The sequence below is a fragment of the Geothrix fuzhouensis genome (assembly GCF_024609325.1).
GTDB classification, from domain to species: Bacteria; Acidobacteriota; Holophagae; order Holophagales; family Holophagaceae; genus Geothrix; species Geothrix fuzhouensis.
In genome coordinates, this window is sequence record NZ_JANHMQ010000002.1 from 386,237 (window position 1) to 443,907 (window position 57,671).

A 57,671-nucleotide genomic window follows, 5' to 3' on the forward strand; every position below is an offset into this window, starting at 1 on the left:
TCCACACCGCTTCGCAGGAGCTGAAGCTGAACCAGCAACTCTCCACATTTCCCGATCTGAGCTGTTGTGAGTTTGGGTGAATGATCCATGACGGCCTAACGAATGAAGCTAAGCGGCCGCGCCTGCACCGAGGCGATGAGCGGAGCCGGGATAGCGAGATGCTGAGAGAGAGCGGAAGGCAATGCAGGCGGGGTCCGACTTGAGCGAGGGGTTAGGTGCCGAGAGCGATGCTATGAGTTAGCGTGCACCATATATACCGACCACCTTAATTGTCGAGCGGCCATTATTCGTATAGACGGTCATATTACCCTTGACCCACGAAACTTCGATACTTTCTTGGTCGGGATAATTCTTCAACTCTTCCGGAACAAATGAGCGGCAATAGATTTCTACCTTTGCGCCTTCGCTGACCCATTCCAGTCGACGTTGCCCCTGAAATTCACCCGTTCTGACGCCTTTATCAGACACCAATTTTAGTGTGAGCAATTTTCCGTTGATGCGAAGGTAGCCAATTTTAGTGTCGTAATTGTAAGAAAAAATTATCGGACTTCTGCCCTTGGGATCCTGTCGTTCAAAATCGAAGCAGGTTCCATTCGTGATTTCAGAATTATTGAGAGGCTGGACCTCAAGCTTGGTGGCTTCTACCTGCGAATGCAGTGCCGCTGCAGTTGCCATGCTCAGGATGGGAAGCTGCGGAATCATGGGCACCTAACGGATGGAGCTAACCGGACCCGCCTGCACCGAGGCACTGAACGGAGCCGAGGAAGCGAGTAGCTGAGAGAGAGCGAAAGACAATGCAGGCGGGGTCCGAGTTGAGCTGAGGGTTAGGCGTGTGACGAAAAGATGAAATGTTTGAGTAAATAGATTATTGCCGGAAGCCAAAGGAAGAGAGAGATGAGGCATAAGCCCAAACCCGCATAAATAGCTCCACTTCCACGATGGGTTACTAGTGGTGCGCCTCTGTTAGGCCTTAGACGGATCTCTCGTTTGATAATTGCCTTCATACCGACTACGAACAAAGTAATTCCAACCGCGCAACCGAGAAGCGCAAATCCAGGTGTAGGTGGGCTGGTGCTTGGAGTGTAGAGCATGACGCCTAACTTTGAATTGGACGACTGGGGTGGGGGTGGGGGGAGGACGCCTAGGTCGGGGGTGGGGTGGGGGGTGGGGAGGTTGTGCTTAGGGGAATGGGCGTACTGGGAGAGGGGCTTGACGGGCGAAAAAAAGGCGATAGATTGAGCCCAGTTCAGCGTGTTCGAGTCGAGGTTCTGAAGTCAGGTTAGCGCAATAGGCGGCTTGGGGCGATCGGAGCGGATGCCATGCTCGAGGTGAATAGGCAGACCGGTGAAGGGCGGAACGCGGGGACTGCGACACCGCCGCCCCGGTTCCTGGATCAGCTGCGGGACAGCCTGAGGGTCCGGCATTACAGCCTGCGGACGGAGGACGCTTATGTGGATTGGGTGCGGCGCTTCATCCTCTTTCACGGCAAGCGTCATCCGAAGGACATGGGGGCGTCCGAAGTCCAGGCGTTTCTGAATCACCTGGCGGTGGACCGGGGCGTGTCACCGTCGACGCAGAACCAGGCGAAGGCGGCCCTGCTCTTCCTCTACCGGAACCTGCTGGAGGTGGACCTCCCATGGCTGTCCGAGGTCATCCAGGCCAAGCGCCAGTCGCGGCTGCCCGTGGTGCTCACACCGGGGGAAGTGCGGGCTTTGTTCGACCAGATGGAGGGCGGGATGGCCCTGCTGGCGCAGGTGCTGTACGGGACCGGACTGCGGTTGATGGAAGGGCTGCGACTGCGGGTGAAGGACCTGGAGTTCGAGCGGCGGGAGATCGTGGTGCGCGACGGGAAGGGGGGCAAGGACCGGGTCACCATGCTCCCGGATCGTCTGGCTGGCCCGCTCCGGGCCCATCTGGACCGGGTGCGCGCCTTGCATGAACGGGATCTGGCGGAGGGGTTCGGGGAGGTCGCCTTGCCGGATGCGCTGGGGCTCAAGGCCCCCTTCGCGGCGCGGGCTTGGGGTTGGCAGTGGGTCTTTCCGTCGGCCCAGCGTTCGGCGGATCCCCGCTCGGACGCCTTCTTCCGGCATCACCTCCATCCAGAGAGCGTGCAGAAGGCCGTCCGGCTGGCCGGCCGGGCCGCGGAGCTGGTGAAGCCCGTCACGCCGCACGTGCTGCGCCACAGCTTCGCGACCCACCTGCTTGCATCTGGCCACGACATCCGCACCGTGCAGGAGCTGCTGGGGCACAAGGACGTGGCCACCACCATGATCTACACCCATGTGCTGAACCGTGGCGGCCGCGGCGTGCCCAGCCCGCTGGATGGGCTGTGAAGAAGCCTTCCGTGGTGAGCTGAAATGGCTTTTCTGATTATCGGCGGATCTCAGCCAGAAAAGCAGGAACACAGAAGGCACAGAAGCGCCCGTTGGGCGCACACAGAGGGCGCAGAAGGGGCCGGGCTCACCGCGGACATCCCTCCTCGGGCGGCGGCTCCGGGCGGCTTCCAGGGGCCGCCGTGGCCGCCGCCCGCGAAGCAGGCCGCGCGAAGCGCGACCTGGGTCCGGAGGCCCGGATGTCCTGGCTGGAGCGCCAGGTGCATGGTCCTTTCCTCCGCTTTCCTCGGCTCCTCCGCAAACCTCCGCTTATGGACGTCTTTTCTGCGCTCATCTGCGGTTTCAGACTTTCAGGCGGAGGCTCGCCGATAAGCAAAAAAGCTTTTTTGCCACCGATTTCAGTGATTTCATGCTCAGCGCAGAATGGGCTCGTGGAGGGTCCCAGGGCCGCGCCGCTTCGGGAGCGTGGCCCTCGCACCCTCCGTGACTTCCGGCAATTCTGGAAGCCGCCTCCGGCGGGCCCCTGCCGAATCAGCCGAGGCCCAATCACCGTCATCACCGTGCATCAGTGGCTGAAAAGCCTGTCTCTGAAAACCAGCCAAGCCGAAATCAGTGGCTGAATGGATCGTTTAGGAGCTCTGCGGCGGTACGATCGGGCCATGCACATCTCCCATCTAAGATTCCGGCAGCTGGTGGACGAGGCGCTGGGGCTCGTGCCGGAGGAGTTCCGGCCGTACCTCGAAGGTGTGGCGATCGTCCTCGAGGACTGGGCACCCGATGCGCTGCTGGACGACTTGGGCGTGCCCGAGGACGAGACGCTCTATGGCCTCTACTCGGGGCGGGCCCTGACGGAGGGGCGGGCGGAATCCGGCGACCTGCCACCCCGCATCACCCTCTACCGCGGGCCCTTGCTGGAGGACTGCCGGGACGAGGACGACCTGCGGGAGGAGATCGCCACCACCGTCATCCACGAGATCGCCCACCACTTCGGCATCAGCGAACAACGCCTAAGGGAGCTGGGCTGGGCCTAGGCTGGTTCTGCCTGAAGGTGGCTGGATCAGCAGAGCCTCTTGGAGATAGCTGAAAGGGCTGGGGGCGGGCTGTTTTTTCCCTCCCGCAGCCATTCCCATCCTCCGATAAACTGATTCATTGGGCTGAAACGTGCCTGGAAGCCCGGAGTGCTGATGCTGAAACGCCTGTGGTCGACCTTCAAGGGCAGCGTCGCCGGCTCCGTGCTGGCGGCCAATGCCGTGGCCATCTTCTCGGGCATGATCCCCCTGGCCCTGCTGAAGCTGGCCTTGCCGGTCGGCGCCGTCCGCCGGGGCGCGGACCGGGCGCTGAATGCCCTGGCGGAGGGCTGGATCGCCGTGAACGGCTGGTGGATGGCCGTGGTGCACCGCATCCGTTGGGATGTGCGGGGCCTGGAAGGCCTGCGGCGCAAGGGCTGGTACCTGGTGAGCAGCAACCACCAGAGCTGGGTGGACATCCTGGTGCTGCAGAAGGTCTTCCACCGCAAGGTGCCTTTCCTGAAGTTCTTCCTCAAGCGCCAGCTGCTCTACGTGCCCGTGATGGGTTTGGCCTGGTGGGCCCTGGACTTCCCTTTCATGCGCCGCCGCAGCGGCAGCCGGTCGAAGGACCTCGCCACGGCGCGCCGGGCCTGCGAGAAGTTCCGGCAGATCCCCACGTCGGTGATGAACTTCCTGGAGGGCACGCGCTTCAGCCCCGCGAAGAAGGAGGCCCAGCAGTCGCCCTACCGGCATCTGCTGAAGCCCAAGGTGGGCGGCCTGGCTACGGCGCTGAGCGCCATGGGCGAGCGCTTCGACGCCCTGCTCGACGTCACCATCGTCTACCCCGAGGGCGTGCCCAGCTTCTGGGACTTCCTTTCCGGCAAGGTGAAGCAGGTGGTGGTGCGGGTGCGAGAATTGGAGATCCCCAAGGAGCTGCTGGGGGGCGATTACGAGGGCGACCCTGCCTTCCGGGCCCGCATGCAGGCCTGGCTGCACGAGATCTGGACGGAGAAGGACCACAGGATCGAGGAGATCGTCCTGGGCCTCGGTTGATGCAGAAAGGGCGCCATCCGGCGCCCTTTCTGCATCGCGGGATTTCGTCCCGGACCTACCCGTTCACCTTCACGAACTGCTCCATGAAGTCCACCAGGGTCTTCACGTTGTCCACGGTGACGGCGTTGTAGGTGCTGACGCGGATGCCGCCGATGTCGCGGTAGCCCTTCAGGCCCACCATGCCGGCCTTCTTGGCCTCCTTCACGAACTGGTCGTCCAGCTCGGGGGTGGGCAGGAAGAAGTCCACGTTCATGACGCTGCGGTGGGCCTTCTCGGTGACGAAGCCGCGGTAGAAGCCGCTGTGCTTGTCGATGCAGCCGTAGAGCAGTTCGGCCTTCTTCAGGTTGTTGGCTTCGATGGCCTTCAGGCCGCCGATGCTCTTGTTGTAGGCGAGCACGTTGCGCAGGATGTAGATGCCGAAGGTGGGCGGGGTGTTGTAGAGGCTGTTCTTCTCGGCGTGGATCTTGTAGCGCAGGTAGCTGGGCAGGTCCTGGGCTTCGCACATCTCGAGGAAGTCCTCGCGGATGATGGTGAGCGTGACGCCGCTGGGGCCGAGGTTCTTCTGGGCGCCGCCGTAGATGAGGCCGAAGGGGCTCACATCAAACGGGCGCCACATGATGTCGCTGCTCATGTCGCAGACATAGGGCACGTCGCCCACCTTGGGGAACTCGTGCCACTGGGTGCCTTCCACAGTGTTGTTCGACGTGAAGTGCACGAAGGCGCTGTCGGGGCCGACCTTGATCTCATCGGCGTGGGGCAGGCGGCTGTACTTCAGCTCCTTGGTGCTGGCGGCGATGCGGACGTTGTCGCCGCCCACGAGCTTGGCTTCCTTGGTGGCCTTCTCCGCCCAGTTGCCGGTGTTGATGTAGTCGGCCTTCCGGCCGCCGCGCAGCAGGTTCAGGGGGATCATGCCGAAGCTGAGGTGGGCGCCGCCCTGGAGCAGCAGGACCGTGTAGTTGGAGGGCAGCCCCATCAGCTCCTTGGTGAGGGCGATGGCCTCCTCGTGCACCGCGTCGTACTCCTTCGACCGGTGGCTGACTTCCATGACGGACATGCCGGTGCCTGCGAAGTCCAGCAGCTCGTCCTGCGCGCGCTCCAGCGCGGGCAGGGGCAGCCCCGCGGGGCCAGCGTAAAAGTTGATCACACGATGGGTCATGGGGGATCTCCTCACGCTTTGAAGTCTGACAGGATGGCCACCACCTCGTCGCCGATGCGGCCGAGGTTCTCTTTGGAGCTGGCGCCGAGGTGGGGGGCCATGAACACGTTGGGGGCGTGGAGCAGGGGGCAGTCGGCCGGGGGCGGGTCGCTGGGCCACACGTCCGTGCCATAGGCCCGCACCTTGCCGCTGTGGAGCGCGGCGGCGAGGTCGGCATCCACCACGCACTTGCCGCGGCCGGTGTTGATGAGGACGACGCCGTCCTTCACCTTGGCGAGGAAGGCAGCGTTGATCATGCCCCGGGTCTCGTCCGTGAGGGGCGTGTGGATGCTGATGAAGTCAGCCTTGGCGGCCAGCTCATCGAGGCTCACCATCGTCGCGATGGGGTGCGCCTTGAGGAAGGGATCGAAGGCGATCACCTCCATGCCGAAGGCCTGGGCGCGCTTGGCCACCTCGGTGGCGATGTTCCCGGCGCCGATGAGGCCCAGGGTCTTCTTGAAGAGCTCCGTCCGCTTCAGCTCGCTCTTGAGGAACTTCCCTTCCTTCATGGAGGTGTGGGCCTCGATCAGGCGGGCGGGGATGGCGACCATGAAGGCCATGGCCATTTCCGCCACGGCCACACTGCTGGCCCTGGGCGTGTTCATGGCCTTGACGCCCCGTTCGGCGCAGAGCTTCTTGTCCACGTTGTCCATGCCCACGCCGCCGCGGATGACGAGCTTGAGGGCGGGGGCCTGGGCCAGGAGGTCAGCGTTCACCTTGGTCTTGGACCGGACCAGGAGGACGTTGGCCCGGTCGAGGGTGGCCATGTCGGAGCTGGTGGTTCCGAAGGGCGTGAGGCGCTCCGGCAGCTTGGCGTCGAAGGCTTCGGCAATGAGGATGTGCATGGACACTCCAGCGGGGCGTTGCGGGTCTAAACAAACAAGCAAGGAATTGAAACCGCAGATGTCGCAGATAAAAGATCTCTTCTGTTTTTCATCTGCGAAATCTGCGTCATCTGCGGTTAATCCTTTAATGTTTTTCGTGTTGCCAGAATCAGCCTTCGTACATCCGGACCAGCAGGCCGGAGCGCAGCTTGGGTTCGAACCAGGTGGACTTGGGGGGCATCACTTCGCCGGCATCGGCCACGCTCATGAGCTGCGTGAGCGAGGTGGGATACACCGAGAAGGCCACGGCGTAGCCTTCCTTCACGCGGCGCTCCAGCTCGTCCATGCCGCGGATGCCGCCCACGAAGTCGATGCGGGTGTTGGTGCGGGGATCGTCGATGCCGAGGATCGGGTCGAGCAGGTTCTCCTGGAGGATGCTGACATCCAGGCCGCGCACCGGATCACTGGCGGGGTAGGTGCCGGGCTTGGCCTTCAGCTCGTACCATGTGCCGCCGAGATACATGCCGAAGGTGGTGGGGGCCTGGGCCGCGCGGTGCGGCGAGACGGCCACGTCGAACGTCTCCTTTACCTTGGCGAGGAAGGCCTCGGGGCTGTGGCCGTTGAGGTCCTTCACCACCCGGTTGTAGTCCATGATCTTCAGCTGGTTGTGGGGGAAGACCACGGCCATGAAGCTTTCGAAGGATTCGTCGCCCGTGGCGGCCGCCCCGGCGGCGGCGCGGCGGGCCTGGCCGTAGCGGATGGCGGCGGCGGTGCGGTGGTGGCCATCGGCGATGTAGAGGGCCGGCACGCCATTGAAGAGGTTCACCAGCTCGTAGATCACCGTCTCGCCGGTGACGACCCACACGGTGTGGCCGATGCCGTCCGGCGTGACCACGTCATAGACCGGCGGCAGCTTCCGGATGTCATCGACGATGTGATCGATGTAGGGCACGGCCCGGTAGGTGAGGAAGACCGGCTCGGCGTTGGCGTTCTGCTCGGTGATGTGCCGGGTGCGGTCATCTTCCTTGTCCTTGCGGGTGAACTCGTGGCGCTTGATGAGGCCCGTCTCGTACTCCTGCACGGAGCAGAGGCCCACCAGGCCCGCCTGGACATGGTCGCCCATGCGCTGCTGGTAGACGTAGAGGGAGGGGAGGCCTTCGTGCATGAGCGTGCCCGTCTCGATCATGCGCATGAGGTTCGCCACGCCCTTGGCGTACACCTCGTCGGCGTGGACGTCCGTGCCCGCGGGGAGGTCGATTTCGGGCCGGCCCACGTGGAGGAAGGAGTGGGGGTTTCCCTTGGCCAGTTCGGCGGCCTCCTGGGTGTTCACCACGTCGTAGGGCACGGCGGCCACCTGGGCCGCAAGCTCGGGCCGGGGGCGGTAGGCGCGGAAGGGCTTCAGCTGGGACATGGACACCTGCCTGGAAAGGGCCCCCGTGGGGCCGCACACACGCGCCATTATTCCCCGGCGGGTGCCCTTTGGTGGGCCCGTCTATCCGGTTTTGACGAAAGTCCCAGACTTGGGGCCTGGATGGCGCGATCTGTCAAATTCCGGACTGGACCGCAGACGGGTCGGTGCCGGGACTGGCTTCCGGGGTGGCTGCAGGATTGGGCCCCAGCGAGTCGGTGATCAGGGCCACGTTCAGCAGGAGCTCGGTAAGCGGGAGGTCCATGGTCCGCTCGACTCGGCAGGTCTCGACGAACTCGATGTCCGGATGGTCCCAGGTGAGGATCTCGTAGGCCGCGGGGAACCCCTCCTGGTTGCGGTAGGCGGCGTGGATCACCTCGCCCCGGTGCAGGTAGAGGTGGCCCAGGCCGGCTTCGGATTTCACCGTGAGGGTGCAGGACTTCTGCTCCCAGGCCAGAAGCTGGAGGATGCTGCCGAGGCTCAGGCCGCGGATCAGCCCCACGGGTTCGGCCTGGACCGCCGTGCGGATCACCTCCATCAGGAAACCCAGGCGGAGCGGCTTGCTGAGGATGCGGACCGCCCCCAGGTCCAGGGGGGTGTTCAGATGCTGGGTCTCGTCGAGGCCGGTCATGACGATCACGGGGATCTGCGGGTAGAGCCGCCCCACTTTGGTGATGAGGTTGAAGCCATCCATGACGGGCATGTCGAGGTCCGTGACCAGCACGTGGACGGCTTCATGTTTGAGCACGTCCAGCGCCTCGTGGCCATTCTGGGCCGAGAGGATCCGGAAGCCCTGCAGGCCCTTCAGCCCAGCCCGGTAGAGGCTGAGGGTGGCCCGGTCGTCCTCCACCACGAGCAGAGTCCGGGAGGGGGCCTCGAAGTTGGGCAGGGGGCGGGAGCGGGGGGAGGCGTTCATGGGATGCCTCCGAGAATACCGTCAGTGGGCTTCCCCTTTTGGGATTTTACGCGCCGGGGTGGGTTCTTTCGCCAAAATCGCCAGGGCTTCGGCGGCGTCCCGGGGGTGCCGGGCCTCCCAGTCCAGCACCCAGGGGGGCAGCTCTGCGTCCTCGTAGTCCCGCACCTTGCGATGCCAGCTCACGAGGGACTGCACCATGGCCTCGTGGAGGTTCTCCGCCTTGGGGGGGATGTGGCCCTCCCAGATGGGCTCGTGGAAGTAGGTGCGCAGGGTGGCCTCGGCAGGCTTGCCCCACACGGCGTAGGTGCGGTCGAGCGGGCCGCCGATGGGCTTCTGGTTGAGGTTCTCCCCATAAAGGTAATAGAACACGGCGTCGCCATCGCTCCAGTGGCGCAGCACGCCGAAGGCGCCCTTCAGCAGCAGGTCCTGGAGGGCGAGGTCCACGGGCTTGTCCGTGCGGAAGTCCCAGGGGCCCACATGGGCGTGGGCCACGCTGGGATAGCCAACCTCGGTGATCATCACGGGCTTGGGCCCCTTGGCGTCGGCGAAGCGGGCCGAGAGCGTGCGGGCCTTGTAGACGATCCACCACCAGGCGTCGCGGATCTGGATGGGCGTGGGGTATTCGTCGTACTTGGCGATGGGATCGTAGGTGTTGATGCCGATGACATCCAGGCAGTCGCCGAAGGTGAAGCTGTCGTGGCTATCGAAGTTCACGCTGTAGACCAGCTTGCCCTTGAAGACCTTGCGCACCTCGGCGGCGAGCGTCCGCCAGTGGTCGGGAAAGGCATGGGTGGAGGCCATCTCGGTGCCGAGGCTGTACCACTCCACGCCGCCCTCCTGGGCCAGGGTCGCCAGGCGCACGTTGAAGTCCGTGTAATTGCGCCACCAGAGGTCCCAGTCTGAGGGCTCGATGTTGCCGCGCCACCAGTCGGCGTTGTCCGCCTCGTCCCGCAGGTTGATGGTGGGGAAGAACATCATGCGCAGGCCGCGCACCTTGGCCTGGTGGAAGGTGCGCCGCAGGCTCTCTTCCGTGGGGCTGGACGTGGGATGGCGGCGGATCTCGGTGCTGTGGCCCGTGTCCATGCGGTAGATGGCCTGGAGGCTCACGCAGGTGGCGCCGGTCGCCGCGATGCGATCCAGTTCCTCCCCGTAGTCGTAGTCCGGCACCCCGGCGTAGAGTCCCAGCACCATGCCGCGCGGCTGGGGCACCAGGGCCTTCCGCTGCGAGCGGCGGATGACCCAGAGGGCGAGGGGCAGGGCCAGGACGGCCATCAGGGCGAGGATGCGACGGGGCATGAAGACTCCGGCTTCCAGGTTAGCGGGGGGCATGGCGTCTGGAGCTATGTCCGCTCGACCCGTACCTGCACGATCCTCGTGCCTTCCATCTTCAGCACCGTGAGGCGGGCGCCTTCCACGTTCACGGATTCCTGGGGACGGGGCACGCGGCCGAGGCGGGCGAGGACCAGGCCGGCCAGGGTGTCGAAACCATCCCGCTCCCAGGTGAGACCCAGGCGCTGGGCCACGTCCTCCACATGGGCCTGACCGGAGACCAGGTAGACACCGGGGGACTGCACCACCAGGCCGGCGGGAGCCTCGTGCTCATCCTGGATCTCGCCAAAGACCTCCTCCAGCAGGTCCTCCATGGTGGCCAGGCCGGAGAGGCCGCCGAACTCGTCCACCACGATGGCGAGCTGGGTGCGGGTACGCTGCATTTCGCGGAGCAGGTCCATGACCGGCTTGCTCTCGGGCACGAAGCGGGGGGGCTTCATGAGCGCAGACAGCGGGGGATGCTCGCCGTCAGGAAGCTGGATGAGGTCCTTGAGCAGCAGCACGCCGCGGATGTGGTCGATGCCACCCTCGTAGACAGGCAGCCGCGAATGGCGGGTCTGGGTGAAGGCCTGCCAGGCTTCCGGAATGGTGGCATCCAGGGGGAGTGCCGCGATGCGGGGGCGGGGGGTCATCACCTCGCGCACCAGGGTGTCACCGAAGGTCACGACGTTCCGGATGAGCTCCCGGTCTCCGGCCTCCAGGATGCCCTCGGCCTCGCCTTCCTCCAGCAGGGCGGTGACGGCCTCCTCGGTGGCGTCCTCAGGCTCGGCGTCCTTCGCGCGTTCCTGGGAACGCCGGTCGATGAGCCGGGCCACGGGTTCCACCAGAGGTCCAAGAAGGGGCTGGATGGGCGAATAGAGAGGGAAGAGGCGGATCAGCCAACGACCTGGATCGCCGGACGTGAGGAGGGCGGGCAGGGCCAGGTCCAGCCCCCAGAGTCCCACCAGCACCAGGAAGCCGAGGCTCCAACCGCCGCCGGGGAGGGCGAGGCGGAAGGGCCAGAGCAGGCCCAGGAGGACCAGCAGGAGGGCCTTGTTCCAGAATTCGAGGCCCATGCCCAGGGCGCGGGGCCGCTCCAGCAGCGTCGCCAGGCGCGCATCCCGGATGGCGCCCTCTTCGAGGAGCCGCCGGCGCTGCAGCGAGGGCAGGGCGTGGAACGCCGAGAGCAGAGCCGTGATCCCGATCCGGTAGAGGAGCAAGGCCAGGGCGGCGAGGAGAAGCCAGGATGGGGGGGCGTTGCCGCCAGGATCAGCCATTGTTCCATTCATCTTAGATTCATTAGGTTATCCCGGGATGAAAAAGCGGAACACAGAGGACGCAGACGCCCACAGAGGACGCAGAGAAAAGCGCTGAAAAGGGGAGCACCCCCAGGACACTCGTGGCCGATAGGGCTTCGGAATCATGAAGGTTCTCGACCACCGTCATGCAGCAATTCTCTGCGTCCTCTGTTGCTCTCTGTGCCCTCTGTGTTCCTGCCGTTTAAGAGGTCCAGAAGCAGGTCACCTCAAGGATGTTCCTGCCTCGCCAGGATCTGTCGGGCCACCGCGGCCTTCGCCCGCGGGCTGAGGTGCAGCTTCCGTCGTTCGGCTTCGCGAAAGTATTCCTCCGGGTCGCGGCACAGACCGTCAGGCGTGGGAGGCAGTCCCTTGCGGGCCCGGGCGGCGTTCAGGAAACCGTAGGGTTCCTTCGCCAATTCGGGGCTTTGGAGGAAGTGGCGGAAGGTCCACCAGCCGCCCAGCACGAACCAGACGCCCAGCACGGCCACGGCCCGGTGCTGGAGTCGGCGCATGAGGTCCGGCGACTTCCGCACCTTCTGCCACCAGACGCCGGCGGTGAGGGTCAGGGCGATGAGGGTCGCCGTCATCAGCAGGGTGCCCGTCCAGCCCAGGCTGCCCCAGCCCCAGCCGGTGAGGGCGATGACCGCGGGGGCCAGCAGCACGCTGAAGATCAGGTTGAGGTGGAGCATGTAGAGCAGCAGCGATTCCCGGCTGGCGGCATCGATGGGGTTGGGGCCCTTCCAGCGGGGGCGGAGCAGGTCTACCGCGCCCATGACCGTGCCGCCGAGGAGGATCCAGCCCAGGCGGGCGGCCACACTGGGCAGGGTGGTGTTGGAGATGGCTCCGAGCTCGCTGTAGGTGAAGGCGCCGGAGCGGCTGTGCAGCAGCCATACGCCGTTCTCCTGGAGCCAGGTGCCGCCCCAGAGCCAGGCGTGCTGGGCCGAGGCGCCCCAGGTCAGCAGGAAGGCGCCGACGACCGCAAGCCCGGCGAGGAAGCGGGCTTCGCTCCAGCGGGCCTTCCCATCGGCGACCTCGACGCGGAAGTGCCGGTACAGCCCTCCCAGGAAGGCGCCAAAAGCCGGGAAGGCGATCCAGGGGAACAGCGGGAACAGGGCCTGCACGCCGCGGTCGGCATTGCCGTTGAAGAGCCCGCGGATGGGCAGCCACATGCCGTCCGCCACGCCCGTGGCCCAGAGGTGGGGCGCGATCACCGGCACGAATACGGCGATCGCCAGGGCGAGGGCAGTGAAGATCCGCGGGTTCCGCACCAGGCGAGCGAGCAACTGGAGGATGAGCAAGGAGAAGACGATGCACTGGAGCACGTCGATCTTGAACAGCTCCCGGGCCTTCTGCGTGGTGTTGAGCACCGTCCAGTCCGCGGCCGTGAGGCCCGGTGCGTGCAAGGCATAGGCGCAGAGCAGGATGAAGCCCAGGCGCCGGGCCGTATCGGGCCAGAAGGGCCGCAGCGTGCCATCCGTCCGGAAGGTGGAGATCGCCAGACTGTAGCCCGCGGCCATGGTGAAGCTGGGCGCCACCAGGCCGTTGAGGTAGTTCAGCCAGTCGGGACGCAACCCAGCGTGCAGCCACACATTCACCGCATGCACTTCGATCATCACGATCACCGCCCAGCCCCGCAGCTGGTCGATCCAGTCGCAGCGCTTGGAGGGCGTCAGGTCATTCCAGAGAGACATCGCATCTTCCTCATTTGGCATTCAAGGAACGCTTCGGTTGTTCGACCAGATCTCGAAAGAAAAACACTCGCCGAGATCGTAGGAGGAAACGGAGGTCCACTGAAAAAGCATGCCATGACTGATCTTGAAAAGTGTTTAACCGCAGATGTCGCAGATTTGCGCAGATGAAAAGCCCTGGGCTCACCCATCTGCGTCATCTGCGACATCTGTGGTTTCTACTTTTCCATTGATCGTGTTTAGGTGGCCTGCTTCCGCATCACGCTGTGCTTCTTGCCGTAGAGGAAGTAGATGATGAAGCCGATGGCCAGCCAGGTGATGAGCCGCCACCAGTTCGCCACGGGCAGGGAGAACATGAGCATGAGGCAGCTGAGGACGCCCATGACCGGCACGACGGGCACCCAGGGGCAGCGGAAGGGCCGCTCGGCATCGGGGTACTTCTTCCGCATGATGAGCACCGCGGCGCAGACGATGACGAAGGCCAGCAGGGTGCCGATGTTGGCCAGGTGCAGCAGGGCATCGATCGGCAGGAAGCCCGCCAGAATGCCCACGAAACAGCCGACGAGGATGGTGGACTTCCAGGGCGTGCGGAACTTCGGATGCACGTCGCCGAAGGTGGCCTTGGGCAGCAGGCCGTCCCGGGCCATGGCGAGGAACACGCGGGGGCCGCTCAGCATCATGACCAGCAGCACGGAGGTGATGCCCGCCACACCGGCGGTGGCGATGAGGCCCTCGGCCCAGCCCAGGCCCTTCTGGCTGAAGGCGATGGAGACCGGCGCGTTGATGTCGAGCTGGTCGTACTTGACCATGCCCGTGAGCACGGCCACCACGGCGATGTAGAGCACCGTGCAGACCACCAGGGAGACGATGATGCCGATAGGTACGTCGCGCTGGGGATTCTTGGCCTCCTCGGTGTGGGTGGAGACCGAATCGAAGCCGATGTAGGCGAAGAAGATGATGGCCGCGCCGGCCATGGTGCCGATGGGCGCGCCGCCGCCGTCCACCTGGCCCGCCACGTGGTGGCCGAAGAAGCTGATGCCCGTCCAGCCGAAGGGGGCGAAGGGATGCCAGTTGGTGGTGTTGATGAAGAAGGCGCCGACGCCGATGACGAACAGCACGGCCGCAACCTTGATGGCCACCATGGCCGCGTTGAAGTTGGCGCTTTCGTGGATGCCCTTCACCAGCACGGCGGTGACCAGGGCCACGATGAGGAGGGCGGGCAGGTTCATGAAGGCGCCCGTGGACGCGAAGTGGCCCGTGAGGGGGTCGTACTTCCAGGGGGATTCGCTCACCAGCTTGGGCACATGGATGCCGATCTTGCTGATGGCGCTCTGGAAGTAGGCCGACCAGCCCGTGGCCACGGCCGCACTGGAGACGCCGTATTCGAGGATGAGATCCCAGCCGATGATCCAGGCGAACAGCTCGCCCAGGGTGGCGTAGGCGTAGGTGTAGGCCGACCCGGCCACAGGCACCATGGCGGCGAATTCCGCATAGCACAAGGCCGCGAAGATGCAGGTGATGCCGGCGATGACGTAGGAGAGCATCAGGGAGGGACCAGCGATGTTGTGGGCGGCGGCGCCCGTGGCGACGAAGATGCCGGCGCCGATGATGGCCCCCACGCCCAGAGCGGTGAGCTGCACGGGGCCGAGGATGCGGCGGAGGCGGTTCTCGCCCCTGGCCTCCTCGAGGAGGAGGGCCAGGGGCTTCCGCGCAAAAATCTGGGAGGCGGGACGTGGATCGTTCGACATGAACAAGACTCCATACGATCCGGGTTCGTGAACCCGGAAGGGGATTCCAGGGGATGGTGCGCCAGGGGCTTCCGGCGATGCTACCACCAGGGGCCGGGGCTATGATGGCCGATGCTTCCGGCTGGTTCCCTTCCCCGCCTCGCGGCGGCCCGTGGTTATCTGCTCCTCTGCCGGGGCTGCCTGGGCCGCGTGGGAGAAGGCGCGGAGGCGGGGCTTTGCGCCCGCTGCTGGGAGGGCCTGCTGCCATTGCCCGAGGGGCGCTGTGCCTGCTGTGCCCTGCTGCATGCGGAAACGGACTGTCCCGAGGCCGTGGCCTGGGAGCACGGGGATGCCCTCTGGGACTACCACGGCGGCCGGCCACCCCTGGGCGCGCTCCTGTTGCCCGGCATCAAGCAGGGCGAAACGGGGTGGCGGGCGGCCCTCCTCCGGCGCTTGGCCCAGGCCCCGCTGCCGGACTGGGCCTCGGAGGTGGACCTGGTGACCTCGGCGCCGAGTGCCTGGCCGCGCCGCCTGCTGCGAGGGTTCGACCTGGGGGCCGAAGCCGGCCGGGCCGTGGCCGACCGGGTTGGCCGGCCGTTCGAGTCCCTGTTGACCAAGGCCTGGTTCAGCGGCCGTCAGGCCGCACGCACCGAAAGCGCCCGCCGCCGCCTCCCCCGGAAGGCCATCACCTTGCGGCCAGGCCTCGGGTTGGAAGGAACCGTGCTGCTCGTGGACGATGTGTGGACGACCGGCACCACCCTGCTTCGCTGTGCCCAGGCCCTGAAGGAGGGCGGTGCGGCTGAGGTGCGGGTGCTGACGCTGTTCCGGGCACTGTAGGGAAGCAGACTCCGGAGCGCTTTAGCTGAGCGCCTGCCTCATGGGCACGGCGCTTCCGGCGGCGCGCAGGTAGGACGCGGGCCAGGGAACGTCCACGCCCAGGGCCTGGGCGGCATGCAGGGGCCAGCGGGGGTCGCGGAGGAGTTCCCGACCCAGCAGAATCATGTCGGCGGATTCCTCAGTCAGGATCTGCTCGGCCTGCTCGGCACCGGTGATGAGGCCCACGGCGCCCGTGAGGAGGCCCGCTTCGGCGCGGATCCGGGCGGCGAAGGGCACCTGATAGCCGGGGCCCAGGGGGATGTTGGCGCGGGGTACCAGGCCACCGGAGGAGCAGTCCACCAGGTCCACGCCCAGGTCCTTCAGCTCCTTCGCCAAGGTCACGGACTCGTCCAGAGTCCAGCCGCCCTCCACCCAATCCGTGGCGGAGATCCGCGCGAAGAGGGGCAGCTCCTCGGGCAGGATGTTGCGCAAGGCGCCCACCACCTCGCGGACCAGGCGGGTCCGGTTCTCGAAGGAGCCGCCATATGCGTCGGTGCGGTGGTTCGACAGGGGCGACAGGAACTGGTGCAGCAGGTACCCGTGGGCGGCGTGGACCTCGATGACCCGGAAGCCCGCGGCCACGGCACGGCGCGCCGCGTCCATGAAGGCTTCGATGATGGCCAGGATCCCGGGCTCATCCAGGGCCGTGGGCACAGTCCAGCCGGCATCGAAGGGCAGGGCGCTGGGCGCCTCGGGCGTCCAGCCGCCCGAGGCCGGGGGGAGGCTCCCGCTGCCCTTCCAGGGGGCCGGGTTCGAGGCCTTGCGGCCCGCGTGGGCCAGTTGGATGCCCGGCACGGCGCCCTGGGAGGCGATGAAATGGACGATGCGGGCCAGCACTTCGGCCTGGTCATCGTCCCAGAGGCCCAGATCATCCGGGCTGATGCGCCCTTCCGGGACCACGGCGGTAGCCTCGGTGAACACCAGGCCCGCGCCCCCCTGGGCCAGGCCGCCCAGGTGGACCAGGTGCCAGTCGTTGGCCAATCCATCCTGGGCTTGGTACTGGCACATGGGCGAGACGGCAATGCGGTTGGGAAGTGTGAGGCCGCGGAGGGGAAGGGGCTGGAAAAGACGGGACATGGGCACTCCTGGAACCACGAGCGTAGCTGAATCGGGAGGGGCCCGAAGACCCCTCCCGGGGTGCGTTGCCTACACGTGAAGTGCCTTGCGCACCTCTGCTTCCAGCACCCCCTCCCGGATCTCCGCCAGGTCGTAGCGGACGCGGGTCATGGGTTTGGTGACCTTGAGGATGCGGGTGAGGTCGATGGGGGTGCCGCTGAGCACCACGTCACAGGGGGTGGCCTCGATGGTGGCCTGCAGGTCCTTCACCTGCTGCTCGCCGTAGCCCATGGCGGGCAGGATGCCCTGAGCGTTGGGGTACTTGCGGTAGGTGGCGGCGATGGAGGCCACGGCGTAGGGCGTGGGATCCACGATCTCGTGCGCGCCCATGGCCTTGGCGGCGACCACGCCGGCGCCGTAGGTCATGGAGCCGTGGGTGAGCGTGGGGCCGTCCTCGATGACCAGGGCCCGCTTGCCCTTCACCATCTCCGGCTTGTCGCAGCTCACGGGGCTGTTCGCGCGGATGACGCGGGCCTTGGGGTTCACCAGGGCCGCGTTGGCCTCGATGGCCTTGATGTCGGCTTCCTTGGCGCTGTCGCACTTGTTGATGAGGATGATGTCGGCCATGCGGAAGTTGGCTTCGCCGGGGTGATAGGCCATCTCGTGGCCGGAGCGCAGGGGATCGGCGATGCAGAGGTGCAGGTCGCTCTTGTAGAAGGGCAAATCGTTGTTGCCGCCGTCCCAGAGGATGACGTCGGCCTCCTGTTCGGCGCTGCGGATGATCTGTTCATAGTCCACGCCGGCGTAGACCACGAAGCCGTTGTCAATGTGCGGTTCGTACTCCTCGCGCTCCTCGATGGTGCATGCGTGCTTGTCCAGGTCGCTGTAGTCCGCGAAGCGCTGGCAGGCCTGCTTGGCCAGGTCGCCGTAGGGCATGGGGTGGCGGATGGCCACGACCTTCTTGCCGAGCTTCTTGAGGATGTTGCTGATGTAGCGGGTGGTCTGGCTCTTGCCGGCGCCCGTGCGCACGGCCGTGATCCCGATGACGGGTTTGGTGGACTGGATCATGGTCTTGTCCGCGCCCAGCAGCTCGAAGTCGCAGCCATGGGCGATGCAAAGGCTGGCCAGATGCATGACGGTGGCGTGGGGCACATCGGAATACGAGAACACCGCGGCGTCGATCCGTTCTCGCCGGATGAGGTTTACCAACTCCGATTCGTCGAAGATGGGGATGCCTTCCGGATAGAGCTTTCCGGCGAGCACGGCCGGGTAGCGGCGACCGGCGATGTCCGGGATCTGGGTGGCCGTGAAGGCCACCACCTGGTACGCGGGGTTGTCCCGGTACACGGTGTTGAAGTTGTGGAAGTCGCGGCCGGCGGCTCCCAGGATCACCACGCGTCGGATCGGCATGGTCCTATGCCTTTCGGTCCAGCGGTGCGCCGACACGCTCGGGGGTGGCAGTCCTGGCGGCACCGCGACCCAGGGAGGATAGCCCTCCCGGCTGTGTCTTGAGAACAGGCTTGTGGCTTGAATCACATGCCCGGGATAGGTCTATGCTTCTTCCATGCCCATTCCAGCCCCCCTTTCGGCCTTCCTCCATCGGTGGCGCCGCCTGATCCTCGGACTGGCAGGGCTCTACGCGCTGTGGGTCCTGGCGGGCTTCTTCCTGATTCCGGCCCTGGCCAAACCCCGCCTCGAGCGGGCGGCCGCACAGGCCCTGAAGCGCCCCACCACCGTGGCCAAGCTGCGGTTCAACCCCTTCACCTTTGGCGTCACCCTCGAAGGGCTGCGGGTGGCCGAGCGGGGCGGTGGCGACTGGATCACCCTGCGGCGCGCCTATGTGAACCCCTACGTCTGGCGGCTCCTGCGCCACACGGTGGGCTTCGCCATCATCGAGGTCGACGGCCTGACGGTCCGGACCGTCCTGGATCATGAAGGCCGTCTCAACTTCCAGGATCTGCTCGAAGCGGAGGACACGGCCAAGGCCCCTGCCCAGGAGGCCCCACCCTCCGCGTGGATCCTGGACGTCCGCCGGTTCGAGCTTCGTGACGGGCGGGTGGAGTTCATGGACCGGTCCGCCTCGGCCCCCTTCCACTCGGAGCTGGGCCCCATCGCCTTCCGCCTGGATGGCCTGCGCACGGTGGTCGGCCACCGCAGCGGGGTCACCCTGGAGGCCTGGACGGAAGCCAAGGAGCACGTGGCCTGGAAGGGGGACCTGGGCTTCCAGCCCTTCGCCTCCAGGGGCACCCTGCTGCTGGAGAATCTGGCGCTGCCCAAGTACCGCCCCTACGAACAGGAGCAGGTCTCCAGCGAGATCCGCAGCGGCACGGGCACCGTGCGGGCGCAATACCGCTTCGAGTGGTCCAAGGGCCACCACGTCGCGGAGCTGTCCGGGCTGGAGGTGGCGGTAAGGGATCTGAAGGTTGCCGAGCGCGGCGTCGCGGACCCCGTCATCGAACTGCCCTCCCTCGACATCAAGGATGGCCGGGCCGATCTGCTGGCGCCTTCCGTGGAGCTGGGCTCCGTCACCGCGGACCAGGGCGTGCTCCGGGTCCAGGCCGCCAAGGACGGCGCCCTGAACCTGGCGCGTCTCTTCGCGCCGCCAAAGCCCAAGGAGAAGAAAAAGGACGAGAAGCCGCTCCAGCTCCTGATCCGCGACCTGGCCTTGAAGGGCTTCCGGGTGGGCTGGGGGGACCTGGGCCCCGCGCGGCCCGTGAAGATGGAGGCCACGGATGTGGCCCTGGGCTGGAAGGACCTGACCCTGGAACCGGAGACCGCCAGCCCGATGGTCCTGGACCTGAAGCTCGGGACGGGGGCCCTCCACCTGGACGGCCGCGTGGCGCCGCTCAAGGCGTCCGGCGAGGTGCAGGTGAAGGCCGAGGGCCTGGAGCTGGCCCCCTGGGATCCCTATCTGGACACGGCCCTGGACCTGCGCATCGCCAGCGGGAAGCTGGGCGCCGATGGGCGCGTGCGCTTCGCCTTTGAGGGGCGCAAGAGCGATGGGATCACCTACCGGGGCGCCGCCTCCGTGCAGGGCTTCGAGGCCCGGGACGCGGCCCTGAACGAGCCCTTCGTGCGCTGGAAGGCGCTGCGCCTGTCGGGGGCGGAGATCCGCTCGGAGCCCCTGTCCGTGGTCATCCAGACTGTGGGCTGGACCGACCCCGAAGGTCGCGTCGTGGTGCAGCCCGACGGCAGCACCAACGTGGCCCGGGCCCTGCGGCTGGCCCCGGAAGGCAAGCCCACCGCCCCGACCGCCGCCGTCCTGCCCGCCACGCCCGCCGGCTCGCCGGATCTCACCATCGTGACCTTCGGCATCACCGGTGGCCGCCTCAGCTACATCGACCGTTCCCTGCAGCCGAACGCGGCGCTGGTGCTGAGCGACCTGGAGGGCAGCTACCTGGGCCTGTCCAGCCGCCCCGATGCCTCGTCGAAGGTGGACTTCAGGGGCCGGGCCGGCGGGCTGGCCCCCATCACCATCACGGGCCACGCCATGCCCCTGCGCAGCGACCTGGACACGGACGTGCTCCTGAAGATCCAGGGAGCGGACCTCACGGACTTCACGCCCTATACCGGCAAGTACCTGGGCTACACCGTGCAGAAGGGCAAACTCGTCCTGGATTCCCGCCTGCGCATCGACCACCGCAACCTGAAGTCCGAGAATGCCGTGAAGCTCGACCAGTTCTACCTGGGCGAGAAGGTGCCGAGCCCGGAGGCCACGGGCCTGCCCGTGAAGCTCGGCCTGGCGATCCTCCGCGACCGCAAGGGCGTCATCGGCTTCGACCTGCCCATCGAGGGCAGCCTCGACGATCCCAATGTGAAGTACGGCAAGCTGGTGTGGAAGGCCATCTTCAACCTGCTGGGGAAGATCGCCACCTCGCCGTTCACCCTCATCGGGAAGCTCTTCGGTGGCGAGGCGGGCGATCTCAGCAGCGTCGCCTTTGCTCCTGGCGAGGCGGCCCTGGATGCTGCCGCCACGGTCAAGCTCCAGGCCCTGGCCAAGGCCCTCCAGGAACGGCCTGAGCTGAGGCTGGAGGCCGAGGGCGCCATGGATGAAGGCCAGGATGGCGGAGCCCTGCGCAAAGCCGCCCTGGAGGCCTTGTTGCGACGCACCCGGGCCCGAGGGTTGAAGCTCACCGAAGAAGCCCCGGTGCCCCCCTCTGAGCGGGAACGCTGGGTCAAGGCCGCCTTCGAGGCTGCCTTCCCCGCGCCAAAGGAGCTCAAGGGCGCCCAGCCGACCCCGCCTCCGCCGCCCGCGGAGATGGAGCAGCGCCTGCTGGGCGCGCAGAAGGTGGACCCCGCCGACCTCGCCCAATTGGCCGACACTCGCGCCAAGGCTGTCCTGTCCTGGCTGCTGGACACCGCCAAGGCCGATCCCACCCGGGTCTTCCAGGTCAGGACCGGGCAGGCCAAGGGCGCCGTCGTGGCGTTCAGCCTCAAATAGCAGCGGCCTTCCGGCTGGCGCAAAGGACTGCAGGCCAACCATCGCGGCATCGATGCCTGCTGCGAAAACTGGCAGAGCGCGGCCTGGTTCCATGTGCGGAAGTTGAAGGCGTTTGGTGCCATCGGCGTGCGAAGCCCAACTGGGTGTCGGTTGGAGCCCAAACGGCTTTACAGGGGGGTGAAACTCCCCGGCGCGCTCCGAGGTAGGCGCGCTTTGCCCGGGGGAGGGTAAAAGAACACCTCGAGGGCATTTTTTGTGGTTGAAATGGGCATTTGTTAATAATATTTTTCCATAGTCCAGTTCGCATATCCTCGGAGTTTTCCATGTATAGACGTTTAATGCTTGCCCTTATGGCGGCGGTAGTCTCTGCGTCGCAGCCGGCAGACCGCGGAAAAACCGGGTCTCCAGCCTCAATCTCCAAATCGGAAGCGACCCCGGTCCTGGTCCCGGGCGAAGTGAAGACGGCCGTGATCACGCCACAGGGCAGGGTCGAGGAGGGCTCGGTTCAGGTGAGCGGGCCAATCTCCGTGATCATCCAACTGCGGGATGAACCGATCCTGACCCGGAAGAAATCCATGGCGGCCTTGGGTGCACAGGAGCGGGCGCATCAGCTGAGGCAGCACCACGACCGCCTGGTGAACGCCCAGGCCCAGCTGAAAGCGTGGATCAAGACCCTTGAACCTGGCAAGCGGGACGAGGCCTTCAGGCACTACCGCTTCGCCTTCAACGGGCTGGCCACCACGGTGTCGTCCGAGACCCTGAAGAAACTGAGACAACAGCCCGATGTGGCGCGGGTGTTCCGTGATGGCGTTGTCAAGGCGACTCTCGCCGATAGCGTCCCCCTCATCGGGGCACCCCAAATGTGGGCAGATTACGGCGCCGATGGTCAGGGCATTCGTGTAGCCGTGATCGATACCGGCATCGATTACACCCATCCGGACCTGGGGGGCGGTTTTGGCCCAGGGTTCAAAGTGATCGGGGGATACGACTTCATTAATGGGGATGGGGATCCCATGGACGACAATGGGCATGGCACCCACGTGGCAGGGATCGTCGCGGCCAGTGGAATCATCAAAGGGGTGGCGCCTGGAGCCAAGCTTCTGGCCTACAAGGTTCTCGGCGCAAGCGGAAGCGGATCGCAAAGCACCATTATCGAAGGCATCGACCGAGCAGTGGATCCAGACCAGGATCCAGGCACGGACGACGGTGCCCAGGTCATCAACCTGAGTTTGGGAGGCACTGGCGATCCTGATGACGCGGTCTCGCAGGTCGTGGACATAGCCGTGAATGCCGGTGTTGTCTGTGTCGTAGCGGCGGGGAATTCTGGAAGTAACTATTCGACCATCGGATCTCCCGCATGTGCACGCGAAGCTCTGACGGTGGGGGCCTCGGACAACCAGGACCTGATGGCTTATTTCAGTTCCCGCGGGCCAAGCCAGCCGGATCTGGCCATCAAGCCCGATCTCACCGCCCCAGGTGTCTCGATCCGTTCGACTTGGCCGGGCGGTGGCTACCAGGTCGAGAGTGGCACTTCTATGGCGGCGCCCCATGTGGCAGGCGCCGTGGCCTTACTCCTGCAACTCCATCCCACATGGACGCCCGACATTGTGAAGGCCGTGCTCTCTGAGAGGGCCAAAGACCTAGGGCAGGATGCCTTCACCCAGGGCAACGGCCGCGTCCAGGTGGTGAACTCTCATCTCGCCAAGGCGGCGATGATTCCAAACAACCTCAACTTCGGCAACGTGGCCGTGAGCCAGGGAATGTGGAGCAAGACCCAAACCCTGAATCTTAAAAACCTGGACTCCTCTTCGCGTACCTACACCCTGACCATGCAGGGGCAGACGGCGCCAGGGAGCACTTGGACCATTACCCCCTCTACGGTGGCTCTCAACCCAGGGCAATCCCAAGTTGTATCCGTGGTTCTCACCGTGGACAGCAGCGTTCTCCCCTTTGGTCCATCACCCAACATGGCCTTCGAAGCCAAACTGGTGGCCAACTCGGGGGATGATGAGATCAGGATGCCAGTGGTGTTCTACAAGGGATGCCTGTTGACAATCAACTTTGATCAAGTCCCCGAATCTGCCATTGTTTTTGATCAAAATAATGATCCTTTTGACGGCTTTGATTATAAGGTCATTGGCGGATTTGCTACATCGCTTAAACAGACTGTCACTATGATATTGCCACCACGTAAATATGACATCATGTGTCGTTATTTTAATAATGGACAACGTTATATAGTGAAAGAAAATATTGATTTAATTTTAAACAATAATTTAACAATAAATATTAACTATAATCAAGAAATATTTCATCATGTTTCATTAAAATCATTGGATTCCAAAGGAAATGAAATCTGGCCTGCTGATCTTAAAGAGTCTGGCTCCGATTGTACCCTCACCCACCGTTCTGGAATGAAATACGTCTTGCGTGGAGGGCTTTATGATTTTTATTTTTCAGACATGTCAGATGCCTACACTTTCGACCTCCTTCAATATGGTTGGTCCAATTCATTAAGTGGAAGTAAATATTATGAATTTAGACATTCTTTCAATGGGATTTTAAATGACCTAATCCTTATCAGCGCCCCTTCAAAATCAGTAAAGCTCGCATTCAATGTGGATCCGGCCATCGATTCGATCTGGGTCGGATTTATGAGATACATGATGTTTTTCGGGGGGGGCCGCTATTGGGGGAATTTTAGCTATGGAAGCATCCAACCTGGTGACCAGCCGCCTTGGGTGCTGAAGCGACCCTTCAACCTGGAGGTGGACCTCTCTTCCCATCCGCGCCCAGGCTTTCTATCCAGTCAAAGCAGCCCTTATGTCATGGCTTACCGGGGCGGCAGCATGCCGGAAGAACTTCTTTATGAAGGGGGCCTTCTAAGCGCAGTTGATGGGAACACCATGGGAATCTACGACCATGGGGAGCCCTCGATCCCCTTCCGCACTACCCAGGGATCGCAGGTGGTGATGGGCGAATCTCCTTCCTTCTGGACGGGGCAGCTTACGGTGTCGCCTGGCTTGGCGACCTTGTCCAGTTCCAGGGGATATGCCCCTTTGTTCTACGGGCAATCCGCAGACACCGTCCCGGGCGGCCTTTCCTATGAATGGTTCCAAGGCACCTCGCTTCTCTCGAGTGGGAGTGTGGAATCCTTCATGAAACCGGACTGTCCTCCCCCCATGTTCGGGATTCCCTCGGGGCCTTGCAGCCTGAAAATTCCCTTCGATGGCTACTTCATCAATGGGCAGCGGGGACATGCCGTGGCGACCCTGGCTTTCGACAGCAGTAAGACGGACCAGTCGCCCCCGTTTCTGAAACAGTTCGGCATTCTGAAGAATGGCGAGACTTCCTCCACGACGGCTGCGGGAGGAGTGAATCAGTTGAAGATCCAAGTGGAGGATGGGGTTTCCCTGGCCCAGTTCCAGGCCTTCTACCAGACGAGCGGTGATTGGCAGCCCATCGCGTTACCTCTGCCGACCGGACCCAGCGCGGATGTTCTGGTGGATCTGCCATCGAACCTGCCCCAGGGCTTCGTGAACCTGAAGTTCGTTGCCGCGGACGGAGATGGGAACAGCCTCACTCAAGAGATGACGCCCGCTTTCTACCATTCCGCCCTGCCTGCGCCGGGTATGCCCTCTGGCCCCGTGGAGTCCCCAGTGGGGATTTCCAACACCTATACCAGTGCTCTCCCAGGAGCTTGGGGAACGGTGTACTACACCTTCGATTGGGGTGATGGCACAAGCGCCACCTCCGGTGCAACTCCTTCGGAAGTTCCTGTGAGTGCTTCCCATGTCTGGTCGACTGCGGGAATGTTCTCGGTTCGCGTCAGGGTGGCGGACGACCTCGGTCAAACCTCCGAGTGGTCTGAAGGCCTGACAGTGTTGGTTCCAGGCCCCCCCGTCATCACCACCCAACCGAGGAGTGGCACCACCAACACCGGTGGCTATGGATGGATTCCTACGTTCACGGTGGAGGCCAGGGGAACTGCCCCCCTGTCATACCAATGGTGGAGGAATGGTGCGCCCATCGAAGGCGCCACGAGCAGTAGTTACACCCTCACCACCTTCACGGTGGCCGATGATGGGGCGCGGTTCTTTGCGGTGGTGAGCAACCCCTATGGAACGGTTGTTTCCAGCGAAGCCATCCTGACTGTGCTGGGACCTCCAGTCATTACCGCACAGCCCCAAAACATCAGTGTGCTATTGGGCCAACCTGCCACCTTCTCCGTGGAGGCTTCAGGGCCTGGACCACTGGGCTATTTCTGGTTCAAGAACGGGATTGCCGTTGGAGGCAATTCAAGCACCTACACCACCGCGCCGACTGCCGCCTCGGACGATGGAGGTTCATTCACTGTCGTAGTAAACAACGCCGTTGGTAGCACTGTATCTAACATTGCGACCCTGACGGTCCTGACCGCGCCGAGCATCGGCGCCCAACCGCAAAGCACCAGCGTGGTCGCGGGCCAGACGGCGACCTTCAGCGTGACGGCCACCGGCACCGGCCCGCTGACCTACCAGTGGCGGAAGAACAGCGCCGCCATCAGCGGGGCCACCTCCAGCAGCTACACGACGCCTCCGGTGACGGCGGCGGACAACGGCGCCACCTTCTCGGTGGTGGTGACCAATGCGCAGGGAAGCGTGCCTTCGGGTGAAGCGACCCTGACGGTCCTGACCGCGCCGAGCATCGGCACCCAGCCCCAAAGCACCAGCGTGGTCGCGGGCCAGACGGCGACCTTCAGCGTGACGGCCACCGGCACCGGCCCGCTGACCTACCAGTGGCGGAAGAACGGCGCCGGCATCAGCGGGGCCACCTCCAGCAGCTACACGACGCCTGCGGTGACGGCGGCGGACAACGGCGCCACCTTCTCGGTGGTGGTGACCAATGCGCAGGGAAGCGTGCCTTCGAGTGACGCGACCCTGACGGTGCTCGTCGCGCCGAGTATCGGCACCCAGCCGCAAAGCAGCAGCGTGGTCGCGGGCCAGACGGCGACCTTCAGCGTGACGGCCACCGGCACCGGCCCTCTGACCTACCAGTGGCGGAAGAACAGCGCCGGCATCAGCGGGGCCACCTCCAGCAGCTACACGACGCCTGCGGTGACGGCGGCGGACAACGGCGCCACCTTCTCGGTGGTGGTGACCAATGCGCAGGGAAGCGTGCCTTCGGGTGACGCGACCCTGACGGTGCTCGTCGCGCCGAGTATCGGCACCCAGCCCCAAAGCACCAGTGTGGTCGCGGGCCAGACGGCGACCTTCAGCGTGACGGCCACCGGAACCGGCCCTCTGACCTACCAGTGGCGGAAGAACGGCGCCGGCATCAGCGGGGCCACCTCCAGCAGCTACACGACGCCTGCGGTGACGGCGGCGGACAACGGCGCCACCTTCTCGGTGGTGGTGACCAATGCGCAGGGAAGCGTGCCTTCGGGTGACGCGACCCTGACGGTGCTCGTCGCGCCGAGTATCGGCACCCAGCCCCAAAGCACCAGTGTGGTCGCGGGCCAGACGGCGACCTTCAGCGTGACGGCCACCGGAACCGGCCCTCTGACCTACCAGTGGCGGAAGAACGGCGCCGCCATCAGTGGGGCCACCTCCAGCAGCTACACGACGCCTGCGGTGACGGCGGCGGACAACGGCGCCACCTTCTCGGTGGTGGTGACCAATGCGCAGGGAAGCGTGCCTTCGAGTGACGCGACCCTGACGGTGCTGACCGCGCTGGTGCCTACCGTGGAGGTCCAGCCGGCGGCCCTAGGCTGCTTCCCCGGGGAGGCGATCGCGTTCACGGCAAGGGTCACCAATGCCACCGACACCCGTGTGACCTGGACGGTCAGCGCCGGCACCATCGACACTTCAGGTCGCTTCAATGCGCCCGGAGCGCCTGGCGTGGTGACGGTCACGGCCACCAGCTTGGCGGACCCCTCTCGAACGGGCATGGCGACGATCACCGTGCGCGGGACTGATTTTGATGGCAACACGGCGCTGAATCCGAAGCTCCTGGGCCTGGCCCATGCCATGGGCAGCAACGCCCCTGCGGATCTGGCCAAGTACGATTTCAACGGCGATGGCTGGATCGATGATGCGGATCTGACCAAGCTTTACCTGAAGATGGGGTGGTGAGACATGGGCATGACCCGATGGGTTTTCATGGCAGGCGCATTGGTGGTCCTGACGGCTTGTGGTGGTGGGGGAGGGGGCGGCACCAGCTCCCAGCCCTCACAGCCTGCAAAGGCCGTGGGGTTGGCGTACACGGATCCTGCAAGCGGAAGCTTCCGCCTGGTCAGGGATGCCAGCAGCACCAGCACCAAGCTCATCCTGCGACTGGTTGGGCCGGCGGCTTCCACGGGACGGGGTGTGGCCTTCACCTTCACGGTGGACCCGGCCCTGGCCGATTTGGTGAAGGTGGCGGATGCGGATGCCGAATACGTCCAGAACGGAGATGCCTTCGTCCTCGGTGATGCACCCCGTTTCCTCAAGGGGATCAAGCAGAACGGGACGGTCAGCGTGACGGTCTCGCAGAAGGGGCAGGGCTCAGCCAGGGCCCTCGATGCCACGCTCCTGAAGGTGGCGGTCCAGTTCAAAGCCACTGCGGGCCTCAATGCCGGCACCGTGATACCCATCAGTGTGACGGAGGGGCAGTACCTTCCGGCAATCGGCGGACCTGCGGCCATGAACGTAAGCACCGGTTCCCTCAAGGCGCAGTAGAGGCCTTTCCACGAGTCTGGCAGCTGACCCCTTGGGCGTCCGCTGCCACCATTTTCGGTTCAGGCCCGTTCCCGCAAACCATGCACGTCGCGGAACAGGGCCTGGATGTGGGGCAGGTCCGCCTCCAGATCACCGGTGGGCCGGAACACGGGCATCAGCTGAACCACATGCTGGCGGAAGTCGAAGCCCACAGGCCAGATGGGCACGTCGGCCGCGATCGCGATCCGGTAGAACCCTGACTTCCACTGGCTCACGCCCTTGCGGGTGCCTTCCGGGGCCAAGGCCAGCAGGCGGGCGGGCACGCCTTCAAAGGCCTTCACGCAGGCGTCCACCACCCCATGCGCGGCCCGGCGATCCACGGGGATGCCGCCCAGCCAGAAGAAGAAGCGCTTGAGCGGGCTCTGGAAGAGGGAGTGCTTGCCGAGCCAGGACACGCGCATTTCCAGGGCAAAGACCACGGCCACGCCCAGCGCGAAATCCCAGTTCGACGTGTGGGGGGCCACGATGGTGACGAACTTGGGTTCCGTGGGGAAGGCGCCTTCGATGCGCCAGCCGGCCAGCCGCAGGTAGGTCCGTCCAATCGCTCGCCACACCCATCCCCGAGGTTGGCGCAGCACGGGGGGAGTGCTTGGGTATTCCGTGGGCTGGTGCAAGGGCTGCCTCGCCAAAGTGGTCTCGTCCTAAAGGATGGGTCCCACAGCTTACCCGGGCCTCCCCTCAAAACACTGCGGGCGCCTGTCGGCGCCCGCTCCGTGCATCATCTGCCGGTCTACTTGCCGGAGGCGTAGGCATTGAGACCTTCGAAGGTGGGCCTGGCTCGGACCTCCGGTCCTCGGGGCTGCGCCCCCGCCATCGGCTGTGCCGATGCGGCCCTATCCTCCAGGTGTCGCACGCTGCGCGTGCTCCCGCTCGCAGGCTCGCGGACCTGGAGCCTCCACTGCGCTGCGCTTCGGTCGGATGGTGACTCGGGGCTCCGCCCCTCGCCCTCCGGGCGGCAATCGCCTTCGGCGATTCCGTCCTATCCTCCAGGTATCGCACGCTGCGCGTGCTCCCGCTCGCAGGCTCGCGGACCTGGAGCCTCCCCTCCGCTGCGCTTCGGTCGGATGGTCATGGCCTGCGGCCATTCCGCCTCTGCGTACGCGCCGGGGGCGCCTGATGGCGCCCCCTTCGTGCGTTCTCTGCCGTCCTACTTGGCCGAAGCGTAGGCCTTGAGGCCGTCGAAGGTCGGCTTCATGGCCTTCTCGCCCTTGTGCCAGTTGGCGGGGCAGACTTCGCCGTGCTCTTCGGTGAAGTCCACGGCGTCGAGGAGGCGCAGGACTTCCTCCACGCTGCGGCCCAGGTCGTTGTGGTTCACCGTGATGTGCTTGAGGATGCCGTCCTTGTTGATGATGAACAGGCCGCGCAGGGCGATGCCGGCGGGCAGCAGCACGTTGTAGTCCTGGGCGATGGTCTTGTTCAGATCGGAGACCAGGGGGAAGGTCACACCCTGGATGCCACCTTCCTTGCGCGGGGTGTTGACCCACGCGTGGTGGCTGAACTTGGAATCGACGCTCACCCCAATGACCTGGGTGTGGCGAGCCTCGAATTCCTTGATGGAATCGGCGAAGGCCAGGATCTCGGTGGGGCAGACGAAGGTGAAGTCGAGGGGATAGAAGAAGAGCACCACCTTCTTGCCCTTGTAGTCGCTGAGCGAGACCTGCTTGAACTCGCCATTAACCAGAGCGTCGGCCTTGAAATCGGGAGCGGGCTGGGTGACAAATGCGGCCATGGTGCCTCCAAATGGGGTCTTGCCCCGGGTTTCATTGGGAATAATCAGGCTAGGGCGACCCTCCAGCGCGTTCAAGGAAAATATCCGACCAAATCGGTAAAGTATACCGAACCCACGGGTCAACTGAAGCACGCAGATGCAGATGGGACAGGGCTTCCGTGGTAATCTGCGGGGTTTCTGGACCCCCGAGGCCCCCCGCATGCACTCCATCCAGCCGATCCAGCTTTCCGTGTTCTCCGAGACCGCCCGGCTCCGGCAGGTGGTGGTCCACAACCCCGGCCCCGAAGTGGACCTGATGGTGCCCGGGATGATGGAGAAGCTGCTTTTCGACGACATCCTCTACGGCGATCTCGCCCGCCAGGAACACGCCCAGTTCCGCCAGGTGCTGGCCCGGGTGGCCGACGAGGTGCTGGACATCCAGGATCTCTTCGTCGAGGCCCTGCAGGACGAGGGAGTGAAGCTGGCCTTCGTCGAGGACCTGCGGCGGCTGGTGGGCCTGCCGGACGACACCTGCAATCTGCTGCGCGACATGGCCCCCGCGGACACAGCCCGCAGCGTCATCGGGGGCCTGCCCTGGGACGACATGCCCGGCCACACGCACTGGGAGGAGGAGTTCGACTACCGGGTGCGCCCCATCCCGAACCTGCTGTTCATGCGGGATCCGGCCTCGGTCATCGGCGACGGCTACAGCGTGAACTCCATGGCCACCTGGGCCCGGGAGCGCGAGCCGCTGATCCTGAGCTACGTGTTCCGGCACCACCCCCGGCTGCGGCACCACACCGAGCACGACAAGTGGTTCGATCAGGTGACGCCCCTCATCCGTGGCGAGATCAAGGCCCCGGTGAGCATGGAGGGCGGCGACATCCTGGTGCTGAGCCACAAGGTGCTGGTGGTGGGCTGCTCCGAGCGCACCCAGACCGATGCCATCCAGCTGCTGGCGGAGAACCTCCGTGCCCACCGGGCCGAAGACGACAGCAGCTTCGACCACCTGCTCATGGTGCTCATGCCCAAGAAGCGCAGCGCCATGCACCTGGACACCATCTTCACGCGCACCAGCGAGAATGAGTGCCTGGTCTATCCCCCCTATTTCCTAGAAGGCAGCCGGGAGCTGCTCAACGTGACCAGCATCGACTTGCGCCACCCGGAGTTGCGCATGAGCACCCACCCGAGCCTGCTGAAGGCCCTGAAGGTCGTGGGCATCGATCTGCAGCCCATCTTCTGTGGCGGGAACGATTCCATCCTCCAGCAGCGGGAACAATGGACGGATGGTGCCAACGCCTTCTGCCTGGCCCCCGGGGTCATCACCAGCTATGGTCGCAACCTCGCCACCGCCGAGGCGCTGGACCGGGCGGGCTACCGCGCCCTGACGGCCCGGGAAGTGCTGGCCGATCCAGCCCTGGACCTGCTGGATGGGAAGAAGTACCTCGTCCAGATCGAGGCCAGCGAGCTGAGCCGCGCCCGGGGCGGCCCGCGCTGCATGACGATGCCCCTGGCCCGGGAGGCCGGGTGAGCGCCGACGCTCGGCATCCGGCCCTGGCCCAGTTCGACCAGGCCCTGATCGGAGGGGCCGCCCCCGAGGTCTGGATCCGCTTCCCGCGTCAGCTGGGCGACGTGGTGATGACGCTCCCCTTCCTGCGGACCCTCCAGCACCATTGGAACGCCGTGGCGGCGGAGCGGGGCGTGCAACTCCGCTGGATCGCCGTGGGCCACCACATCGGCGCCGCCCTGCTGTCCGAGGCCGATCCCGCGTTCATCGCCGCGGCCCACATCGAAGGCGGCGGCGCAGCCAAGCCCAACCCCTGGGCCCTGGTGCGGGGCTGGCGGAAGCGTCCCCCGGCGGCTTTCCTGAACCTGTCGCAGAGCGCCCGCCTGCCCTTCGCCGCCTGGCTGAGCCGGGTGCCGCTCCGGGCCGGCATCGCCGACAACCACTTGCGCCTGCTGTACCACCACGCCATCCGCTACCGCGACCTGCCCCTGCACATCGCCGCCCGCATCCAGCCTCTGCTGGTGGCCCTCACGGGCGACGACCGGGCCCTGTGGCTGCCCCTCACGCCGGCGCTGTTGGGCGGCCACAAGGGGCCGGACAAGCTGCGGGCGGAAGGGTGGGGTGGCGAGCCTTACGCGACCCTGGCTTTCGGCACCCGCGGCTTCGGCAAGCGCTGGTTCCCGGAGGACCGCACCTGGCCGGAGTTGATGCGCCTGCTCCAGGGCCTGGGCATCCGCCCGGTGCTGCTGGGTGGGCCGGACGAGGTCACCTTGGGAGCGGCCCTGGCCGCGGCCGTTCCAGGGGCCCTGAACCTGGCCGGGAAGACCACGTTGCCCGAAGCCTGCGCCCTGCAGGCGGCAGCTTGGGGCAACGTGGCCATTGATACGGGCCTGGCCCATACGGCCGCCGCCACGGGTCGGCCCACGGTGACCCTCTTCGGGCCCAGCCCCGAGGTTTGGGTGAACCCCATCGGCCCCCGGGCCCTGCCGCTGCGGGGGCCGGACGTGGACTGCGATGCCTCGGCCCCGGCCGGGTTCCCCACCTACGGCTCAAGCGCGCATCGCATTGCACCGATCAGGGTAGTGGAAATGTTGGAAATGCTGGTGAAAGAATCCTGAACCCGGTTGCTGGTAGACTGACTTTCCGCGCCTCGCCAATCGAGGCGCCCCTTTTTTTAGGGCCGACTTGATCTCTACCCTCGCCCCGAACTCCCGGCCCAGCCTCAGACATCGTCTGGAGTACGGCCTGTTCCGTCTGCTGGATGGGGTCCTCGGCCACCTGCCCTGGACCACGGTGCAGACCCTGGGGGAAGGGGCCGGTTCGTTGTTCTACCTAGTGGACCCCCGGCACCGCCGCGTTGTTCGCGACAACATGCGCTCCGCGGACCTCGGCCTGTCCGAGGCCGAGACCCGGGCGCTATCCCGGGCCTGCTTCCGGCATTTCGGCGCCTTGTTCGTGAGCCTGCTGCGCCTGCGCCATGCCACGCCCGAGGAGCTTGATCGGTGGATCAAAGTCGAGGGTCTGGAACACTTCGATGCCGTCCAGGCCGCGGGCAAGGGCTTCATCCAGCTTACGGGTCACTACGGCAATTGGGAGGCCGTCGCCCTGGCCCAGAGCCGCCATGGCCGTACCATTGACGCCATCGGGCGGGAGCTGGACAACCCCCTGCTGGAACCCATCTCCCTGGCCTTCCGCACCCGGTTCGGCAACCGGGTGATCCTCAAGGACGGCGCCATGCGCGACACGCTGAAGGCCCTGAAGGCGGGGCGGGGCGTGGGTTTCCTGTTGGACCAGGACGCCCTCACCAGCGGTGTGTTCGTCCGATTCCTGGGCCAGTGGGCCTCCACCTTCGGCACGGCCGGCAGCCTGGCCGCCCGGTACGGCCTGCCGGTCCTGCCGGTCTTCAGCTGGCCCAATCCCGACGGCACCACCACGGTGCGCTTCGAACCCGCCTTCCAAGTACCGGTCACCGGGGACGCGGCCAAGGATGCCTGGGTGGCCACCCAACTCATGACCGCCCACATCGAGGCCCAGATCCGCAGGGATCCTCGCTGGTGGTTCTGGATGCACCGCCGCTTCAAAACCCGACCGGGTACGGGCCACCCCCTCCCGGCTCCGCTTCCCCCCCCAGAGTGGGTAGAATCGATTCAACCACCCCTTGCCTGACCGGGCCCTTCGGCCCGCCTTTTTTTGACCCCCTTTTCAGGACAGTCTCATGCCCAAGCACGTGCTTGTGAAGCTCGAACAGGAACTCAAGGACATCAAGCAGGCCCTCCTGGTGGACATCCCCCAGGAGATCGCCCGCGCGGCCGGCCAGGGCGACCTGTCCGAGAACGCCGAATACGAACAGGCCCTCGCCAAGCGGGACATGTTCCAGAACAAGCTGGTGACCTTGGAGAAGCGCATCTCGGAAGTGGCCAGCCTGGACATCAGCCGCCTGCCCAAGACTCGCGCCGCCTACGGCTCCAAAGTCACGATCCTGGACCTGGATTCCGAGGAGGAGTTCACCTTCAAGCTGGTGCTCCCCGAGGAACTCGATGGCCATCCGCAGCATCTCAGCATCAGTTCCCCCATCGGCATGGCGCTGGTGGGCCAGGAAGAGGGCAGCGAGGTGCGGGTCCAGATCCCCGCGGGGATCAGGCGCTTCGAGATTCTGGAACTGAAGACCATTCACGATGTAGCCTAAGTCCGCACCGGTCGCGGGAGCGAAAATGAACAAGTACAAGCGCGAGCAGAAATGCTCCTTCTGCGGCAAGGAGCCCCACGAGGTGGAGCAGCTCCTGGCAGGGCCGGAGGCCTTCATCTGCAACGAGTGCCTGGAGGCGGGGCAGCTGCAGCTGCGCATGAGTCGCCAGGGCAAACCCCTGGGCAAGCCGGACGCCCGGCTCAGCCGCCCCAAGGAGATCAAGGGCTTCCTGGATGACTACGTCATTGGCCAGGAATCCGCCAAGAAGCGCCTGAGCGTGGCGGTCTATAACCACTACAAGCGCATCGTCACCCCCCGGAAGGCCTTGGGCGGCCCCGAAGTCGAGCTGTCCAAGAGCAACATCCTGCTGCTGGGCCCCACGGGCACGGGCAAGACCCTGCTGGCCCAGACGCTGGCCCGCTTCCTGGACGTGCCCCTGGCCATGGCCGATGCCACCACGCTGACGGAAGCCGGCTACGTGGGCGAGGACGTGGAGAACATCCTCACCAAGCTGCTCCAGGCCGCCAACTACGACGTGGAGCGGGCCCAGCGCGGCATCGTCTTCATCGACGAGATCGACAAGGTGGGCCGCAAGAGCGAGAACCCCAGTATCACCCGCGACGTCAGCGGCGAGGGCGTGCAGCAGGCCCTGCTGAAGCTGGTGGAGGGCACCGTGGCCAACGTGCCGCCCCAGGGTGGCCGCAAGCACCCGCACCAGGAGTTCATCCAGCTGGACACCAGCAACATCCTGTTCATCTGCGGCGGCGCCTTCGTGGGCATCGAGGACATCATCAAGCAGCGCATCCGCGCCAAGGCCGTGGGCTTCGGCTCCACGCCTTCCTCGAAAGAGGACAAGGAGAACCTGCTGCGGCTGGTGGAGCCCGAGGACATCATCAAGTTCGGCCTCATCCCCGAGCTGGTGGGCCGCCTGCCCGTGGTGGCGGGTCTCACACCCCTGGACCGCGAGGCCCTGGTGGCCATCCTCACCCAGCCCAAGAACGCCATCACCAAGCAGTTCGTGAAGCTGTTCGACATGGACGACGTGGACCTGAGCTTCGAAGAGGGCGCCATCGACGCCATCGCCGAGCAGGCGCTCACCCGCAAGCTCGGTGCCCGCGGCCTCCGCAGCCTCGTGGAGCAGATCCTGCTGGAACCCATGTACGAGCTGCCCTCGGACAAGCGCACCTCGCGCGAGTCCCTGCGCATCACCCGCCAGAAGGTGGAAGAAGTGCTGGGCCTGCCCTCGAGAGCCATCTCCGCCGCGGGCTGAAGAAGGGAAGACCTTGGCCGTACCGAAGACCCTCACCCTGCCGGCCATTCCCATCCGGGACATGGTGCTGTTCCCCGGTGCGCGGGTGCCCTTCGTGGTGGGGCGGTCGGCCTCGGTGCGCACCCTGGAGCTGGCCATCAAGGCTGGTGACCACCTCCTGATGCTCACGCAGAAGGACGCCAAGGTGGAGTCGCCGGGCCAGGAGGACCTCTTCGCCATCGGCACGCTGGCCCTCGTGGAATCCGTCATCGCCCTGCCCAAGGACTACTACAAGGTGGGCGTCAAGGGGATCGCGCGGGTGAACCTGCGCCGCTACGACGACAGCGGCGAGGTCATCCAGGCCGAGGCCTACCTGCTGGCCGAGCCCAGCCAACCGGCCGGGGAATCCATCCAGCCCTTCCACCAGGCGGTGGAGGCTTTCCTGGGCCGGAATCCCGATGCCTCGCGCCTGCTCAGCATGGACCAGATTCGCGAGCTGCCCCTGGGCAAGGCCATCGACACCGTGGCCGGCCTGGTGCCCGCCGAAGTGAGCCAGAAGCAGGAGATCCTGGAGCTGCTGGAGATCGGGCCCCGGCTCGAAGCCCTGCTGCACTTGCTGGAGCTGGACGCGGCCCGCTCCGAGGTGGATCGCACCCTCGACGAGAAGACCCGGCAGCGCCTGGACCAGGACCACAAGCAGTACGTCCTGAACGAGAAGATGCGCGTCATCCAGCAGGAGCTGGGCAAGAAGGACGAGAAGGACGAGTCCACTCGCCTCAAGGACCAGATCGAGGCCGCGGGCATGAGCGCCGAGGCCAAGGCCAAGTCCCTGGAGGAGCTGGAGCGTCTGGAGGCCATGCCGCCGCAGAGCGCCGAGGCCACCGTCAGCCGCACCTACCTGGATTGGCTGCTGGCCCTGCCTTGGAAGGCCATGGCCGACGAGCGCCTCGACCTCATGGAGGCCGAGCGCGTGCTGGACGAGGACCACTCCGGCCTCGACAAGATCAAGGCCCGCATCCTGGAGCATCTCGCCGTCATGGCGCGGCTACAGAAGGGCGGGAACGGGGAGGATGGCGCCCGCCTCCCCCTCCGGGGACCCATCCTCTGCCTGGTGGGCCCGCCCGGCGTCGGCAAGACCTCGCTGGCACGCAGCATCGCCCGAGCCCTGAACCGGCCCTTCGTGCGGCTGTCCCTGGGCGGCGTGCGCGACGAAGCCGAGATCCGCGGCCACCGGCGCACCTACATCGGCTCCATGCCGGGTCGGATCATCTCCCTGATGAAGAAGGCCAAGGTCCGCAACCCGCTCATGCTGCTGGACGAGATCGACAAGATGGCCTCGGATTTCCGCGGCGATCCCAGCAGCGCCCTGCTGGAGGTGCTGGATCCCGAGCAGAACGCCAACTTCCAGGACCACTACCTGGACGTTGGCTTCGACCTCAGCCAGGTGCTCTTCCTGGCCACGGCCAACATCCGCCACCAGATTCCCGAGCCCTTGGAGGACCGCCTCGAGGTGCTGGAGCTGTCCGGCTACACCACCAAGGAGAAGTTGGCCATCGCGCAGCAGCACTTGCTGCCCCGCGCCCTCGAAGGCCATGGCATGAAGGACATGGGCGTGCATTTCGAGCCGGCGGCCCTGGAGAAGCTCGTGCAGTCCTATACCCGCGAGGCGGGCGTGCGCCAGCTGGAGCGGGAGATCGCCAACATCCTCCGCAAGCTGGCCCGCCACACGCTCCAGCCCCACCTGTCCGATGCGGCGGACGAGGCCTTCGATCCGCTCATCACCGCCGAGCGTGTGCCGAAGCTGCTGGGGCCCGAGAAGATCCTCGAAACCCGCGCCGAGGACACGGCCCCGCCGGGCCTCGTGAATGGCCTGGCCTGGACGCCCACGGGCGGCGACCTGCTCACCATCGAGGCGGCCGTGCTGCCGGGCAAAGGCATCCTCAAGCTCACGGGCAAGCTGGGCGAGGTCATGCAGGAGAGCGCCAACCTGGCCCTCAGCTATGTGCGCTCCCGGGCCGAGCGCCTGGGCCTGAAGCGCGACTTCCTGGACACGGTGGATCTCCACGTCCACGTACCCGAAGGTGCCATCCCCAAGGACGGCCCCAGCGCCGGCATCACGCTGGCGACGGCCCTGATCTCCGTGCTGACGGGCATCCCCGCGCGGGCCGATATGGCCATGACGGGCGAGCTGACCCTGCGGGGCCGGGTGCTGCCCATCGGCGGCCTCAAGGAAAAGCTTCTGGCCGCCCATCGCCAGGGCCGCAAGGCGGTCCTCATCCCCAGCGAGAACGCGCGGCACCTGGAAGAGATTCCCGTCGAGGTGCGCGAGCAGCTCAGCATCCACCTCGTTAGCCACATGGACGAGGTCATCCAGCTGGCCCTCACCCGAATGCCCCAGCCCCTGGGCCCGGAGGGGGCGGGCACGCAGGCGGCAAATCCCACACGGGAGAATCCGGCCACGCAGTAAGACAGTCCGGAGTCTGGACTCTGACCCGACCTCCCCCGCCTGCTACCCTGGTGCCATGCGCTTTCTTTCCAGCCACGTCATCCACTTCGTCGTTATGGGACTCGGCATTGCCCTGGTGCTGGGGCTCTTGCATCCCACGACGCGGCCAGAGCGGACGCGGGCCTCGATCCTCAAACATGCGGCTGGGCTACTCGGCATCGGGCTGGCGCTGGCCTGGTTGATGTACCTGCTGCCCCGGCACCCTCCTGCTGGCTTCTAGTCTCTGAGGGGGATTCCGTGGTCGAGAAGGTCCTGGGCCACTGGGCGAACCTGCTCGCCACTTTGGAGCGGCTCTGGCGGGTCCTGGCGATCTTGTGGCACAGGATCGCGCGGGCGGTACCGCTCCTGGGCCGGGCCGGGGCCTTCACGGTGGAAGTGCTTGGCAAGTACCACAAGGACGACTGCCTGAGTTACGCCGCGGGTCTCAGCTTCTGGCTCATCGTGAGCCTGGTGCCGCTGTCCACGCTGCTCTTCAAGCTGCTGGGGGCCGTCATCGGCAGCCGCGCCTACGGGTCCGCGACCCTGAGAACACTGCAGGAGATCGTGCCGTACCTCCCCCGCGAGTTCGTGATGGATGCGGTAGCCAACAGCCAGAAGATCGGCGGCATGGGGCTGTCCTGGGGCGTGCTGCTGTTCGGCAGCTACTGGGGCATCAGCCAATTGGACACCAGCCTGGCCCATGTGTTCGGCCTGCGGATCAAGAAACACCGGCAGACCCGCAAGAACCACCTGCTTCGCCGGGTGGTCTTTCTGGTGGGCGGCCTGTTGTTGATGGTGCTCTTCCTGGCCATACTCATCGGCGGGGCGCTCCGGAAATTCCTGCCCGCCAAGCAGATGGAATTGTTGCCTTATCTCGCGCCGATCCTGGGGCTGGTGGTGGTGACCATGGTGCTGCAGCACCTCCCCCGCCTCCACGTGAAGTTCCGCCATGCCCTCCTCGGTGCGGGCATCTCCACGAGCCTCTGGTGGCTGGCCAAGTGGGGCTTCGGCGTCTACCTGCGCCACACCATGACCTGGGGCATCATGTACGGCTCGCTGCTGGGCATCGTGGCCGGGCTCATCTTCCTCTACTACAGCTGCGCCATCCTGCTCCTGGGCGCCGAGATCACCGCCGCCTTCTACCGCCATGAAACCGGCGCCACCACCGTACCTCCGTGGCTGCGGGCGAAGGCCGGAGAGCCGGCGAAACCGTAGGATTGCATCACTGCCGAGAGCACATAGGAAGGAAGTGTGGGTGGTTGGGGCGGCTCGAAATTTGTACAATTTCTTTGAATTTCTGACCCATCACAAGTCTGTATAGGAACATTGATGGAGTCGGCCTATCAATAGAAACGTTTTTAGCTTGGTATTCGGCTGGAATAGATCAGGGGGTCTTAATGAACGTAGGTGAGATCACGCGGATAAGAGATCAGTTTCAGGGGGGGCAATGGCCCCATTTCCTTGAGCGCATTGAAATAGCAGGGCTTCGTGGCTGGCTGGGCCAGATCGTCCAATTTAAATTTCCTGTGGTTGCCATCGTTGGTGAGAACGGTGCTGGGAAAAGTACAGTCCTGAAGGTTGCTGCTGCTGCATACGAAAAGGTGGCGGAGGGAGGTTATTTCCCGTCTGACTTCTTTCTCGATACTCATTGGGACACTCTCAAAGATGTCGAACTGGGATATCAGATCAAGATTGGCGATCTCACACCGAGTTTTAAAATTCGTAAGCCTACCAAGCGCTGGAGTTTTCCCGAGAAACGCTATAAACGTGGCGTGTTCTGGTTCGACGTTGCTCGAACGCTCCCCCTTGATGCGACGGCTGGATACGCGCGAGTAGCGCGTCTAGCTGCGGGTGAGATTTCAACAGAGGCTTTATCCGATGACTTTCGGGATCATCTTTCCTACATCCTTGGCCGACAGTACCAAAATGCCAGATTTGCTGCGCCCGATGTTAATGCGAAGCGCCCAGTCGGCTTGCTCCAGCGAGAGTTCGGAGAGATATCTCAGTTCCATCAGGGCGCAGGCGAGGATACTTCACTTGACCTGATGCGGGCCTTGCAAGAGGTCCCCAACAACTCACTCATCATCATCGACGAGGTGGAAGCCTCGCTACACCCCAGAGCTCAGCGCCGACTCATCAATTTCTTGATTAATTTGAGTCGGCTGCGCCGCATCCAAGTAATTGTTTCCACGCACAGCCCGTATGTGCTCGAAGAGCTGCCACCAGAAGCACGAGTACTACTCCTGCCAACGGCCGATGGTCCAAATGTTGTTTACGGCGCAAGTCCTGAGTTCGCTCTGACCAAACTTGATGAGATGGTGCACCCCGAGGCGTTCGTCTATGTGGAAGATCGTTCCGCTGAGGTCTGGGTGCGAGAAATTATTGCGCGCCACCCAGAAGGACAGACGCTCATGTCCCGCATTCGGATCTCACCGGTTGGGCCAGCTAATGTCGTCGCCATGATGGGCAAGCTAGCTGCTGCGGGAAAGCTACCTCAGCCCGGCCTGGGCGTACTTGACGGCGATCAAGCTGCCGCGGACGGATGTGCCAGACTGCCTGGAGAGGATGCACCCGAACGAGTTGTTTTCTTGGAGTTGCGTGATCGCAATTGGGGGAACCTGCACGACCGATTCGGGATCGGTGCCGGTGATCTTCACACGTATCTAGAAGATGCGGTCCTTAGCCCCGATTTCCATCGCTGGCCTAGCTTGGTGGGGGATCGCATTCTTAAGAGTGCCACTAGCGTATGGGAAACGATGGCGACTGAGTGGTGCCGAGAATGCCTTGCAGATGACGACCGAGATATGGTCGTTGATGCGGTCAAGACCATATTGCCTGCTGGGATCTGACGAGTGTCATTCGTGATTTGCTGATATCAAACCGAGCAATGTTACCGATGAGATTCAAAGACAAAGAATATGAGCCACCGATGCACACCGATGCACACCGATAAAAGAATTGATCTTGATCGGAGTTCATCGGTGTTTATCGGTGGTTCAAATGCTTTTCTGATCGAGTGAAACCGCCAGGTTTCACTCGTCGTCCCGGCCCCGCTGACTCGGCGGGATGGCGAACCCATCGGCCTTGTATTCGTTGATTTTGTTCCGCACGGTGCGCAGGGCGATGTCGAGCTTGGCGGCGCAGTGGGTGCGGTTGCCTTTGAGGGCGCTGAGGGTGGAAAGCAGCCAGAAGCGTTCCAGCTCCGGCAGGCTCAGGCCCAGCGGCAGTACCACGGGGGTGCCCAAGGGCAGGCCGACCAGGGGTTTGTGGTGATCGGCCGCGACGGCCCCGGCGGCGGGCGCCCCCTCGGACCGGGGGGAGGCCGCGGAAGCGGGAGCGGTCCGGGACGCCGGCGTCCCGGATTCAGGCGGATCCCCAGGCAGGCCCGTGAAGGCCGTGGCAGGCAGGAGCCAGTTGAGGTCCTGCTGGGTGAGGCGGTGGGTCTGGCTCACCACCACACAGCGCTGGATCACGTTCTCCAACTCGCGAAGGTTGCCACGCCAGGGGTGGCGGGCCAGGGCGGCAAAGAAGCTGGGCATCAGCTCGGGCACGGCGCGGTCGTTTTCCCGGGCGTAGCGCTCGGCGAAGTGCGAGGCCAGCAATTCCAGATCGCCTGGCCGGTCGCGGAGGGGCGGCAGGTTCAGGGGGATCACGTTCAGGCGGTAGTACAGCTCCTCGAGGAAGCGGCCCGCCTTCACCTCTGCCAGGAGATCGCGACTGGTGAGCGAGATGAGGCGCACGTCCACGGGCCGGTTGGTGCCGGCACGTTCCACGGTGCGTTCCTGCAGGCTCCGCAGCAACCGGCCCTGCGTGCCCAGAGGTAGCGCGTCCACCGCGTCGAGCACCAGGGTGCCGCCGTCAGCCTGCTCGAACCCGCCGAGCTTCGTGGGTGCCCCGGGGGAGGCGACCTTCTCCTGGCCGAACAGTTCGGTTTCCAGCTGGTCCTCTGGGAGGGCCGCGCAGTTGATGGTCACCAGGGGGCCGCTGTGGCGGGGGCTCGAGCCATGGATGAGCCTGGCCAGCAGTTCCTTGCCGGTGCCGCTTTCGCCCTGGATGAGGATGGTGGCTCGGCTATCCGCGGCGCGGCGGGCTAGGGCCAGGGTCTCGCCCAGGGCCGGGTCCTGCGTGAGGATCAGCGGCGCTTCGGCGGGTTCCTTGGCCATGAGGTGCTCCTCGGATTTCAAAGCCTTCTGCAGGGCGGCGGGGAGTTCCTCGGCACTGAAGGGTCTGGAGAGGACATCAAAAGCGCCCAGACGCGCGGCCTCCCGGGCCGTCTGCTGGTCGCTGGCGACCGTGATGAGCAGGATCGGCAGGGCAGGGTCCACGGCCTTGAGACGGGCCGTGAGCTGCAGGCCATCCATGCCGGGCATGCGGAAGTCCGCCACCACGGCATCGTAGCCGCCAGGGCGGACCATGCGCAGGGCCTCCTCGCCGTCCCGGGCCTGGTCCACCGACGACCCCGAGCGTTTCAAGCTCAAGGCCATGCCATCCCGCATGCCAGGATCATCGTCCACCACCAGAATCCGAAGAGGCGTCGCCATGGTTCAACATCCGTACGGCGGCCATCTGACCGCACCCCCCGTTATCGGGTGCCAGGCGCCGGACTGGAGTTTTGTGCCGATCTTCGCTTTTTCAATCGCTGGGGGAGGTCGCCAGAGGCAGATTCGCCCCGGACGGGATCGCCATGGCGGCGAATCAGCAGGTAGAGCTGGCGGCGGCTCACGCCCAGCCGGGCCGAGGCTTCCACCCGGTTGCCGTAGGCCCGGCGCAGGGCCCGGTGGAGGAGAAAGCGTTCCAGGTCATGCAGGTTGGTGGCCAGATCCTCGGCCTCGAAGCGGGGCGGGCCCGCGGGTTCTGGCCCGGGCAGCTGGCCCAGCAGCTTCCAACGCAGCAGGCGGTTGCGCAGCTCCCGCAGGTTGCCGGGGCAGGGCAGCGCCCCCAGCGCCGGGGGCCAGGGAGCCGGCACACCCTCTTCTTCCGCCAGCGCCGCCAGAACCCTGGGCATGCAGGCGGGGTCCTCCTCCAGGGACGGCAGGCGCAGTTCCAGGCAGGCCAGGGAGGTGGGCATGGGAGTCCGGGCAGCCACCACCCCCCCGGGGTGGCTGTCCAGCCAGGCAGCGCTTTCCTCCACAGAACCGGCCTCGGTCCAGTTACCTCCTCGGAGATGGGCAAATTTAGCCGCTAACGTCGAAACACCCGAGCCTGCCGGGCCGTGAATCCACAGCCCCTCGGGACGGGCCAGCAGGGCCTCCAGGTGGGCGCCCCATCGGTCAAAGCCGGGCAGGAGGGGAAGGGGGATCACAACGGCTCCGCGTCCGGATTGCCGGGCATCAATAGGTCCAGGTCAGGGTGCATCCAGCTTCCTTGGCCAGCTTTTCGGCCAGGTCGGGGTCGTGCTTCAGGCGCACGTCGCGGCCCGCCTTCACGCGAGCCAGTAGCCCCTCTTTTGAACGGTACTCGAAAGTCACGGGCAGGTCGCCGTGGTGGTCCCTGAGGATGCCTTCCAGCCGGGGCGGGCATTCGCCCACGGGCAGGCGCACGAGGGCCCCGGTGAAACCCTGGCCCTGGAAGGATTCCAGGGGTTCCAGCAGGGTGGCGAAGACCTTCACCACAGTCTGCTCTTCTTCTTCCTCGGCCTCGCTGTTGCCGTTGCCATTGCCCTGAAGGGTCTCCACCCGCAGCTCGCCAGTGATGCGCAGCATGGCCTCGGGCACGGCCAGGTGCCGGTAGCGGTCGAAGGGACGCAGGGCATCCTTCCGCTTGGTCACAGGATCCCACTTGCTGGCCATGAGCAGGACTTCCATCTTCCCGGCCAAGTCCTCCACCTGGAGGATGGCCCAGGGTTCGCCCTTCTGGTTGGTCTTGAAGGCCACGCTCGTCACCATGCCCCCGAGGGTGACCTCGTGGCGGTCCCGCAGGCGGCCGGCGCTCACTTCCTCCAGAATCTTGGCCAGGGTGCCGTGGGTGTGCACCTGGATGGCATCTGCGAACTCCTCCAGAGGATGCCCACTGACGAAGAGGCCCAGCACCTCGCGCTCGGCGGCGAGGCGGACCCGGCGATCCCAGGGCTCGATGCCTTCGGGCACGCGCCAGTCCTGACTGAGGCTGGCCAGTTCCGCATCGTCGAAGAGGCTGGTCATGCCCGTGTCGCCCCCCCCGCGGGAAGCTGCGGACACCGCGTCCGGCAGGCCCTGGAGCAGCGCGGCCCGGTTGGGTTCCAAGCTGTCGAAGGCGCCCGCCTTGATGAGTGATTCCCACACCTTGCGGTTGGCCTTCTGGAGATCCGTGCTCTTCAGCGCGTGGAACAGATCCTTGAAGCCGCCCTCGGCCTCCCGGGCCTCGAGAATGGCCTGCAGCGCGGCTTCGCCCAGCCCTTTGACCGCGGCGAAGCCGAACCGGATCTGCCGATCCGACGTCGCGGTGAAATCGAGCGCCGATTCGTTGATATCCGGCCCCAGCACCTCGATGCCCCGCTCGCGGCAGTTCTGCACGTACTTGGCCACATCATCCGTGCGGCCGGACTTGGTGGACAGCAGACCGGCCATGAATTCCACCGGGTAGTTCGCCTTCAGGTAGGCGGTCTCGTAGGCCACCATGGCGTAGGCGGCGCTGTGGCTCTTGTTGAAGCCGTAGCCGGCGAAGTACTCGATGAGGTCGAACATCTCCGCGACCTTGGCTTTGTCGTAGCCGCGGGAGGCACCCTGTTCGATGAACTTGGTTTTCTCCTTCGCCATCTTCTCCTTGTCCTTCTTGCCCATGGCCCGGCGCAGCATATCCGCCTCGCCCAGGGAATACCCGGCGACGAGGCTGGCGATCTGCATGACCTGTTCCTGGTAGAGGATCACACCGTAGGTGGGCGCCAGGATGGGTTCCAGGTCCGGGAACATGTAGGTCACGGGCTCGCGACCGTGGCGCCTTTCGACATAGGTCGTGCCCATGCCCGCGCCCAGCGGGCCCGGCCGGAAGAGAGCGTTCAGGGCGATGAGGTCGTCGAAGCGGTCTGGCCCCAGCTGGCGCAGCAGCTGCTTCATGCCGCCGGACTCGAACTGGAAGACGCCGTCCGTGTCGCCCGCCGCGAAGAGTTCGAAGGTCTTCTTGTCGTCGAAGGTGCGGATGGTGGTCATGTCCTTGGGCGCCCCATGGCGCCGGGCGATGACCTCCTGCGTCTTGGCGATCTGGGTAAGCGTCTCCAGGCCCAGGAAGTCCATCTTCAGGAGGCCCGCCCGCTCGGCCTCGACCATGGTGTACTGCACCATCACCTTCTTGTCCTTGTCCATCGACAGCGGCGCGAACTGCGTCAGCTCGTCCGGGGCGATGATGACGCCCGCGGCGTGGACGCCGGTGTTGCGGGAGAGGCCCTCCAGCCGCGCGGAGATGTCGAGGATGTTCTTCACCTCGGGATCTGTCTCATACAACTCCCGCAGCTTGTCGCTCTTCTCCAGCGCTTCGCCCACGGTGATGGGCTTGCCGGGTTCCTGGGGCACCAGCTTGGTGAGGTTGTTGGCGAAGGCGAAGTCCTTCTCGAAGACCCGCGCCACGTCCTTGATGACAGCCTTGGTCTTGAGCTGGTTGATGGTGACGATGCTGCTGACCTTGTCCTGGCCGTACTTCTCGGTGACATAGTCGATGACCTTCTGGCGGCCATCCCGGCAGAAGTCGATGTCCACGTCGGGCATGGACACGCGCTCGGGATTCAGGAAGCGCTCGAACAGCAGGTCGTACTGCATGGGATCGATGTCCGTGATCTTCATGGACCAGGCGACGATGCTGCCCGCCGCGGAACCGCGGCCTGGACCCACCGGCACGCCCATCTCCCGGGCCTTGCGGATGAAGTCCCAGACCAGCAGGAAGTAGCCGGGGAACCCCATCTTGAGGATCATGTCCAGCTCGAAGGCCAGGCGCTCTCGGTACTTGCTCTCCGCATGCTTCAGCGTCCCCGCCTGCCAGAGGGGCCGGCATTCCACGATGCGCTGCTCGAAGGCCTCCTTCGCCACATGCAGGAAGTACGATTCCAGGTCGTAGCCCTCGGGTACGGGAAACCGGGGTGTGACGGGCTTTCGCGTGATGGGGAACAGGTCCACCTTGGCGGCGATCTCCAGGGTGCGCTCCAGGTATTCCGGATGATCGGGGAAGACCGATCGCATCTCCTCGGGCGTCTTCACGTAGAACTGGTCCGTGGAGAAGCGCATCCGCTTCTCTTTCGCCTTGGTCGTCTTGGTGCCGATGCACAGCAACGTATCGTGCAGGTCGGCGTCCTCGTGGTTGAGGTAGTGGGCGTCGTTGGTGGCCACCAGGGGGATGCGCAGCTTCGCGGCCAGGTCCATCTGGGAAGGGATGATCTCCTTCTCCTTGTCGAACCCCTGATCCTGGATCTCCAGGTAGAAGTCCTCGCCGAAGATGTCGCGGAAATCGCGGGCCACGCGCTCGGCCTGGTCCAGGCGGTTCTGGAGGATGCGGGCCTGCACCTCGCCGCCCAGGCAGGCCGACAGCCCGATGAGCCCCTCGCTGTGCTGGCGGAGCAGATCCTTGTCGATGCGGGGCTTGTAGTAGAAGCCTTCCGTGAAGCCCGCAGATACGAGCTTCGATAGGTTGGCGAAACCTACGGGGTTCTTGGCCAGCAGCACCAGGTGGTAGCCAGCATCCCGGGAGCCGCTGGGGTCCACGCAGTCCTCCAGGCCCTCCTCGCCCGTGGTGTTCTTCGCCTCGAGCTTGCGGTCGAAGCGGGTCTTCGGGGCCACGTAGACCTCGCAGCCCAGGATGGGCTTCACGGCCCAGTTGCCTTCGGCGTCCTTCGTTTTCTCGCAGGCGTCGAAGAGCTTCATCATCCCGAACATGTTTCCGTGATCCGTGACGGCCACGGCGGGCATCCCCGAGGCCCGGCACTTCTTCACGAGATCAGGAATGCGTGTGAGGCCGTCAAGCAGCGAATGCTCGGTGTGCAGGTGAAGATGGGCGAAGCTCATGACGCCATTCTCCGATGGATCCTGCGATCCGGGGCAAGTGCCCAGGACTCAATACCCGGCCTCCCTGCGGATATCAGTGCCGGGAGAGCAGGTCCCGGAGCAGGGCCCTAAGGCTGGTGGCGTCCAGATCCAGGTCCAGGCGGGCATGGGGCCCGGCCGTGGCCGGGCCGCCCAATTGGACCCACCGGGGCCTGCGGCGCAGCAGGTCGTCCTCCCGCCAGACGGCCAGGATGCTGGGCTCCCGGGCCCAGATCAGCACGCTGGGGTAGGGGCCCTCCCGGGGCGGGACCGTGCCCCACAGGTGCACATCCGCCCCCCAGCTGCGCAGCCACGCCTGGATCCGGGCGCTGGCGACGGGGTCGTCCATGCCCAGGGCCACGGTCCACCCGGCCAGGAAACCCCGGGCGCCGGGCTGGGTGTCCTCCTCCCGCTCGTACCAGCCCAGGCGCTCGTGATGATGCAGCAGGCGGGTCCGCAGGCGGTAGGAGCCGCCATCCAGGGCCACCAGGGGCGCCTCAGGAGATTCGCGCACGCGGTTGGCCCAGCCGCTGCCGAAGAGCCCTTCCATCAACGCCGAAGGCCGATCCGTGCGGAAGGCATTACCCGGCACGAGGCTGCGCCAGACCTCCACCTCGGTCTCGGCCCGGTGGATGCGGGATTCCATGGTTCGGACCACGAGCCACTGCCAGGATGTGCCGATGGCCATGGCCAGGATCACGAGGCTGAAGCCGGAGAGGCGGATCTTGATCCCGAAGAGGCTCTGGGCGACGATCTCCACCACCACGGGAATGGTGAGGCCGAGGAAGCCGAGGAAGAGGCGGCGGCCCATGGGGTCGCCGTCCTGACGGGCCCGCAAGGACCAGTGGATGATGAAGCCACAGCCCACGAGGTAGGTGAGGTTGGAGACGTGATGGAGCCAGAGCTCCGCCAGGCTCGGGTGCGGCAGGAGGAGGTTGCGGATGTAGTTGGGAATCATGCCCAGGGCGATCCACCCGGGAAAGCGCCGGGGGATGTGCTTGGGGAAGAGCTCGGTGAGGGCGGTGCAGAGGGCGATGAACCCGAAGGCCACCAGCAGGCTCTGGGCCCGGTCCACCAGGTCAGGATTCCAGGTGGGCAGGGTGCCGACGGCCAGTACGCCGTGCCGCAGGCCCACCAGCAGGCAGGTGATGGCCATCCAGCCCATCATCCGATCCCGCCGGGACAGGGCGTCCGTACCGAAGCTGACGAACAGGGCCGCCAGGGCTCCGGTTTGGAGTGCGTCGAGGAAGGGCCAGTCCAGGAGTTGCATGCGGAAGTCCCCGGGGGATGGGAGGATGGTTCCGTCCAGCCTAAGTCGCTTTCAATGAACAATCCATTCCGCAGCATTCCTGGGCGATCCAAGGAGCCGTAACGGGATAACCAGGAAATACGCTGGTCATCCCGAAACACCCCCTAATCCATTCCCCGCAACGCTCGTAACAATCAACATCCTGGAGAATGCCGTGACCGTCATCTGGAGGCTCTGTTGATCGCCTTCGAGAACTTGGAAGTGCGCTATGCCGCCACCGCGGCGCCCGCCCTGAAGGGCCTGACCCTGACCTTGGACCGCGGCATCGTGGGTCTGCTGGGCCCCAACGGCGCTGGCAAGTCCACCCTGCTGAAGGCCCTGCTGGGCCTGTTGCAGCCGTCCGGTGGCGGCGGCACGGTGCTGGGGGTGCCCCTGGGAGCGCCCGAGGCCGCGAAGCTGCGGTCCCGCATCGGCTACATGCCGGAGTACGACGCCCTCATCGAAGATGCCTCCGCCTACGAACAGGTGGCCTTCTGGGGCGAGCTGAGCGGCCTGGCCCCGGAAGCGGCCCGGGATCGCGCCCACGAGGTGCTGTATTTTGTGGGGCTCGACGAAGCCCGCTACCGCCCCGTCAGCGGCTATTCGACGGGCATGCGCCAGCGGGTGAAGCTGGCCCAGGCGCTGGTGCACAGCCCCGAACTGATCTTCCTGGACGAACCCACCAACGGCCTCGATCCCGACGGCCGCCGCCGCATGCTCGATCTGGTGCTGCGCGTCCACGCGGAGCTGGGCACGGGCGTCATCCTGGCCTCGCATCTGCTGGGCGACGTGGAGCGCGTGGCGGACCAGCTGGTGATCCTCGATCAGGGTCAGATCAAGGCGGCGGGCTCCATGGCGGGGCTGCGCAGGGCCCTCGCGAAGCGCGTGGAGCTGCGATTCCTTGATCCGCTTGATGCGGCCCAGGAGGCCGCCCTGGTGGACCTGGGCACCGTGCTGGAAGCCCGCAACGGCCTCTACGATCTGGAACTGATCGAAGCCGATCCCGTGGCCACCTTCCGCTGGGCCGAAGGCCACGGCGCCACCCTGGTGCAGCTCACCCCCCGCCATGACCGCCTGGACGAAGTGCTCTTGAGAGCTCTGCATCCTGATGCTGTCCAGGGGATCGGCCTGCGGCCTACGCCCCCGGAACTCCCGACTTCAAATCAGGCGCAGCCTGATTTGAAGTCCTCTGCCGCGACCAACGGAGGGCGTTGAGATGCCCATCTACGCGCCCACCCTCCCTCCCGCGCCGGATCTCGGCCACGGTCATCCCCCGGCCCTGGTGCTGATCCGCTTCGACCTCGCCCGGCTCTGGCGCCAGAAGATCGGCCGTTTCTTCGGCTTCGCCTTCCTCATGCTGCTGCTCTGGAAGGTGGCCCGGATCTATGTGGACCATCTGCTGCAGACCAACCAGACCTTCAAGCCCATGCAGGATTTCGCGAAGACCATCCTCACCCAGGGCGCGGACTTCCAGGCGGATCTGCTGAACCCCGCCAGCTACCTGCTCTGGTTCCTGGTGGCGCTGGTGGGCGGCGGCCTGGTGGCGCGGGACACGCTCTACCGCGTGCGGCCCCTGATGTACGCCCATCCCGTGGCGCCCAGGGATTACCTGCTCGCCAAGCTGGGCTTCGCCTCGGCCCTGCCCTTCGCCATCCTCCTGCCTTTCGCCTTGCTGCCCTGGCTGCTGTCCCTGATCCTTGCCGGCGCGAGCGGCCCGGTGTGGGTGACGGCGCCCCTGCGGCTGCTCCCTGCCATGGCCATCAGTTCGGCGCTGATGGGCTCGCTGGCCGTGGGGGCTTCCAGCATGGCCGCCACGCCCCGGGCCGGCATCGGCTGGGTGCTGGGCCTGGTGCTGGGCGCCGCCACTCTGGCCTCCATGATCCAGGGCCTGACCGGTTTCTCGCCCATCCAGGCTCTCAACCCGATTCTGCTGGCGGAGACTTGGCCCCAGCTCTTCGTGGGCGTGGACCATCCCCTGCTGGGCTGGGGCCCCGCGCTTCTCGGCACGGCCTTCCACCTCGGGCTGTGGACCTTCGTGGCCGCCAAGCGGACCATGCCTTCCGAGGCGGTGATCTGATGATGACGCTCGACCGCGCCTCCCTCCGCTATGGCCCCATCCTGGGCCTCAGCCCCACCACCTTCGAGCTGCCGGATGGCGGCGGCATCACGGGCCTGCTCGGGCCCAACGGCGCGGGCAAGTCCTCGCTGCTGCAGCTGCTCTCGGGCCTGCTGCCGCCTTCCGGCGGTGAGGTGAAGGTCTTCGGTGAGGCTCCGTTCCGCAACCCGGCGGTGCTGTCGCGCCTGGGTCTGGTGCCGGAGGGCGATCGCCTGCCCACGGGCCTCCGCGCGGACCGATGGCTGCGCATGATGGGCGAACTCTCCGGGCTGTCGGGGGACGGCTTGAAGGCTGCGGTCGTCCGGTCCCTCGCCACCGTGGGCATGAGCGATCGCGCCCACCTCACCTTCGCGCGCATGTCCAAGGGCATGCGCCAGCGCATCCGCCTGGCCCAGGCGCTGCTGCACGAGCCGGAACTGCTCATCCTGGACGAACCCTTCAATGGCCTGGATCCCGAGGCCCGGCTGATCCTCATGGCCCTCCTGCGCGACCTGGCCGCCAAGGGCACGCGCATCCTGGTGTCGAGCCACATCCTCGGCGAGATCGCCCAGCTCACGGACCGCATCCTCCTGCTGTTCCGTGGCCGCCTGCTGGCCGAGGGCACGGTCACCGAGATCCGCCAGCTGCTGGACCGCCATCCGGTGGAGCTGCGCCTCACGGGCGAGGCCCAGGAGCTGGCCCGCTGGGCCGTGGAGCAGCCAGAACTGGCGGCCCTGCGCATGGAGGAGGACACCGTGGTGATCTCGGTGCGCTCGCCCCGGGACATTCTGCCTCGCCTCCAGAAGGCCGCGGCGGAGGGCGGCATCCCGCTGCGGGCGATGGACCCTCTGGATCTCAACCTGGACGCCGTTTTCCAGTACTTAACGAAGGACCACGCATGAACGCGGTTCCCTCTCCCCTGACGACGATCCGCGCCACGGCGCGGGGCTACGCGCCCCGCGTGCTCCAGGGCCGCGGCTGGGTGCTGGCGGCCCTGGTCATGGCGCCGGTGGGCCTCAGCATCCTCATCTTCACCATCAGCCGGATGCGGGGCCTCGATACGAACCCCGGAGAGGCGCTCCGCATCTTCCACGAAGGACTGGTGAAGATGATGCTGCCCATCATGGCCCTGGTCGCGGCCCCTGCGGGCATCCGCGAGGACCTGGAGCAGCGCACCCTGCCCCTGCTGCTGGTGCGTCCCGCCCCCGCCTGGGCCCTGCCCCTGGGCAAGGGCCTGCCCTGGTTCGCCTGGGGCGCCGGCTGGCTCATCCTCGGGGCCTTGGGCCTCCAGGTGGTGGGCGGCGATCCGGCGCTGCTGCCGGGCCGCACCCTCGCGCTGGTGGGAGCCTGGTGGGGAGAGCTGGCCTTCATGACCCTGATGGGCCTGGTCTTCAAGCGGGGCACGCTCTGGGGCGCTCTGTACTTCTTCCTGTGGGAGCCGCTGGTGCGGATCTTCCCGCCTTTCCTCCAGCGCCTCACCTTCACCCACCACATTGAAAGCCTCGCCGGCAGCCGGGCGGCCCAGGTGCAGGCCAACCAGCTGCTGGCCCAGGAGCAGGTGACGACCCACCCGGCCCTCGCCCTCCTCGCCCTCCTCGTCTTCGGGGCCCTCTGCTGGGCCCTCGCCGGCTGGAAGCTCCAGCGCACGCCCATCGGGCTGGCCGGAAGCGAAGCAGAGGGGTAGCGCTCCCCCCCTGTAAACTGGAGGGATGACCGAACTCCTCCGCACCCTCACCCCCGAAGGCACCGAGATCCTGATCGAACCCATCTCCCACGTGCGGAGCTGCGCGGTGGGGTTCTGGGTGCGGCGGGGGTCACGGCATGAGGGACCGGCCGAAGAGGGCCTGGCCCACTTCCTGGAGCACACGGTCTTCAAGGGCACGGAGGCCTACCCCACGCCCGATGAACTGGCTGCGGCCACGGACCGCCTGGGCGGCCATGTGGATGCCTTCACCGGCAAGGAAGTCGCCTGCTTCTATGGCAAGGTGCTGGCGGATCAGCTGCCGGAGCTGGTGCACCTGCTGGGGGAACTGGTCACGGCGCCGCGCTTTGATGCGGAAGAGCTGGTCCGGGAAAGGAACGTCATCCTGGAGGAAATCGCGCAAAGCGAAGACCAGGCGGACGACTGGGTGAGCGAGCTCTTCTATGGGGGCTTCTGGGAAGGCACGCCCCTGGCGCATCCCATCCTGGGTCTCCGTGACCAGGTGTCGACCTACGGCCCGGCGGAGGCCCGGGCCTTCTTCGACCACACCTACCGGGCGCCAAACCTGGTGGTGGCGGCCGCTGGTGCCATCGAGACTGGCCCGTTCATGGATCTGTTGAAACCCATCCTGGACCGCCTCCCCAAGGGAACCGACCATGCGCCCACTCCCCCGGCCCGCACCCGACCCTTCGTGCTGAACGTGCCCCGGAAGGATCTCCAACAGGCGAACCTCGTCATGGGCTTTCCCGCACCGGACCACCGTTCGTCGGATCGTGCCGCTGCCCATCTGCTAAGCCACGTGCTGGGTGGCGGCATGGCTTCCCGCCTGTTCATGGAGCTGCGGGAGCGCCGGGGACTTTGCTATCAGGTGGGCAGCTACCTGAGCCCGTACGCCGATACCGGCGCGCTTCAGATCAGCGCCAGTTGCGCCCCGGCCCAGCTTCGCGAGCTGGTGCAGCGCACCATGATCGAGTGCGCCCGGATCCGCGAGGCGGGGGTGCAGGCCGACGAGCTGGACCGCGCCAAGCTGCAGGCCCGCACCAGCCTCGTGTTCAGCCAGGAGAGCAGCAGCAGCCGCATGTTCAACCTGGCCCACCAGGCCATCCATCAGGGCGAGCTGCGCAGCCTCGACCAGCAGATGGCCGAGATCGAGGCCGTCACGGCCGGTGATCTGCTCCGCGTGGCCCAGGACCTCCTCGACCCCGCCCAGCTGGGCCTCAGCGCCCTCGGCACCCGCCGGGGCGCGGAAATCCGCCCGAGGGACCTGGTGGCCTGATCCGTCAGGACCGATTCCTGATGGCGAAAAGCAGCATCGCCAGGCCGAACAGGCATCCCCAGGCGAAGGCGTCACCGATGCGCGAGTACACGGTGCGGACGCCGCGCGTGGGCACGTAGGCCGTCATCTCCCGGTCAGGCGAGCCGAAGTCGTCCATCTGTGCCAGTGCGCGCCCTTGATAATCCACGGCCATCGACAGGCCGCTGCGAGTCTGGCGCACGAGGTTGAAGCCCTGCTCCACCGCCCGGAAGGTGGCCATGTGCGTATGCCAGGGATCGATGTCCCGCCAGTCGTTGGATGGCGCAAGCAGGACATCCGTACCTAGCCTTCCCGCCTGGGCCAGCAGTTGCGGGAAATCCAGATCGAAACAGATGGCCGAACCCAGGCGCCCATGCGGAGTCAGCACCGTTTTGATGTTGCCATCGAGCTGGCTTGTCAGGTTCTTCTCATCCCCGGGCACCGGGCGCGCCTTCCAGTACTCGTACGCGATCCGCCCATCCGGCGCGATGAGCACGAGCTTGTTCTCGAGCGGCTTCCGGGCCCCTCGCTGCCATGCGCCCAGTGCGAGCCCGAGGTAGATCTGTTTACGACTCGCCAACTGTTGAGCCTGGGCGATCAGCGCCGGTTCGTCTTCCTTGAAGACATCCCCTGCGGTCTCATTCCAGAAGATGATGTTTGCGCCGGCATCAGCCGCGCGTGAGGTTCGTGCCAGCAGATCGTCGGTGCCTGTACGCCCGTTGTCACGCAGCAGGCCCACTTCCACATCCGTCAACGGCTGATTCCGCAGGAGGCGTCTCTCCAGATCTTTGGACGGTGCGCTGCCGACGTCGCGGCGGTTCATCGATGCCACTCTCACGGTTGGTGCATCCGGAGGGAAGAACGCCACGCGGATGCCGCCGCCCATGAGCACAGCAGCAAGCGTCGCCGCGAACAGGGCCACCGGCTTGCGAGCCCTACGCCAACTCCGGCCGTGCGCCCAGGCCAGGTTCATCGCGGAAGCGAACCATCCCATGAGGAAGGTGACCCCGGCCAGCCCGGTGACAGACACAAGCTGCATCAGCGGCAAGTCGCTGAACTGTGAGTAGGCCATCGCACCCCAACTGCCGTACGGCGAGGCGAGGGTCATGAGGTATTCCGTTCCGGCCCAGGCCGCTGGGAACACCAGCGTGGCCCATGCGGCAGGAAGTTTGGGCGTCAGTGCGCGGTCCACCAGATAGGGCACGAGCAAGGCCAGCGAGTACGTTGCCGCGACCGCGATGAGAATGGGCCTCGGCGCGGGGACCATTCCGCGAAACTGGAACAGCCATGAGATAAACAGCATCGAGAAGGCGGCCGGCAGACGCACCCGGGCGCGTCCTCCACGTGTGAAGCGCAACAAAAAGAAAGGTGCGAGCCATGCGGCCAGCGGCACGGAATTGCGGCCGTTCGCGATCAGCAGCAACGCCCCAGCCGTGGCTGGCAGCAGCCAGGCGCGCGACCCCATGCCTGCTGTTTCCGCCATCCTATGTTCGGGCCCTGGTACGGGAGATCCCATGGCGCGCTCCTTCCGTTTGGGTTGCAGCAGGGCGTGCGATGCCGGCTGTCGCGGTCTCGATCAGGCCATCGATCAAGTTGTCCTGTACGACCCAGGGGAACGCCGGCCTCGCGATTAGCAGCGCCGTCAGTCCATGGATGCAGGACCAAATCACCTGGCTTGTCATCTCCAGGTCCATTTCCGGCAGCAAGCCAGCCTCGACGCACGTCCTCAGCCCTTGCACCAGTTCATCGAAAGCCGGGTGAGGCTTGTAGGGGCGCTCACCGGTGTCGGGCGGTGGAAGCATGAATGCGCACTGGTAGTGGTTCGGATTCCGCAGCCCGAACTCGATGTACGCTCGCAGTTTCATCTTCAGGTGGCGGACGGGATCCCCCTCGTCCGGGATGGCGCGCAGCGTCTTCAGCAGATCTGCGAAGCTTTCTTCGACAACGCCGCGCAGCAGTTCGTCCTTGTCCCGAAAGTAGAGATAGAGCGTGCCGGGCGAGCACTCCAATTCAGCCGCCAGCTTGCGCATCGAGAGTTGCTCGTAGCCTTTGTCGGCGAAAGCCCTGCTCGCCGCCTCCAGGATCGCGCGGCGGAGGTGGAGTCGCTGTTGGTTGCGTCGGGAAGGAGAGGTCATAATGAACACTGTTCAATATAATGGACACTGTTCATTTATCAAGAATTGGCCGACAAATAAATGAAATCCCAAAAGACATGAATGGACAGGAGGTGGGGGAAAGACGCCTCCGAACCTACCTGGGCAGGGCCAAGGCCAGGCGCCGCACGGCTTCCTCGAGTTCGGTCTCGCCCAGGGCGGAGAAGCCCAGGCGCAGGTTCGGGCGAGGGCGGCCATGGAAGTCGAAGCGGCGGCCCGTGTAGACGGCCACGCCCGCCCGCTGCGCCCGGTCGGCCCAGGCCTCCATGTCCAGGGAGGGGTCCACGCTGAGCCACAGGCTCATGCCCCCGGGCGGCAGATCGAAGGTGGCGATCCCGCCCAGGTGCCGCTGGACGGCCTCTGAGAGGGCGTTGCGGCGGGAGAGGTAGATGCGGCGCATCTTTCGGGCATGGCGCTGGAGGAGGCCATCTTCGAGCAGTTCCGCCACGGCCCGTTGGAGGGCGTGGTCGCCTTGGCCGTCCGTGGTGGCGCGGCGGGCCGCCAGGGCATCCACCAGGGCCCGGGGCCCGGAGACGAAGCCGATCCGGAGTCCCGGGGCAAGGATCTTGGACAGGGTTCCCAGGTAGATCACCACGCCGCCTGGATCGTCTCCCGCCAGGGGCAGCACGGGCCGGCCTTCGAAATGGAACTCGTTGTCGTAGTCGTCTTCGAGGATGGCCACCCGGTTTTGCCTTGCCAGTTCGAGGAGCCGGAGGCGCCGTGGGGCGCTCATGGTGACGGTGGTCGGGAATTGATGGTGGGGCGTGAGGTACACAGCCCGAACGCGGCCCTCCTGGAGCCGCGCCGTCAGGGCCTCCACCTGCAGACCGACTTCGTCCACGGGCACGGGCACCAGTTCCGCCCCCGCTGCCCGGAGCGTGGCCCAGGCCGCCGGGTAGCCGGGATCCTCCACCGCCACGCGGTCCCCGGGCCGGAGGATCGTGCGGGCCACCAGATCCAGTGCCCCCTGGCTGCCTCCGGTCACCATCAGGCAATCCTCCGCCGCCGCCAAACCTCGCATCCCGGACAGCATTCGGACCAGGGCGGCGCGAAGCCGTGGTTCGCCGCGGGGGTCGCCGTACCCGAGCAGGCCCGGCAGCTCCAGAGCCCTGCGGTACGCCCTGGCCAGGAGATCCGTGGGGACCAGGCGCAAGTCCGGCAATCCGCCACCGAAATCGAGGGGCCTTGGCGTCTGCGCCCTGAGGTTGGGCCGCGCCGGGCCCGGGGGTGGCGGTTCCAGAGCGTAGCCCAGGCCGCACTCAACCCTTGCTGGGGCAGGCGGGGCTTCAGGCAGGTCCCGGGCCACGCAGGTCGTGCGCGCCTCCGCCTCCGTCCAGCCTTCGGCCGCCAGCTCCCGGTAGGCCGCCAGCACGGTGTTCCGGTGGACGGCCAGGGTCTGGGCCAGACTCCGGGAGCCGGGCAGGGCGTCCCCGGGCCGAAGCCGGCCGCGCCGGATGTCGCCCCGGATGGCCTGGGCGATCTGCTGGAAGACCGGCTCGCGGGAGGTTCCGGGCTGGAGGGCGATGGGGAAGGCCCAGGGACGCATGGTCTAGTTGTAATGACAGAAATGGATCTTTTCAATAGTCCATGTGACCCGATCCTGGTGGTGGCCACCCGGCCCCGGAAGCTCCATGCGTACCTCGAAACCCCATCCCGAGCTCGCCCCGGCCGGCTACCAGGGCCTGCTCCAGGTCGTCCGGCACGTGCGGGCATCCAGCCTGGGCCACGGCCTCCTCAACCTCGTCGAGTTGCGGGCCTCCCAGCTCAACGGCTGCGCCTACTGCATGGACATGCACGCCACCGCCGCCCTGGAGGCTGGCGAGTCCCCGCGGCGCCTGAACCTCGTGGGCGGCTGGCGCGAGGCACCCGTGTTCACGCCCCGGGAACAGGCGGCCTTGGCCTGGACCGAGGCGCTGACGGAGCTGGGCCGCCACGGGGTGGACGACGCCCTCTACGCCGCCACCCGCGCGCACTTCACCGAGCAGGAACTGGTGGACCTCACCTACGCCATCGCCCTCATCAACGCCTGGAACCGCCTGGGCGTGGGCCTGCAGCCTGATCTTCCGGGGGTGCCGGCATGAGCGCCGCCCTGACCTACCGCCTCGACCGGATCCCGCCGGTGGAGGCCATCCGCGCCCTCTACGCCGCCGCGCCCCTGCGCCGGCCCATCCACGATCCCGAGCGCATCCGCCGCATGTTCGAGGACTCGAACGTGGTGATCTCCGCCTACGACGGCGACCGCCTCGTGGGCCTGCTGCGCGGCTGGACGGACTTCGTCTGGGATGGCTATGTCTGTGACCTCGCCGTGCATCCGGCCTTCCAGAAGGCCGGCGTGGGACGCCAGTTGCTGGACCTGGCGGTGGGCCTGGGCGAGGGCATCCAGTGGGTGCTCCAAGCCGCGCCCCTGGCCCGGGACTACTACGCTCACGTGGGCTGGGAGAAGATCGAGAACGCCTGGAAGATGAACCGCAAGGGCTGGACTCCCACCTCCTACGAGGCCTACCAGGCCGAGCACGCGGACCTGGCGGCCAGGGCCTGATGACCAGCCCCGCCTCCCGCGCCTTCGACCGCTGGGCCCCCCGCTACGCGCGCCACTACGCGCGGTGGACCCTGGGCCTGGCCTTCCTCTCGGGCATCGCCTCCCGGTTCGGGTGGT

The 57,671-nt window shown here is 65.8% G+C and carries 45 protein-coding genes (2 of these 45 running past the window's edge); 24 read left to right on the forward strand and 21 right to left on the reverse strand.

The window, feature by feature from the left end; all coding sequences use genetic code 11:
- On the reverse strand, positions 1–89 hold the start of the coding sequence (locus NOV74_RS09095) for a hypothetical protein (protein WP_257311312.1). Its footprint begins 388 nt before the window's first position; the window shows 89 of its 477 coding nt (coding positions 1–89); it begins with the start codon at positions 87–89; the stop codon falls past the left edge of the window.
- A gap of 148 nt (positions 90–237) precedes the next feature.
- A complete protein-coding gene (locus NOV74_RS09100; protein WP_257311313.1) occupies positions 238–702 on the reverse strand; it encodes a hypothetical protein in 465 nt (154 codons plus the stop codon).
- Between the two features lie 617 nt (positions 703–1,319).
- Between NOV74_RS09100 and NOV74_RS09105 the strand changes: the two genes are divergently transcribed.
- From NOV74_RS09105 to yihG, 3 genes are all read left to right on the forward strand, one after another.
- Complete coding sequence (locus NOV74_RS09105) at positions 1,320–2,333, forward strand: integron integrase (protein WP_257311315.1); 1,014 nt, start codon at positions 1,320–1,322, stop codon at positions 2,331–2,333.
- Positions 2,334–2,992: 659 nt separating this feature from the next.
- Entirely contained in the window at positions 2,993–3,364 is a 372-nt protein-coding gene (locus tag NOV74_RS09110; protein ID WP_371748438.1) for a metallopeptidase family protein, read from the forward strand.
- 153 nt (positions 3,365–3,517) lie between these two features.
- Positions 3,518–4,393: a 1-acylglycerol-3-phosphate O-acyltransferase, YihG family gene (yihG, locus tag NOV74_RS09115; protein ID WP_257311318.1), complete on the forward strand. Its 876-nt coding sequence runs from the start codon at positions 3,518–3,520 to the stop codon at positions 4,391–4,393.
- Positions 4,394–4,448: 55 nt separating this feature from the next.
- Here yihG and serC read toward each other — a convergent pair whose 3' ends face one another.
- The 8 genes from serC to NOV74_RS09155 all read right to left on the reverse strand — a co-directional run bounded on the left by serC (position 4,449) and on the right by NOV74_RS09155 (position 14,778).
- Complete coding sequence (serC, locus tag NOV74_RS09120; protein WP_257311320.1) at positions 4,449–5,549, reverse strand: 3-phosphoserine/phosphohydroxythreonine transaminase; 1,101 nt, start codon at positions 5,547–5,549, stop codon at positions 4,449–4,451.
- Between the two features lie 11 nt (positions 5,550–5,560).
- Positions 5,561–6,433: an NAD(P)-dependent oxidoreductase gene (locus NOV74_RS09125; RefSeq protein ID WP_257311322.1), complete on the reverse strand. Its 873-nt coding sequence runs from the start codon at positions 6,431–6,433 to the stop codon at positions 5,561–5,563.
- Positions 6,434–6,581: 148 nt separating this feature from the next.
- Complete coding sequence (locus NOV74_RS09130) at positions 6,582–7,823, reverse strand: DUF1015 domain-containing protein (protein ID WP_257311323.1); 1,242 nt, start codon at positions 7,821–7,823, stop codon at positions 6,582–6,584.
- A gap of 133 nt (positions 7,824–7,956) precedes the next feature.
- Complete coding sequence (locus tag NOV74_RS09135) at positions 7,957–8,736, reverse strand: response regulator (RefSeq protein ID WP_257311327.1); 780 nt, start codon at positions 8,734–8,736, stop codon at positions 7,957–7,959.
- A gap of 21 nt (positions 8,737–8,757) precedes the next feature.
- On the reverse strand, positions 8,758–10,032 hold the full coding sequence (locus NOV74_RS09140) for a glycoside hydrolase family 113 (protein WP_257311330.1): 1,275 nt from the start codon (positions 10,030–10,032) through the stop codon (positions 8,758–8,760).
- Between the two features lie 44 nt (positions 10,033–10,076).
- Positions 10,077–11,321 carry a hemolysin family protein gene (locus NOV74_RS09145; protein ID WP_257311332.1) on the reverse strand — a complete coding sequence of 415 codons (1,245 nt, stop codon included), beginning with the start codon at positions 11,319–11,321 and terminating at the stop codon, positions 10,077–10,079.
- Between the two features lie 248 nt (positions 11,322–11,569).
- The gene (locus tag NOV74_RS09150; RefSeq protein WP_257311335.1) at positions 11,570–13,033 is read right to left on the reverse strand and encodes a heparan-alpha-glucosaminide N-acetyltransferase domain-containing protein; all 1,464 of its coding nucleotides are present in this window, start codon (positions 13,031–13,033) and stop codon (positions 11,570–11,572) included.
- A 236-nt stretch (positions 13,034–13,269) separates the two neighbouring features.
- Positions 13,270–14,778 carry an amino acid permease gene (locus NOV74_RS09155; protein ID WP_257311338.1) on the reverse strand — a complete coding sequence of 503 codons (1,509 nt, stop codon included), beginning with the start codon at positions 14,776–14,778 and terminating at the stop codon, positions 13,270–13,272.
- A gap of 111 nt (positions 14,779–14,889) precedes the next feature.
- On the opposite strand from NOV74_RS09155, the gene NOV74_RS09160 reads away from it, so the two are divergent.
- On the forward strand, positions 14,890–15,594 hold the full coding sequence (locus NOV74_RS09160) for a ComF family protein (RefSeq protein ID WP_257311340.1): 705 nt from the start codon (positions 14,890–14,892) through the stop codon (positions 15,592–15,594).
- Between the two features lie 21 nt (positions 15,595–15,615).
- On the opposite strand, the gene NOV74_RS09165 is transcribed toward NOV74_RS09160, so the two are convergent.
- Positions 15,616–16,710, reverse strand: coding sequence for an NADH:flavin oxidoreductase/NADH oxidase (locus tag NOV74_RS09165; protein WP_257311343.1), 1,095 nt, complete (start codon positions 16,708–16,710; stop codon positions 15,616–15,618).
- A gap of 69 nt (positions 16,711–16,779) precedes the next feature.
- The gene (locus tag NOV74_RS09170) at positions 16,780–18,099 is read right to left on the reverse strand and encodes a cyclic 2,3-diphosphoglycerate synthase (protein ID WP_257311345.1); all 1,320 of its coding nucleotides are present in this window, start codon (positions 18,097–18,099) and stop codon (positions 16,780–16,782) included.
- A gap of 154 nt (positions 18,100–18,253) precedes the next feature.
- On the opposite strand from NOV74_RS09170, the gene NOV74_RS09175 reads away from it, so the two are divergent.
- The 3 genes from NOV74_RS09175 to NOV74_RS09185 all read left to right on the forward strand — a co-directional run bounded on the left by NOV74_RS09175 (position 18,254) and on the right by NOV74_RS09185 (position 27,828).
- Positions 18,254–21,130, forward strand: coding sequence for a DUF748 domain-containing protein (locus NOV74_RS09175; RefSeq protein ID WP_257311347.1), 2,877 nt, complete (start codon positions 18,254–18,256; stop codon positions 21,128–21,130).
- A 467-nt stretch (positions 21,131–21,597) separates the two neighbouring features.
- Positions 21,598–27,243, forward strand: coding sequence for a S8 family serine peptidase (locus tag NOV74_RS09180; RefSeq protein ID WP_257311349.1), 5,646 nt, complete (start codon positions 21,598–21,600; stop codon positions 27,241–27,243).
- Between the two features lie 9 nt (positions 27,244–27,252).
- Entirely contained in the window at positions 27,253–27,828 is a 576-nt protein-coding gene (locus NOV74_RS09185) for a hypothetical protein (protein WP_257311352.1), read from the forward strand.
- A 59-nt stretch (positions 27,829–27,887) separates the two neighbouring features.
- Here NOV74_RS09185 and NOV74_RS09190 read toward each other — a convergent pair whose 3' ends face one another.
- Positions 27,888–28,421, reverse strand: coding sequence for a lysophospholipid acyltransferase family protein (locus NOV74_RS09190; RefSeq protein WP_257311353.1), 534 nt, complete (start codon positions 28,419–28,421; stop codon positions 27,888–27,890).
- Positions 28,422–29,014: 593 nt separating this feature from the next.
- On the reverse strand, positions 29,015–29,596 hold the full coding sequence (locus NOV74_RS09195) for a peroxiredoxin (protein WP_257311355.1): 582 nt from the start codon (positions 29,594–29,596) through the stop codon (positions 29,015–29,017).
- 136 nt (positions 29,597–29,732) lie between these two features.
- On the opposite strand from NOV74_RS09195, the gene NOV74_RS09200 reads away from it, so the two are divergent.
- The 9 genes from NOV74_RS09200 (at position 29,733) to NOV74_RS09240 (ending at position 40,351) form a co-directional block, all read left to right on the forward strand.
- Entirely contained in the window at positions 29,733–31,106 is a 1,374-nt protein-coding gene (locus NOV74_RS09200; RefSeq protein WP_257311356.1) for an arginine deiminase, read from the forward strand.
- Positions 31,103–32,200: a glycosyltransferase family 9 protein gene (locus tag NOV74_RS09205; protein WP_257311359.1), complete on the forward strand. Its 1,098-nt coding sequence runs from the start codon at positions 31,103–31,105 to the stop codon at positions 32,198–32,200. Before NOV74_RS09200 ends, NOV74_RS09205 begins: the two co-directional genes overlap by 4 nt.
- Positions 32,201–32,267: 67 nt before the next feature.
- Positions 32,268–33,248 (forward strand): lysophospholipid acyltransferase family protein, encoded by a 981-nt coding sequence (locus NOV74_RS09210; RefSeq protein WP_257311362.1) that lies wholly within the window; start codon positions 32,268–32,270, stop codon positions 33,246–33,248.
- Between the two features lie 49 nt (positions 33,249–33,297).
- Positions 33,298–33,768, forward strand: coding sequence for a GreA/GreB family elongation factor (locus tag NOV74_RS09215; protein ID WP_257311365.1), 471 nt, complete (start codon positions 33,298–33,300; stop codon positions 33,766–33,768).
- 25 nt (positions 33,769–33,793) lie between these two features.
- Positions 33,794–35,038, forward strand: coding sequence for an ATP-dependent Clp protease ATP-binding subunit ClpX (gene clpX / locus NOV74_RS09220; protein WP_257311369.1), 1,245 nt, complete (start codon positions 33,794–33,796; stop codon positions 35,036–35,038).
- 13 nt (positions 35,039–35,051) lie between these two features.
- Positions 35,052–37,484, forward strand: coding sequence for an endopeptidase La (lon, locus tag NOV74_RS09225; RefSeq protein WP_257311371.1), 2,433 nt, complete (start codon positions 35,052–35,054; stop codon positions 37,482–37,484).
- 55 nt (positions 37,485–37,539) lie between these two features.
- Positions 37,540–37,743, forward strand: a complete 204-nt coding sequence (locus NOV74_RS09230) for a hypothetical protein (protein WP_257311373.1) — start codon at positions 37,540–37,542, stop codon at positions 37,741–37,743.
- Positions 37,744–37,760: 17 nt separating this feature from the next.
- On the forward strand, positions 37,761–38,717 hold the full coding sequence (locus NOV74_RS09235; protein WP_257311376.1) for a YihY/virulence factor BrkB family protein: 957 nt from the start codon (positions 37,761–37,763) through the stop codon (positions 38,715–38,717).
- Positions 38,718–38,899: 182 nt separating this feature from the next.
- A complete protein-coding gene (locus tag NOV74_RS09240) occupies positions 38,900–40,351 on the forward strand; it encodes an ATP-dependent nuclease (RefSeq protein ID WP_257311378.1) in 1,452 nt (483 codons plus the stop codon).
- 183 nt (positions 40,352–40,534) lie between these two features.
- On the opposite strand, the gene NOV74_RS09245 is transcribed toward NOV74_RS09240, so the two are convergent.
- The 4 genes from NOV74_RS09245 to NOV74_RS09260 all read right to left on the reverse strand — a co-directional run bounded on the left by NOV74_RS09245 (position 40,535) and on the right by NOV74_RS09260 (position 47,753).
- On the reverse strand, positions 40,535–42,043 hold the full coding sequence (locus NOV74_RS09245; RefSeq protein ID WP_257311382.1) for a sigma-54-dependent transcriptional regulator: 1,509 nt from the start codon (positions 42,041–42,043) through the stop codon (positions 40,535–40,537).
- A gap of 41 nt (positions 42,044–42,084) precedes the next feature.
- The gene (locus NOV74_RS09250) at positions 42,085–42,804 is read right to left on the reverse strand and encodes a helix-turn-helix domain-containing protein (protein ID WP_257311384.1); all 720 of its coding nucleotides are present in this window, start codon (positions 42,802–42,804) and stop codon (positions 42,085–42,087) included.
- A gap of 28 nt (positions 42,805–42,832) precedes the next feature.
- On the reverse strand, positions 42,833–46,465 hold the full coding sequence (dnaE, locus tag NOV74_RS09255) for a DNA polymerase III subunit alpha (RefSeq protein WP_257311386.1): 3,633 nt from the start codon (positions 46,463–46,465) through the stop codon (positions 42,833–42,835).
- A gap of 73 nt (positions 46,466–46,538) precedes the next feature.
- Complete coding sequence (locus NOV74_RS09260) at positions 46,539–47,753, reverse strand: hypothetical protein (RefSeq protein ID WP_257311388.1); 1,215 nt, start codon at positions 47,751–47,753, stop codon at positions 46,539–46,541.
- Positions 47,754–47,969: 216 nt separating this feature from the next.
- Here NOV74_RS09260 and NOV74_RS09265 point away from each other — a divergent pair, with 216 nt between their 5' ends.
- Genes NOV74_RS09265 through NOV74_RS09285 form a run of 5 tightly spaced genes read left to right on the forward strand, consistent with a single transcriptional unit; the run spans position 47,970 to position 52,844 of the window.
- Positions 47,970–48,986: an ABC transporter ATP-binding protein gene (locus tag NOV74_RS09265; RefSeq protein ID WP_257311391.1), complete on the forward strand. Its 1,017-nt coding sequence runs from the start codon at positions 47,970–47,972 to the stop codon at positions 48,984–48,986.
- A 1-nt stretch (position 48,987) separates the two neighbouring features.
- Positions 48,988–49,848 (forward strand): hypothetical protein, encoded by an 861-nt coding sequence (locus NOV74_RS09270; RefSeq protein ID WP_257311393.1) that lies wholly within the window; start codon positions 48,988–48,990, stop codon positions 49,846–49,848.
- Positions 49,848–50,768, forward strand: coding sequence for an ABC transporter ATP-binding protein (locus tag NOV74_RS09275; RefSeq protein WP_257311395.1), 921 nt, complete (start codon positions 49,848–49,850; stop codon positions 50,766–50,768). The genes NOV74_RS09270 and NOV74_RS09275 overlap by 1 nt, the downstream gene beginning before the upstream one ends.
- Positions 50,765–51,550, forward strand: a complete 786-nt coding sequence (locus NOV74_RS09280) for a hypothetical protein (protein ID WP_257312476.1) — start codon at positions 50,765–50,767, stop codon at positions 51,548–51,550. The genes NOV74_RS09275 and NOV74_RS09280 overlap by 4 nt, the downstream gene beginning before the upstream one ends.
- Positions 51,551–51,575: 25 nt before the next feature.
- Complete coding sequence (locus NOV74_RS09285; RefSeq protein WP_257311397.1) at positions 51,576–52,844, forward strand: M16 family metallopeptidase; 1,269 nt, start codon at positions 51,576–51,578, stop codon at positions 52,842–52,844.
- 4 nt (positions 52,845–52,848) lie between these two features.
- On the opposite strand, the gene NOV74_RS09290 is transcribed toward NOV74_RS09285, so the two are convergent.
- The 3 genes from NOV74_RS09290 to pdxR form a co-directional block, all read right to left on the reverse strand.
- Positions 52,849–54,345: a nitrilase-related carbon-nitrogen hydrolase gene (locus NOV74_RS09290; protein ID WP_257311400.1), complete on the reverse strand. Its 1,497-nt coding sequence runs from the start codon at positions 54,343–54,345 to the stop codon at positions 52,849–52,851.
- Between the two features lies 1 nt (position 54,346).
- A complete protein-coding gene (locus NOV74_RS09295; protein ID WP_257311403.1) occupies positions 54,347–54,997 on the reverse strand; it encodes a TetR/AcrR family transcriptional regulator in 651 nt (216 codons plus the stop codon).
- Between the two features lie 115 nt (positions 54,998–55,112).
- Complete coding sequence (gene pdxR, locus NOV74_RS09300; protein WP_257311405.1) at positions 55,113–56,561, reverse strand: MocR-like pyridoxine biosynthesis transcription factor PdxR; 1,449 nt, start codon at positions 56,559–56,561, stop codon at positions 55,113–55,115.
- Positions 56,562–56,646: 85 nt separating this feature from the next.
- Here pdxR and NOV74_RS09305 point away from each other — a divergent pair, with 85 nt between their 5' ends.
- The 3 genes in view from NOV74_RS09305 to NOV74_RS09315 are tightly spaced (each overlapping or abutting the next) and all read left to right on the forward strand, a layout consistent with a single transcriptional unit that may run on beyond the window.
- Entirely contained in the window at positions 56,647–57,096 is a 450-nt protein-coding gene (locus NOV74_RS09305; RefSeq protein ID WP_257311408.1) for a carboxymuconolactone decarboxylase family protein, read from the forward strand.
- A complete protein-coding gene (locus NOV74_RS09310; protein WP_257311411.1) occupies positions 57,093–57,554 on the forward strand; it encodes a GNAT family N-acetyltransferase in 462 nt (153 codons plus the stop codon). The genes NOV74_RS09305 and NOV74_RS09310 overlap by 4 nt, the downstream gene beginning before the upstream one ends.
- On the forward strand, positions 57,554–57,671 hold the start of the coding sequence (locus tag NOV74_RS09315; protein WP_257311413.1) for a hypothetical protein. The gene runs 323 nt beyond the window's last position; 118 of the gene's 441 nt are visible here — the first part of the coding sequence; its start codon is at positions 57,554–57,556; its stop codon lies beyond the right edge, outside the window. The genes NOV74_RS09310 and NOV74_RS09315 overlap by 1 nt, the downstream gene beginning before the upstream one ends.

Excerpts from the sequence above, each read along its gene's own strand:
- NOV74_RS09100 (WP_257311313.1), bottom strand. The coding sequence starts at position 702 with ATGATTCCGCAGCTTCCCATCCTGAGCATGGCAACTGCAGCGGCACTG.
- NOV74_RS09170 (WP_257311345.1), bottom strand. The coding sequence starts at position 18,099 with ATGCCGATCCGACGCGTGGTGATCCTGGGAGCCGCCGGCCGCGACTTC.
- NOV74_RS09295 (WP_257311403.1), bottom strand. The coding sequence starts at position 54,997 with ATGACCTCTCCTTCCCGACGCAACCAACAGCGACTCCACCTCCGCCGC.
- NOV74_RS09140 (WP_257311330.1), bottom strand. The coding sequence starts at position 10,032 with ATGCCCCGTCGCATCCTCGCCCTGATGGCCGTCCTGGCCCTGCCCCTC.
- NOV74_RS09155 (WP_257311338.1), bottom strand. The coding sequence starts at position 14,778 with ATGTCGAACGATCCACGTCCCGCCTCCCAGATTTTTGCGCGGAAGCCC.
- NOV74_RS09200 (WP_257311356.1), top strand. The coding sequence starts at position 29,733 with ATGCAGATGGGACAGGGCTTCCGTGGTAATCTGCGGGGTTTCTGGACC.
- serC (WP_257311320.1), bottom strand. The coding sequence starts at position 5,549 with ATGACCCATCGTGTGATCAACTTTTACGCTGGCCCCGCGGGGCTGCCC.
- NOV74_RS09195 (WP_257311355.1), bottom strand. The coding sequence starts at position 29,596 with ATGGCCGCATTTGTCACCCAGCCCGCTCCCGATTTCAAGGCCGACGCT.
- NOV74_RS09305 (WP_257311408.1), top strand. The coding sequence starts at position 56,647 with ATGCGTACCTCGAAACCCCATCCCGAGCTCGCCCCGGCCGGCTACCAG.
- NOV74_RS09245 (WP_257311382.1), bottom strand. The coding sequence starts at position 42,043 with ATGGCGACGCCTCTTCGGATTCTGGTGGTGGACGATGATCCTGGCATG.
- NOV74_RS09130 (WP_257311323.1), bottom strand. The coding sequence starts at position 7,823 with ATGTCCCAGCTGAAGCCCTTCCGCGCCTACCGCCCCCGGCCCGAGCTT.
- NOV74_RS09240 (WP_257311378.1), top strand. The coding sequence starts at position 38,900 with ATGAACGTAGGTGAGATCACGCGGATAAGAGATCAGTTTCAGGGGGGG.
- NOV74_RS09150 (WP_257311335.1), bottom strand. The coding sequence starts at position 13,033 with ATGTCTCTCTGGAATGACCTGACGCCCTCCAAGCGCTGCGACTGGATC.
- NOV74_RS09280 (WP_257312476.1), top strand. The coding sequence starts at position 50,765 with ATGAACGCGGTTCCCTCTCCCCTGACGACGATCCGCGCCACGGCGCGG.
- NOV74_RS09175 (WP_257311347.1), top strand. The coding sequence starts at position 18,254 with ATGCCCATTCCAGCCCCCCTTTCGGCCTTCCTCCATCGGTGGCGCCGC.
- NOV74_RS09230 (WP_257311373.1), top strand. The coding sequence starts at position 37,540 with ATGCGCTTTCTTTCCAGCCACGTCATCCACTTCGTCGTTATGGGACTC.
- NOV74_RS09165 (WP_257311343.1), bottom strand. The coding sequence starts at position 16,710 with ATGTCCCGTCTTTTCCAGCCCCTTCCCCTCCGCGGCCTCACACTTCCC.
- NOV74_RS09310 (WP_257311411.1), top strand. The coding sequence starts at position 57,093 with ATGAGCGCCGCCCTGACCTACCGCCTCGACCGGATCCCGCCGGTGGAG.
- NOV74_RS09105 (WP_257311315.1), top strand. The coding sequence starts at position 1,320 with ATGCTCGAGGTGAATAGGCAGACCGGTGAAGGGCGGAACGCGGGGACT.
- NOV74_RS09275 (WP_257311395.1), top strand. The coding sequence starts at position 49,848 with ATGATGACGCTCGACCGCGCCTCCCTCCGCTATGGCCCCATCCTGGGC.
- NOV74_RS09260 (WP_257311388.1), bottom strand. The coding sequence starts at position 47,753 with ATGCAACTCCTGGACTGGCCCTTCCTCGACGCACTCCAAACCGGAGCC.
- NOV74_RS09270 (WP_257311393.1), top strand. The coding sequence starts at position 48,988 with ATGCCCATCTACGCGCCCACCCTCCCTCCCGCGCCGGATCTCGGCCAC.
- NOV74_RS09135 (WP_257311327.1), bottom strand. The coding sequence starts at position 8,736 with ATGAACGCCTCCCCCCGCTCCCGCCCCCTGCCCAACTTCGAGGCCCCC.
- NOV74_RS09185 (WP_257311352.1), top strand. The coding sequence starts at position 27,253 with ATGACCCGATGGGTTTTCATGGCAGGCGCATTGGTGGTCCTGACGGCT.
- NOV74_RS09110 (WP_371748438.1), top strand. The coding sequence starts at position 2,993 with ATGCACATCTCCCATCTAAGATTCCGGCAGCTGGTGGACGAGGCGCTG.
- NOV74_RS09285 (WP_257311397.1), top strand. The coding sequence starts at position 51,576 with ATGACCGAACTCCTCCGCACCCTCACCCCCGAAGGCACCGAGATCCTG.
- NOV74_RS09125 (WP_257311322.1), bottom strand. The coding sequence starts at position 6,433 with ATGCACATCCTCATTGCCGAAGCCTTCGACGCCAAGCTGCCGGAGCGC.
- dnaE (WP_257311386.1), bottom strand. The coding sequence starts at position 46,465 with ATGAGCTTCGCCCATCTTCACCTGCACACCGAGCATTCGCTGCTTGAC.
- NOV74_RS09290 (WP_257311400.1), bottom strand. The coding sequence starts at position 54,345 with ATGGCGGAAACAGCAGGCATGGGGTCGCGCGCCTGGCTGCTGCCAGCC.
- pdxR (WP_257311405.1), bottom strand. The coding sequence starts at position 56,561 with ATGCGTCCCTGGGCCTTCCCCATCGCCCTCCAGCCCGGAACCTCCCGC.
- NOV74_RS09215 (WP_257311365.1), top strand. The coding sequence starts at position 33,298 with ATGCCCAAGCACGTGCTTGTGAAGCTCGAACAGGAACTCAAGGACATC.
- NOV74_RS09160 (WP_257311340.1), top strand. The coding sequence starts at position 14,890 with ATGCTTCCGGCTGGTTCCCTTCCCCGCCTCGCGGCGGCCCGTGGTTAT.
- NOV74_RS09145 (WP_257311332.1), bottom strand. The coding sequence starts at position 11,321 with ATGGCTGATCCTGGCGGCAACGCCCCCCCATCCTGGCTTCTCCTCGCC.
- clpX (WP_257311369.1), top strand. The coding sequence starts at position 33,794 with ATGAACAAGTACAAGCGCGAGCAGAAATGCTCCTTCTGCGGCAAGGAG.
- yihG (WP_257311318.1), top strand. The coding sequence starts at position 3,518 with ATGCTGAAACGCCTGTGGTCGACCTTCAAGGGCAGCGTCGCCGGCTCC.